The following is a 55,029-nucleotide window of genomic DNA, read 5'->3' as shown; positions in this document are numbered from 1 at the left end:
GCGGGTTTCTTCTGGGTCACGATTTTCATCAGGCCCGGCAGGGTGAACTGACCAGCACCGCGTTTCTTCAGATGACCTTCCATGATGTCTGCCAGCTCATCGAATACGGCGTTGACGTCTTTCTTGGTCAGGCCGGTGGTATCGCTGATCTGGTTGACGATCTGGGTTTTGTTCATCGGTTCGGTGATGGTTTTAACCTTGCGAGCCGCAGTAGCGCTGGTGGCTTTGGCAGCTGTCTTTTTCTTTGCAGCCATGGATTACTTACCCCTTTTTGGTGTCTTCCTGAGAATGTGTGTCTCCGCCGAAAGGCGGGGAACCGGTCTTGCTTCCCTGATCAGGTACGCCCCTGGACTGCGCAAACTCAGGGGGCCACTGATTTGGTTCGCATCTGTTATATGCCATGAATTTTCACTGCACAAGCCGTCAAACCACTATTTTTTACGGAGTTTCAACAAAAAAGAGGCGGATGTGGCCTGTTTGGCAGGGAATCGCCCCCCGGCATGGCTCGCGGGCGGTGGAATCGCTATACTGTGGCGCCTTTTTCAGCGGTCCGGGGCAGGAGCTGCCGACAGATGCGGTCGGCCCCGGGCGGCGCCCTCAGAAATACAAGCGGATGTTAAGCATGCGAAGCCATTATTGCGGTGATTTGCGAGCCTCCCACGACGGAGAAACAGTTGAGCTTTGCGGTTGGGTCAGTCGCCGCCGTGACCACGGCGGGGTGATTTTCCTCGACTTGCGAGACCGTAATGGTCTGGTGCAGGTGGTGTTCGATCCGGATACCGTGGAAGCCTTCGCGCTGGCCGACAAGGTTCGCAGCGAGTACGTGGTGCGCCTGACCGGCCGGGTGCGCATGCGCGATGAAGCCGTGCGTAACAGCAAGATGTCCACTGGCGATATCGAAGTGCTGGGCAAGGAACTGACCATCCTCAACGAGGCAGAAACGCCGCCGTTCGAGCTCGATGCCCACTCCGCTGCCGGTGAAGAGGTGCGCCTCAAGTACCGCTACATGGACCTGCGTCGCCCGGAAGTGCTGCGCAACTTCCAGTTCCGTTCGCGTCTGACCCATGTGGTTCGCGCCTTCCTGGAAGGCGAAGGTTTCATGGATGTGGAAACCCCGATCCTCACTCGTGCTACCCCCGAAGGTGCCCGGGATTACCTGGTGCCGAGCCGCACCCATCCCGGCAGCTTCTTCGCGTTGCCGCAGTCCCCGCAGTTGTTCAAACAGCTGCTGATGGTGGCGGGCTTCGACCGTTACTACCAGATCGCCAAGTGCTTCCGCGATGAGGACCTGCGGGCTGATCGTCAGCCGGAATTCACCCAGATCGATCTGGAAGCCTCCTTTGTGGAGGAAGAAGACATCATGGGCATCACCGAACGAATGGTGCGCTCGGTGTTCAAGGAGCTGCTCAATGTGGAGCTGCCGGACTTCCCGCGCATGCCGTTCTCGGAAGCCATGCAGCGTTTTGGTTCCGACAAGCCGGATCTGCGTATCCCGCTGGAACTGATCGACATCGCCGACCTGCTGGCCGGTGTGGATTTCAAGGTGTTCTCCGGCCCGGCCAACGATCCGAAAGGGCGTGTGGCGGCCATGAGAGTCCCTGGCGGGTGCAGCCTGTCGCGCAAGGATATCGACGGCTATACCAAGTTCGTCAGCATCTACGGCGCCAAGGGGCTGGCCTATATCAAGGTCAACGACCTGGCTGCGGGGGCGGAAGGCCTGCAGTCGCCGATCCTCAAATTCCTGACCGAAGAGGCAATCCAGGGCATTCTCGAGCGCACCGGTGCCGAGACCGGCGACTTGATCTTCTTTGGCGCCGACAAGGCCAAGATTGTCAACGAAGCCCTGGGGGCGCTGCGCGTCAAGGTCGGCCACGACCTGAACCTGGTACAGGGTGACTGGGCGCCGTTGTGGGTGGTGGACTTCCCCATGTTTGAAGAGGATGACGGCCAGTACTACGCGCTGCATCACCCCTTCACCATGCCCAGCTGCAGCCCGGAAGAGCTGAAAAGCAACCCGGAAGGGGCGCTGTCCCGTGCCTATGACATGGTGCTGAACGGCACCGAGCTGGGTGGCGGTTCCATCCGTATCCACAACCCGGCCATGCAGCGTACCGTGTTCGAAGCGCTGGGCATTTCCGATGAAGAGGCGGACGAAAAATTCGGCTTCCTGCTCGACGGCCTGAAATACGGCGCGCCGCCACATGGTGGCCTGGCCTTCGGCCTGGATCGCATGGTCATGCTGATGACCGGCAGCGAGTCTATCCGCGATGTGATTGCCTTCCCGAAAACCCAGACCGCAGCCTGCACCATGACCAATGCGCCGTCCCCGGTGGACAACAAGCAGCTGCGTGAAGTGGGTGTGCAGGTTCGCAAAGACGATAACTGATTCGATAGCAACCGGCGGCGCGATCTGCTCGCGCCGGTCTGTTCGTAGCAATTACGGGAGACACCATGGCAGGACACAGTAAATGGGCCAACATCAAGCACCGCAAGGCGGCCCAGGATGCTAAGCGCGGCAAGATCTTTACCAAGCTGATTCGCGAAATCACCGTGGCGGCCAGAATGGGCGGCGGCGAGCCGGCCGATAACCCACGCCTGCGTGCAGCGGTGGACAAGGCGCTGGGTCAGAACATGACCCGTGACACCATCGACCGGGCGATCAAGCGCGGTGCCGGTGGTGATGATGATGCCAACATGGAAGAGATCACCTACGAAGGCTATGGCAAGGGTGGCGTGGCGGTACTGGTGGAAACCATGACCGACAACGTGAACCGTACTGTGGCCGAGGTGCGCCATGCGTTCTCCAAGTTTGCCGGTAATCTGGGCACCAGTGGTTCTGTGGCTTTCCTGTTCACCAAGCGCGGCGAGATCTTTTTTGAGCCCGGCGGCGTGGACGAAGACAAGCTGATGGAAGTGGCCCTGGAAGCCGGTGCCGAGGACGTAGAAGAAAACGACGACGGCAGCTTCCTGGTGATCACCACCCCGGACAGGCAGTTCGGTGACGTGATTGATGCCCTGCGCGAAGCCGGGCTGGAGTTCGCCGATGCGGAAGTGACCATGCACCCCTCCACGGAAGCGGAGATGGATGCGGACACCGCCGAAACCGTTCAGAAGATGATCGACATGCTGGAAGACCTGGACGACGTGCAGAATGTCTACACCAACGCCAGCTGGCCGGCAGAAGAAGAGGAGTAGCTACTAGCTACTAGCTAACAGAAAAACAAAAAACCCCGCAGCGTCGGGGTTTTTTGTTATCTGGCTTGTGCATCTTTCGGTCCGGGCCACAATCCTGCTAGAAGCTAGAAGCTAGAAGCTAGAAGCTAGAAGCTAGAAGCTAGAAGCTGCTTCAACTGGACATATGGACAGCTGTCAGGTAAAACTGGGCCAGCTTTTTATTATCGGGTCAGCGGCTTATGGCATTACTACTGGGGATCGACCCGGGCTCCCGGCGCACCGGTTACGGTCTGGTGGAGCAGGTGGGTAACCGCAGTCGGGCGGTGGCCTTCGGGACCATCGCCACGACCCACAAGGAGATTCCTCCTCGCCTGGGCGAGATCTTCACCGGCATCCATCAGGTGGTGATGGAATACGGCCCGGCGGAAGTGAGTATTGAAAAGGTGTTCATGGCCCGCAACGCGGATTCTGCCCTGAAGCTGGGGCAGGCCCGGGGAGCTGCTATTGCGGCGGTGATGCAGGCCTCACTACCAGTGTTTGAATATTCTGCCCGTCAGGTGAAGCAGGCGGTGGTAGGGCGCGGTGGCGCGGAAAAAGGGCAGGTGGCGGAAATGGTCAAATACCTGCTCGGCCTGGAAAAACGCCCCCAGGAAGATGCGGCCGACGCGCTGGCCATTGCCCTTTGTCATGCCCACATGCGCGTGTCCCTGGCGCGTATGGGCGGCGCTACCGCGGTAAGAAACGGACGAATACGGTGAAAAGTACGGTGATGATTCAGCCATGATAGGACAATTGCGCGGAACCCTGCTCGAGAAACGCCCGCCAGTGCTGCTGCTGGATGTGAACGGGGTGGGCTACGAAGTGGAAGCCCCCATGACCGTCTTCTACGGTCTGCCGGACACCGGTGAGTCTTTGACCCTGCATACCCATTTCGTGGTGCGCGAAGATGCACAGTTACTCTATGGCTTTGCTGATCGCTATGAGCGGGAACTGTTTCGGGCGCTGATCAAGGTCAACGGCGTGGGGCCGAAAATGGCCCTGGCGATTCTCTCCGGCATCGAGGCGGATCGCCTGGCACAGTGCATCCACGATCAGGACACCACCTCACTGGTGAAGGTGCCGGGTATCGGCAAGAAAACCGCTGAACGACTGGTTATCGAAATGCGTGACCGCCTCGACAAGATTGATGGTGGTCCCACCTCCCTGCCGGGCCAGGTGTCGCTGGCACAGCCAGACGATGCCCGTTCCGACGCCATTGCCGCCCTGGAGGCGCTGGGTTATCGCAACAAGGATGCCGCAGCTGCTGTTGGCAAGGTGGCGGAAGAGGGCGCCAGCAGTGAGCAACTGATCCGGCAGGCGCTGAAAAGCCTGGCGCGGTGAAGGCAAGTTGAAAGTTCAAAGTTTAAAGGCGCGGGACGACACTTGAGATGCTGCTATGTCGTGCCCGCGCACCAAACCGGGTTAAACGCGAAGGTGGCCTGATTCGTGAGGCATCAGCTTCGAGCGCGTTTGAACTTTGAACTTTCAACTGTTCGCATCCACCGGGTGACTGCCGGGAACAATCCGTCTACGCTAGCTCAAAATCATTCTCATAACGCTGGGTCTCTCTACTGCACGCATGGAAAACGACCGTCTGATTTCAGCTGCCGCTGTCGGCACCGGTGAAGAACAGCAGGACCGGGCTATCCGCCCGGCCAGTCTGGCTGACTACAAAGGCCAGCCAAAAGTCCGCGAGCGCATGGAAATCTTCATTGATGCCGCCCGTGGCCGTAATGAAGCCCTGGACCATACCCTGATTTTTGGCCCCCCCGGCCTGGGCAAGACTACCCTGGCGCACATCATCGCCCGTGAAATGGGCTGCGAACTCAAGTCTACTTCCGGCCCTGTGCTGGAAAAAGCCGGTGATCTGGCCGCCATCCTCACCAACCTGGAAGAAGGTGATGTGCTGTTCGTGGATGAAATCCACCGCCTGTCACCGGTGGTGGAGGAAATCCTCTATCCGGCCATGGAGGACTACCAGCTCGATATCATGATCGGCGAGGGGCCGGCGGCCCGTTCCATCAAACTGGATTTGCCGCCCTTCACTCTGGTGGGTGCCACCACCCGGGCCGGCCTGCTTACCGCGCCCTTGCGCGATCGCTTCGGCATTGTTCAGCGGCTGGAATTCTATTCGGTGGAGGATCTCTCCGGGATTGTGATTCGTGCCTGCGACATTCTCTCCATTCCCATTGATGATGCCGGCGCCCTGGAAGTGGCGCGCCGCGCCCGGGGTACTCCCCGTATCGCCAACCGGCTGTTGCGACGGGTGCGCGATTACGCGGAAGTAAAAGGCGACGGGCGTATCACCGAAGCCATGGCCCAGCGGGCGCTGGATATGCTGGAGGTGGATAGTTGTGGCCTGGACGGCACCGACCGGCGTCTGCTCGACATGATCATGCACAAATTTGATGGTGGCCCGGTGGGTCTGGAGTCTCTGGCGGCCGCCCTCAATGAAGATGCCGGCACCCTGGAAGAGGTGGTGGAGCCTTATCTGATCCAGCAGGGCTTTATTCAACGTACCCCTCGTGGACGCGCCACCACCAACCATGCCTGGCGTCATTTCGGCTTACAGCGTCCTCGAAAAGACGGTGATTTGTTTAATGATTGAAAAAAAGCCGCGAAATGGGGAATTTACCCTGCCGGTACGCGTCTACATCGAAGACACTGATGCCGGTGGCATCGTTTATTACGTGAATTACCTGAAATTCATGGAAAGGGCGCGCACTGAGTTTTTGCGCACTCTGGGCTATCAGCACTATGTGTTGGCCGATGAAAATTTCCAGTTCGTGGTTCATTCGGCCAATGTGCAATACCGTCAGCCGGCCCGCATCGATGATGCACTGGCAGTGACCGCCCGGCTCAAGCAGCTGGGCAAGGCAACGTTGTTTTTCGATCAGCAGGTACGCCGAGGCGATACGCTGCTGTGTCAGGCTGAGATCAAGGTGGCCTGCGTCAGTGCTGATACTCTCAGGCCCACCGGGATACCGGCGGGCCTGTACAACAAATTCAAAGCCGCCAGCGAAGGAGAAGGGCTCAATGGTTGAGGCATCGAGTATGTCTGTCGTCAGTCTGATCAGTAATGCCACCATTGTGGTACAGCTGGTCATGGTGCTGTTGATACTGGCGTCGTTGACGTCCTGGTACATGATTGTCAGCCGTTTCCGGGTAATGGGGCGGGCTCATAAGGCCGGACGTGCTTTCGAAGAGAAATTCTGGTCCAGCGACGATTTGGCTTCACTCTACAACCAGAGTCGAAAGGATCCGGACGTGGATGCGGGCCCGGAGTCTATCTTTCGCGCCGGCTTCCAGGAGTTTGTGCGGCTGTCCAAGAGCACCCGTGGCGCCGAAGCCGTGATGGATGGCAGTCAGCGTGCTATGCGGGTGGCTCTGCAGCGTGAGCAGACACGCTTGACCAAGCATCTTCCTTTTCTGGCGACAGTGGGTTCCACCAGTCCTTATGTGGGGCTGTTCGGCACGGTGTGGGGCATCATGAATTCCTTCATGGCCCTGGCCAACGTCAAGCAGGCGACTCTCAGCGTGGTGGCGCCGGGCATTGCGGAGGCCTTGATTGCCACGGCCATCGGCTTGTTTGCGGCGATTCCGGCTGTGATGGCCTACAACCGTTTCTCTGCGCAGAGCGATGCCCTGCTCACCGAAAACGAAATGTTCGCCGAAGAGTTCTCCTCGGTGCTGCATCGTCAGGTTCACGGACGCGAGGGATAAGCCATGAGCGGCGTGAAGATCAGGGTGCCGCGCAAGCTCGTTGCCGAGATGAACGTGGTGCCCTACATCGATGTGATGCTGGTGTTGCTGGTGATTTTCATGGCCACGGCGCCGATGATGACCCAGGGCATCAATGTGGATCTGCCTGACAGCAACAGCGAGCCCATTGATACCAACAAGGATGAGCCGGTGATCATTTCGGTGACCGCCGACGGCAGCTATTACATTGATGTGGGTAGCGACAGCCGCAAGTCTGCCAGCCTGGAAACCGTGCAAGGTCATGCGCTGCGCATCCACAAGCAGAAACCGTCCACCCTGTTTCTGGTGGAAGGGGATAGCAAGGTGGCCTACGCCAAGGTGGTCCAGTTGATGGGGGCCTTGCAGGAAGCCGGCATTACTCAGCTGGGTCTGGTGACTGAACCGCAGGGCAGCAATGAGTGATCGTGGCGCTGCGCTGCTTTTTACCCTTCTCATTCACCTGCTGGTGTTTGGGCTATTGGTGTTCAGCTGGAGCACGGACCCGTCGCTGCACAAGGCACCGGTGATCCCTCCTCATGTGAAAGCTACCATGGTGGAGACTTCGAAACAGAAGAAGGCGCCGGTGAGCAAACCGAAGCCGGAGCAAAAACCAGCGCCGAAACCGGAACCAAAACCCAAGCCAAAGCCGAAACCCAAACCGGAGCCCAAGCCCGAACCTAAAAAGCCTGAGCCCAAACCCAAGCCGAAACCGGAGCCGACCAACAAGCCGGCGCCTAAGCCAAAACCGAAACCGGAACCCAAGCCCGATCCCAAGCCGGCTATCCCCGATATTGAGGAGCCGAGTCTGGAGGAAATGCTGGCCGAGGAAGAGCTGGAGATGGCAAAGCCGACGGAGCCATCAGCGCAGGAGTCGCAGGAAGCGGCCAGCAACGCGGATCAGTCGGATGTGGAAGTGGCCAGTTTTACCGATGCCATTTCCGCTCAGGTAGGTCAGCGCTGGCGGATTCCCGGGAATTATCGTAACCGGGATGACATCAAGACGCAGGTTCGTATACAGATGATTCCTGGCGGTGAAGTCATTAACGTGTCGGTGGTAAAAAGCAGCGGCTACCCGGATTTTGATGAATCGGTAATGAATGCGGTCAAGCTGGCAAGCCCCTTGCCGGTCCCTGATGGCCCCCTGTTTGATAAACAGTTTCGCTCACTGGTGATCGAATTTGATCCTGGAGTTGCACAATGAAGTTGGAATGTAGGGCACAGAAAATGTGGCGGATCGGTCTGGCGGCCATCCTGGTGTTTAGCGCTGCGATGGCCCGGGCAGAATTGTTGATACGGGTCACCGAAGGGCGTGTTGATGCGGTCCCTATCGCCGTTGTGCCCTTTGAGGGGGCACAGAATGCGCCCGAGGACGTGTCACAGATTGTGCAGGCGGATCTGCATCGCAGTGGCCAGTTCAAGCCGTTACCGGCAGAAGATATGCTCAGTCGGCCGCGCAATGAAAGTGAAGTCATCTACCGGGATTTCCGCGTGCTGGGGGTGGAATACATCATCACCGGCAGCATGAAAGCCCAGGAAACCGGTGGCTACGAAGTCAGCTATGCCCTGTTCGACGTCAACCGGCAGGTGAAGCTGATGTCGGAAACCTATCGGCCCCCGGTGTCGCAGCTGCGGGATGTGGCCCATGCCATCAGTGACCGGATCTATGAACAGCTCACCGGTATCCCCGGTGCGTTTTCCACCAAGATTCTCTATGTCACGCATAATCGTAATGACAAAAACCCATATCAGTTGCAATATGCGGACGCTGACGGGCACCGTGTAACGACTATCCTGCGCAGTAAAGAGCCCATCATGAGCCCGACCTGGTCGCCGGATGGCAGGAAAGTTGCTTATGTCTCTTTCGAGGATGACGGTCTGCCGGGGATCTATACCCATGATCTGGCGACCACCAACCGGGAAAAGGTGTCCAGTTTCAGAGGTATTAATGGTGCCCCGGACTGGTCACCGGACGGCCAGAAGCTGGCCCTGACCCTGTCACGGGACGGTAACCCGGAGATTTACATGCTGGATATCACCACCAAGCAGTTAACACGGCTGACCCAGCATTATGGTATCGATACGGAGCCACGCTGGCTGCCGGATGGGGAGCACCTGGTGTTCACCTCCAGCCGTTCCGGCGGGCCACAGATCTACAAACTGAACATAAATGATAAGTCGGTCCGGCGAGTGTCGTTCCAGGGTGCGTATAATGCGCGCCCGGATGTCACACCCGACGGCCGTTATCTTGTTTATGTACACCGACGAAACGGAAATTTTAACGTCGGGGTGCAGGACCTCCAGCGGGGCACATTCAATATTGTGACCCGTACAGACATGGATGAATCGCCCAGTGTTGCGCCCAATGGAAGTATGGTAATTTACGGGACGCAAGATCGGGGGACGGGGGTTCTGGAAGCCGTATCCATCGATGGCAGAGTCAAAGTGAAGCTGCCGTCGAAGGAAGGGGAAGTCAGAGAACCGGCCTGGTCGCCGTTCCTCTGAGTCATTCTCGGAGTCCAATACTAGGAAATTATAGGAGCTTTACGCATGCGTTCATTTCTTAACCCGCTGTTTGCCCTGATGTTGGCAGCTGCCCTGGCAGCCTGTTCCAGCACCCCGACTGAAGACGACAGCTCTGCCACTGACGATATGTCCCAGCAGACTGATACCTCTCCGGTAACTCCGGTTGAGCCGTCTACTCCGTCCAAGCCGGACACCAGCAGCATCCCGCTGACAGCTGACAACTTCTACAACCATCCGTCCAACTACGATGGCACCACCGACAGCCGGGTGATCTACTTTGCATTCGACAGCAACACCGTTCCGGCGGCTGCTTTCGAAACTCTGCGTGCCCACGCTACCTACCTGAAGAACAACTCCAACGCCAAACTGCGTCTGGAAGGTCACGCTGACGAGCGCGGTACCCGTGAGTACAACGTGGCTCTGTCCGAGCGTCGTTCCAAGGCGGTAGAGAAATTCCTGCGAGTTCAGGGTGTGTCTTCTTCCCAGCTGGAAATCGTTTCCTACGGTGAAGAGAAGCCGGCGGCATTCGGTCACAGCGAAATGGACTGGGCCAAGAACCGTCGCGTAGAAATCAACTACACTGCTGGCCGTCCGTAAGGCATGAAAGTAGTGAAGAGAACGCGCCTGCTTGCAGGCGTAGTGCTCGGCTCCCTGGTGTTCTGTGCGCAAGCACAGAACACTGGGCCGCTGGCCGTTGAAGAAAGAAGTCTGTCCCAGGCCCGATCCGGTGGTAGCAGCAGTGCAGCAGCCCCGATGAGCCAGGATGGTTTGTTGCTACTGATGCAGCAGCAACAACAGTTTGAAGAGCAGATCCAGGATTTACAGGGTCAGCTTGAAGAGTTACGCCATGAACTACAGGTCATGAAGGACGCCGAACGTGAGCGTTACCTGGACCTGGATACCCGAATCAATACGCTGGCTGAGCAAGGCAAGACCGAGCAGCCGGATGATAGCGCCGACAGTGCGGCGCCCAATGACCCCGAAGCAGACCGTGACGCCTATAGTGCCGCCAAGGACAAGCTGATCAAGCGAGACTTTGATGCGGCGGCAGAAGCCTTCGAGGGTTACCTGAATGATTTCCCCAATGGGCAGTTCCGTGCCCATGCCCACTTCTGGCTGGGCAAGGTCTACAGCAACCTGAAAACCCCTAAGCCGGACAAGGCACAAGCCCAGTTCCAATCAGTAGTGGATGACTATCCGGAGCACAGCAAGGCACCCACCAGCCTCTACACCCTGGCGGTGATGCAGGCCCGTGATGAGCAGGTGTCCCAGGCCAAGGTCAACCTGCACAAGCTGATCAAGCAGTATCCGGACAGCTCTGAAGCCAGCCAGGCGAAGACGCTGTTGGAACAGCTGGATAAGTAATACCTCTCTATCCGTCTTTTGCCGGCGGCACAGACGCCGGCAAAAGTGATAGAATCCGCCGCATTTCCCCCTCCCGGGTACTCAGGAGATGCTGTGGACCTCCGTCTGACCGAAATTTTTTATTCCCTCCAGGGTGAAGCACGAACTGTGGGTCGACCCACGGTATTCGTTCGCCTGACTGGCTGCCCGCAGCGTTGCGTGTGGTGTGATACCGAGTACGCCTTTTCCGGTGGGGAGAAATGGTCTCTTGAGGCGGTTCTGCAAAAGGTAGCCAGCTACGGGGCTCACTACGTGACGGTTACGGGTGGCGAACCGCTGGCTCAGCCCAATTGCTTGCCGCTGCTGACTGCCCTGTGTGATCGAGGCCTTGATGTGAGCCTGGAAACCGGTGGCGCCATGGATATAGCGGGTGTCGATCCGAGAGTCTCCGTGGTCATGGACCTGAAAGCCCCGGGCTCCGGGGAACAGCACAACAACCGGCTGGAGAATATTCCTCTGCTCCAGCCTCATCACCAGGTCAAATTTGTGCTGGCGGACCGCAAGGATTACGACTGGGCCCGTTTTATGCTGGATCAGCACCAATTGCACCAGCGGGTCAGCGATGTGTTGTTTTCCCCGGTGCAGGGGGAGCTGCCACCGGGTGAGCTGGCTGACTGGATCGTGGCAGACCGCCTGCCGGTTCGGTTCCAGCTACAGCTGCACAAACTACTCTGGAATGACGCCCGCGGGCGCTAGTTGACCGGTTGAAGGAGAGCCATCAATGAAAAAAGCCGTGGTATTGCTGTCCGGCGGCCTGGACTCGGCCACCTGCCTGGCTATCGCCCGGGATCAGGGCTACGAGTGCCACACCATCGCCTTTGACTACGGTCAGCGGACCCGGTCCGAGCTGGATGCCGCCGAGCGGGTCTCCGCTGCCCTGGGGGCGCTCAGCCATCGGGTGATCGAGCTGGGCATGGGCAATATCGGTGGCTCAGCGCTCACAGACCACTCCATTGACGTGCCGGAAGAGGGCGGTGACGGGATTCCGGTGACTTACGTGCCGGCCCGTAACACCGTCTTTCTTTCCCTGGCTCTGGGGCTGGCGGAAGTAGTGGAAGCCGAAGCGATCTACATCGGCGTTAATGCGGTGGACTATTCCGGGTATCCGGACTGCCGCCCAGCCTTCATTGAAGCCTTCCAGGCCATGGCCAGCCTGGCCACCAAGGCTGGCGTGGAAGGGTCTCCGATCAGCGTGGAGACCCCGCTGATGCATTTGAGCAAGGCACAGATAATCCAGCAGGGCACGGCCCTGGGGCTGGATTATGGGCTCACGGTGTCCTGCTACCAGGCTGACGAGAATGGCAATGCCTGTGGCAAATGCGACAGTTGCCGCCTTCGCAAGCAAGGCTTTGATGAGGCATTGGTCAAAGATCCAACAAACTATCAGTAAAGGGGAAAAAAAATCGGTTTTCCCCTTGTCTCCCGGAAATAAATCCGTATTATTTGCGCCTCCTTCGGGAGCGGGTCGTTAGCTCAGTTGGTAGAGCAGTTGGCTTTTAACCAATTGGTCGCTGGTTCGAATCCAGCACGACCCACCAAATTTAAAAGGGCTCGCCTGCGGCGGGCCCTTTTTCGTTTCAGCCCTGTCCCGATTCCCTTCTTTTGTTCTCCCGTCGACACATCTTGGTCTCGGCAAAACCCGATTTTCACCACAGAGGCCACAGAGGTCATGCACTTTCCTCAGTGAGCTCCGTGCCCTCTGTGGTGAAACCGGCTTTCTTCAGCGTGCGACCAGCCCCTGGGGCGTGGGCAGGCCATCCTCGCCGTCCAGGGCCGGCTGCCAGACCGGCAGGCCGGCGTCTTCGGCCAGTTGAATCATATTGGCGGTGCCACGGCCGCCGGGAAAAGCCACTATCGCCTGGGGGCGGCCATGGTGGAGCATGCGCCGGTTACGCATGGGGCCGGCGGCGCGACCATGGGCTACCCAGTTGGCCGGGTAGCTGACCTGGTCTACACCGCTGTCATGGGCCCACTGGCTGGCCAGTCGATCCGCGCCAGAGGCGTTGCCGTGGATCAGCAGACTGAAGGTGTTGTCACGTAGCAGCCGGGCCAGGCTGCGGGCCAGTAATGCCTGATCGGAAAAATCCCGCCCGCCGCACACAAGAATACGCATTGCACTGTCCATATGGTCAGTTTTTTGAGAAGTATAAGGATAGCTGCCCGAGATTGCACCTTCAGGATCCGATGCAGGAAAATGGCGACAATGGGAGTTTCACGGGTTGTTGACTGTACATTGGCCTAAACTTGTACAAACATCATTTCTTGTACAGGTATGGGGTGACACATGAACAGCTCCGCAACAATCCCGGTCGGTATCAGCGCCTGTTTGCTGGGCTTGGAAGTGCGTCACGACAAGGGGCACAAGCATTCCCGCTATTGCACTGGCGTTTTGTCCCGCTATTTCCAGTTTCGTTCCCTGTGCCCGGAAATGGGGGCGGGCCTCAGTGCGCCGCGCAAGGCCATGCATCTTGCCGAGCAAGGCGGAGAGCTGCGGATGATCACCACCGATGGGCGTCGCGACTATACCGACCTGATGCAGGATTTCATCACCCGCACCATGCCCTCTCTGGCGCCGTTGCGGGGCTATATCCTGATGGCCAAATCCCCCAGTTGCGGCATGGAGCGCATTCGCGTCTATAACGACGATGGCAATGTGCAGCACCGTGATGCCAGTGGCCTGTTTGCCGCAGCCCTGCAGACCCACTATCCGCTCATGCCCCTGGAAGAAGAGGGCAGGCTCAACGACGACACCCTGCGGGAAAACTTTATCGAGCGGGTGTTCCTCTACGACGACTGGTGCCAGCTCCGCGAGCAGGGGCTCACCGCCCAGCGTTTGATCGACTTCCACAGTCGGCACAAATTCCAGCTGTTAGCCCACTGCCAGAAAACGTACCGCCAGCTTGGGCCTCTGCTCAGCGACCTGAAAAGTCGTCCGCTGGAGGATATCGCCGAGGAATACATCCAGGCCCTGATGGTCGCCATGAAGAAGCGGGTATCGCGAGGTGCACATGTGAATACCTTGCAACACCTGGCGGGTTTTTTGCGTGAGGGTCTCAGCGATACTGACAGGGCGTTGATCAACGAACAGATTGAGGCCTACCTGCGCGAGGAAGTGCCGCTGATTGTGCCCATGACCTTGCTGCGTGGCGGCATGCGCAAGGTGCCGCAGCCGTATCTGGAAAAGCAGGGTTATCTGTCGCCTTATCCGGATGACCTGGGGCTGAGAAACCGGGTATGAGCGACGTGCTGACCATCCAGCAGGCCAGTGAGCAGTGTGGCGTCAACCCGGTCACCCTGCGTGCCTGGGAACGTCGCTATGGCCTGCTGAAGCCGGAGCGCACCGCCAAGGGTCATCGCCGTTACCGATCCGCCGAAGTGGACCAGATCCGGCGCATTGTTCATTGGGTGGAAAAGGGCGTGCCCATCAGCCAGGTGGCGTCCTTGCTGTCAGGGGAGCAGGAGCCGCTGCTGTCAGCGGATAACGGTGTGCCCTGGGCCCAGGCACGCCAGGATGCGTTACTGGCGCTGGAGACCATGAATGGGCGGCGTCTGGAGCAACTGCTCAACAGCCTCCTGGCCGATTACAGCCATGCTCAGGTCATTCGCGAACTCAGCGACCCCCTGCGCGAGCAGCTCGCCGGCAGTCCCTCCCTGTCTGCTCATCTGGCTTTGCTGGAAGCGGTTCTGACCCAGAAGTGGGCCGCCCGTTCCCTGTCTCTGTCACCCAAGCGCCGGGAATTTGGCTGGCTACTGGTGCCAGTGGGGGATGTATTGCCGGCTCTGGAGCTGGCCATGGTGCTGCAGCGACCGTTGTGGTGCTTGCAGCGGGATGTGGACGTGGATGCCTTGAGTGCGCTTCTGGCCGACCGTCAGCCCTGCGGAGTGCTCTGGGTGATTGATCGCTGGCCTACTGCCGGCCAGCGCCAGCGGCTCTGGCCGCAACAGAACCAGCCCTGGCCCGTGGCCTGCTGGGGCAGATTGCTGGAAGCGCCGCCGGCCTCTGTGACCCGGCTCACCGGGGATCGTCAGGCGGTGGCGGAACAATTGTTGGCCCTGGAAGGGGATAGAGACGTTTTATGAATCTGCTCTGGTATCGCAACGATCTACGTATCCACTCACACCGTGCCTTGCAGCAGGCGCTGGAGCGGGATGAACCGGTTATTGCCGTCTATTTTCTCTGTGAGCAGCAATGGGACAATCACGATGTGGCGCCCCTGCGTCGCTGGTATGTGCTGCAAAGCCTGCTCGAATTGGGCGATGCCCTGGCAGAGCGGGGTGTGGATCTGCATGTGCTGGACGCCGGCGACTTTGCCGCCGTGCCCGGGCTCCTGGCGGACTTTGTGGGGGAGCACGGCATTGAACGTCTCTTCTGCAGCCGCGAGTACCCGCTTAACGAACTGAACCGGGACCGAGCGGTGGCCCAGGCGCTAGAGCCGCTGGGGGTACAGATAACCGGCTTTGATGACAGCGTGCTGGTGCCCCCGCGGACCCTGAACACCGGTAAGGGGACGCCATACACGGTTTTCAGCGCCTTTAAAAAACGCTGGGATGTGTGGCTCGACAGCCACTTCGAGCCTGTGGCCGCATTGCCTGCAGCTGGCGCCGGTAACGGCCGCTTTGTGGGCAAAGGGGGTGTGGAAAGTGCTCTCAAGAAGATGACAGTGCCTGACTCCCTGACCCGTCACTGGCAACCGGGCGAGGCTGCGGCACTGAAACAACTGGATGATTTTGCCGAGCATCATCTGGCCGGTTATCGCAAGCATCGCGATTTCCCTTCGCAACCGGCCACCAGTGCCCTGTCAGCAGCGCTGTCTGCGGGCACGCTGTCGCCGGCCAGTTGCTACCGGGCGGCCGCCCTGGCCATGGCCGATGCGGGCGCCCGGGACGGGGCCGCTTGCTGGATCGGCGAGCTTGCCTGGCGGGACTTTTATCGCCAGATCATGGCCCGTTTCCCCCGGGTCAGTCGCGGTGGTGCGTTTCGGCCGGAAACCGAGTTGCTGCAGTGGTCCCAAGACCCTGACCTGTTCCAGGCCTGGTGCGAGGGTCGCACCGGCTACCCGCTGGTGGACGCGGCCATGCGGCAATTGGTGGCCACTGGCTGGATGCATAATCGCCTGCGCATGGTGACGGCCATGTTCCTCAGCAAGCATCTGTGGCTGGACTGGCGGCTTGGGGAGCGTTTTTTCATGCAGCATCTGATTGACGGAGACTTTGCCGCCAACAATGGTGGCTGGCAGTGGAGTGCGTCCTCCGGTACCGACGCGGTGCCGTATTTTCGCGTCTTCAACCCTGTCCGCCAGAGCCAGCGTTTCGATGCGCAGGGCGAGTTTATTGCCCGCTGGGTGCCGGCATTGCGCGAGCTGGATAACAAGACCGTCCACGAACCCTGGAAACAGCCTTTACTGGCGCCTGACTATCCGCCGCCGGTGGTACCCCATGCCGGTGTGCGCGAGCGGGTCACCGAGGCCTTCAAGGCCGCCAAGGCCCAGTACGACGACGGTCCCCACAGTCCCACTAGCAAAAAGGAACAGGCATGAGTCAGCGTATTGCCATCGTCGGCGCCGGTATCAGCGGCCTTACCGCCGCCTGGTATCTGTCCAGAGATCATCAGGTGGACGTCTTCGAGGCCAACGATTACCTCGGTGGCCACACCTGTACCGTGCCGGTGAGCCGGGAGCATGGTGACTACGCCATTGATGTGGGCTTCATTGTGTTCAATGACCGCACCTACCCCAACTATCTGCGTCTGCTGGATGAGCTGGGCCTGCAGGGCCAGCCTACGGCGATGGGATTTGCCGTCAGCGACCAGCGCAACGGACTGGAGTATTCCGGTGATGGGCTGGGCGGGATTTTTGCCCAGAAGCGCAATATTCTGAGCCCATCCCACTGGCGCTTTATCGGCGACATCCTGCGTTTCAATCGCAATGCTCCCGGGTTGCTGGACAGCGAGGCGGGGGAAATGCCGCTGGGTGAATACCTGCGCCGGCATGGTTATGGGGAGCGCTTCTGTCGTGATTATATTCTCGCCATGGGCGGGGCCATCTGGTCCTGTTCCCTGGAACAGATGGAAGTGTTCCCGGCAAAGTTCTTTATTCGCTTTTTCCAGAATCATGGTCTGCTGTCGCTCACCAACCGGCCCCAGTGGTATGTGGTGCCGGGGGGCTCCAATCAGTATGTGCAGCCCCTGGTGGAACAGTGTTCAGCCCGTTTTCACACCCGTTCAGCGGTGAGTGCGGTACGCCGCCATGAGCAGGGTGTCACTCTCACGGTGAACGGTGAACAGCAAGAGTTTGATCAGCTGATCCTTGCCTGCCATAGCGATCAGGCCATGGCGCTGCTTGACGATCCGGATAGTCGCGAGACCGATTGCCTCTCCCGGCTCGGTTATCAGGATAATGAGGTGGTGTTGCACACGGATATTCGTTTGTTGCCTCGCCGGCAGCGAGTCTGGTCAAGCTGGAATGCCCTGCTGTTCGATGACGATCAGGAGCGTGTACAGGTCACCTATGACATGAATATTCTGCAAGGCATCCAGGCACCGGAAACCTTCTGCGTGACCCTGAATGCAACGGACAAAATTGATCCGGAAAAAATCATCGCCCGCTATGACTTTGCCCACCCCCTGTTTACTCCGGATACGGTGGCAGCCTGTGAAACCCTACTGGCGGGCAATGGCGAAAGGCGCACCTGGTATGCCGGCGCCTGGTGCCGCAATGGTTTCCATGAAGACGGCGTGGTGTCGGCCCTGGACGTGGTACGGGCATTGTCCCCGGAGTCTGCCCCGTGATTACCCAGGCGATAGCAAGGGGCAAGGTATGGCACCAGCGTCTGGTGCCGTTCCGTCATGGCTTTCACTACCCATTGTGGATGGTCTGGTGTGATCTGACGGAAGTAGACGCCATGCTGGCCCGGCATCCGGCCTGGGGCCGACGCTGGCGGCCGGTGGTGTTTCGCGACAGCGATTTTGTGGATGCGCGCCCGGATAACCTGAATGACAAGGTGCGTGAAAAAGCCCTGGAGCTGGGTCTGGATTGGCAGGCGGGCAGGGTAGTGATGCTGGGCCAGTGGCGGACCCTGGGGACGCTGTTCAATCCTCTGGTGCTGTACCTGCATTTTTCCGGGGACAGTGACCAGCCGGACAGCATGCTGGCGGAAGTGCAGAATACCCCCTGGCGGGAGCGGCATTTCTATCCGCTGAACCTGCAAAAAAACGAACAGGGGGATTGGGTAGTGAGCCACCCCAAGGCCTTCCATGTGTCGCCCTTTCTGCCGATGGCGCTGGACTACCACTGGCATCTTCACGTGGCCTTACCCGGGTTGCGCCTAATGTTGGAAGACAGAAAGGAAGATCAGGTCGTGTTTGTGGCTGGGCTGCAGCTGGACCTGAAAGACGCCGGCAAAGGTAACATGGGGTCGGTGATCTTCCGCTTCGGTGCCCAGGGCGTGGCGACAATGCGTGCCATTTACTGGCAGGCATTCCGGCTCTGGCGCAAGGGGGCGAGATTTCATTCTCACCCCGGCAAAAACAGTAACAATCAGTACGGAGATTGACCGCATGCTGTCTGGCGAAAAAGCCACAACAAACCAACTACAACACAGTGTGACAATCAGCTGGCCACAGTCCGTGGCTCGCAAGTTGGTGCTGGCTAGGCTCAATGCCCTGCCCAATGGCGCTCTCCGTATCCACGAACCCGGTGGCAATCAGGTCATTCTCGGCAGCAATTCCCACAGCGAAGCGGCCACTATTCGTCTGCGTGACTGGCGCACCTATACCATGATGATGAGTGGTGGTGCCCTGGGCGCAGCAGAGGCCTACATGGAGAAAGGCTGGGATAGCCCGGATCTGGTAGCAGTGATCCGTTACTTTGCTGCCAACGTGGACGCCATGAAATCCCTGGAAGGCGGCATGGCACTGTTGTCCCGGCCTGCCCTGAAAATGCTGCACCGCTATAACCGTAATTCCCTGCAGGGTTCACGTCGCAACATCTCTGCCCACTATGATCTGGGCAACGATTTCTTCAGCCTGTTTCTCGATCGCAGCATGATGTACTCCAGTGCAGTGTTTCCCCGCCGGGACGCCACGCTGGAAGAGGCCTCCGACTACAAGCTGGAAAAAATCTGCCAGTACCTGTCACTGACTCCAGGCATGACCTTGCTGGAAATTGGCACTGGCTGGGGTGGTCTTGCCATTCATGCGGCCAAGCATCATGGCGCTCAGGTCACCACTACCACCATTTCCCGGGAGCAGGCTCGCCATGCCCGTGAAAGGGTTCAGGCTGAGGGCCTTGAGGACAAAGTGACGGTGCTGGAAGAGGATTACCGGGAGCTCACCGGTCAGTATGATCGGGTGGTCTCCGTGGAGATGATCGAAGCGGTGGGGGCGGAGTTTCTGCCGGGCTATTTTCAGGTGCTCGGAGAAAGGCTCAAACCGGATGGCAAACTGGTATTGCAGGCCATCACTGTGCCGGATCAGCGCTACGAGCATGCCCGCAAGCAGGTCGACTTCATCAAACGCTATATTTTCCCCGGTGGCTTCCTGCCCAGCGTGTCGGTGATGTGCCAGCATCTGACTGAGCATACCCGCATGGTCGCCACGGAACTCCATGATATCGGCCACGACTACGCCCTGACCCTGCATCACTGGCGCCAGCGCTTTCTGGCGACCTTGCCGAAAGTCCGTGAACTGGGCTTTGACGAGCGCTTTATCCGTATGTGGGATTACTACCTGTGTTACTGCGAGGGCGCGTTCCTGGAGCGAGCCATCAGTACAGTGCATCTGGTGGCTGCCGGTCCCGACTATCGTCCGACATCTTGAAAAGCCGCCCGTCCGGGCGCATTTTAACGCTTAAGGGTATCTACGTGGCGCCGCGCCGGCGCCACGTTGTGGTATTATGCCCGCCCTGATTTTCTGGTTATTACCTAAGTTGTTGATATCAGGGGGAAACCCCAGGCGGTGAAGCCAATGACTGCAGAGGCACAAGCACTGGTACAGGCCCACCTGGCCAAGGTGGTACACGAGGACTCGCTCAGCGAGGAACAGCGTGCATCCTACCGCCAGCGCATTAAGGAATTGCTACACCAGCGCGATGCGGTACTGGTGGCCCACTACTATACGGATCCTGAAATCCAGTCCCTGGCGGAAGAGACCGGTGGCTGTGTGTCCGACTCCCTGGAAATGGCCCGCTTCGGCAAGGAGCATCCGGCGTCCACCCTGATCGTGGCCGGGGTCAAGTTCATGGGCGAGACCGCCAAGATTCTCAGCCCGGAAAAAAGCGTTTTCATGCCGACCCTGGAAGCCACCTGCTCGCTGGATATCGGTTGTCCCGAGGACGAATTTGCCGATTTCTGTGATCAGCATCCGGATCGCACCGTGGTGGTGTACGCCAATACCTCGGCGGCCGTGAAAGCCCGGGCCGATTGGGTAGTCACATCCTCCATTGCGGTAGAGCTGATTGAGCATCTGGACCGCAACGGCGAAAAAATCCTCTGGGCCCCGGATAAGCACCTGGGCAGCTATGTGCGCGACAAGTCCGGTGCCGATGTACTGTGCTGGGATGGCGCCTGCATCGTGCACGAGGAATTCAAGGCCAAGGGGCTGCAGGATCTGAAAGCGGCCTACCCGGAAGCTGCCATTCTGGTACACCCGGAGTCACCGGCCCCGGTGGTGGAAATGGCGGATGTGGTGGGCTCTACCTCGCAGCTGATCAAGGCTGCCTGCGAGATGGATAACGACACCTTCATTGTCGCCACGGATAAAGGCATCTTCTACAAGATGCAGCAGCTTGCTCCTGGCAAAACCTTCCTGGAGGCGCCCACTGCCGGCTCCGGTGCCACTTGCCGCAGCTGTGCCCATTGCCCGTGGATGGCCATGAACGGCCTGCAGAACATGTTGGCGGTGCTGGAAGACAACAATGGCATGGGCCAGGAAATTTTCGTGGATCCTGCCTTGGCGGAAAAGGCCATGGTGCCACTCAACCGCATGCTGGATTTCGGCAAGTCGCTGAAGTCGTAAGGACACGACAATTGAAAAAGGCGGCACACGGTGCCGCCTTTTTCATAGGACCTGCCCTGTGCTTGTCTCGTTGGAGCTTTGCAAGCAAGGCTCCAACGGGTCGGCTTAATGCCCCAAAGTCTCAGAACCTCTCTTCCGATAATCTCTTCATGGTTTGCAGCCGGCCATTGAGTTTGCTGTACAGCGCAAAGTCATTTTCCGCATCCCGCAAGGCGTATTCCATCTGTTGCATCGCCTGTTGGTCCCTGCCACGCAGGAACTGGCTTTCTGCCCGTGCGTGAAGGGCACGAATTTTGTCACCGCTGTTGCCATAGGCATCGGCGGCCAGATCCCAGATATACGGGTTGTTGGGGCGGTCTCCCAATAGCGGCTTGAGTAGCGGCAATGCCCTGGCCGGTTGCTCACTGCGCAGTAGTGCCTTGCTCAGCAAAATGGATGCCGGGTAATTGTTCGGTGACAGATCCAGTACCCGCTCCGCCTGGCTGATGGCCGCGTCGTAGTTGCCTTCGTCCATTGCTACTTCCACCAGACCCAGCCGGAACCACAGCTGGTCCGGGTGTTCTTCGGCGAGTGCCTTCATGATTTCCCTGGCCTGGTCATAGTGGTCAGCACGCAGATAACTCAGCGCCAGTCCATAGCGGGCGGCCTGCAGGCCCAGAGCATTGCGTTCGTTGCTGTATTGGCGGAAATGGTCGATGGCATGGTCTTCGCCTTGAATGAAGGCCGCCTGTAGTCGTGCCTGTACCAGCAGGAAATGGACGGATGGAGCGAGCCTTGGGGTAGGTAGGGAGCGCGCCCTGGATCGGCTGTCGGCAATACGGCTTTCTGTGACCGGGTGGGTGAGCAGAAACTCGGGCGGATCCCCGGAAAAGCGCTGGCTGTTGTGCATGCGTTCGAAGAAGCGGGGCATGGCATCCGGGTCCATGCCGGCGGCGACCAGGGTCTGCATGCCCACCCGGTCCGCTTCCCGTTCGTTCTGGCGGGAGTAGGCCAGCTGCGCCTGGATAGCGCCGGCCTGGGTGGCAGCGATACCTGCCATGCCGGCTTCACCATCACCGGCAATGGCGACTGCCAGACTGGCCAGCATGGCGGCCAGCACGGCGGTGTTCATCTTTTTCGAGTCCAGATAGCGGCGGGCAAAATGCCGCTGGCTGACGTGGGCAATTTCGTGGGCCACCACGCCGCCAACTTCTCCTTCGTCGCGGGCATTGAGGAATAGCCCGGCGTTGAGCCCGATGACCCCGCCGGGTACCGCAAAGGCGTTGATCTGGCGGCTGTTGATGACCACGATGTCGAGATTGGGTTCTTTCAGGTCGCTGTAGGACGCGAGCCGGTAGACAAGGCTTTCCACATACTCCTGCACTAGGGGGTCGGACATGATCGAGGTCTGCCCGCGCAGGCCGCGCAGCCAGCCGCGACCCAGCCGGTACTCTTGGTCGGCGGACATCAGTGCGGCGGTGGGATCACCCAGAACCGGAAGATCGTCATTGGCGCTGGTCGCTGCCAGCGTGCAGCAAGTCAACAACAAGACGGTGCGTAACAAAAACTTCAAGTAAGATGCTCCCGTAAGTATTCGTGCAAGTCGGCACAACCCCACCCTTATTCCGTTGCCGGGTTGTGACTATAATGCAGCTAGAGCCGCAACGAATGAAGCCGCCTGTATGAGCGACCAGCCTATCGACCTGCAGATTGATGCCTCCAGCCTGCAATGTCCCATGCCGTTGTTGAAGACCCGGCAGGCGCTGAGACATCTCAAACCGGGGCAGCTGCTGGAGGTGATCGCCACCGATGCGGCTTCCGCCGATGACATTCCTGCCTATTTGAGACAATCCTGCCACGAGCTGGTTCGCATGGGCGAAAATAAGGGCCACTATGCCTTTGTGATTCGCCGTGGCGAACAGGAGAGCTGATGTTACGTATTCTCAAAAACTGGTCCGAACGGTACTTCTCCGACGAGGAGGCAGTATATCTTCTTGTGGTATTGCTGACCGCCGGGCTGGTGATTCTGTTTTTCGGTGGCATGTTGGCGCCGGTGCTTGCCTCGATCGTGATCGCCTACCTGATGCAGGGGCTGGTTTCCGGGCTGGAACGCCACGGCATGCGTCGTCTGCTGGCGGTGAACCTAGTTTTTACCCTGTTCCTGGGCCTTTTGATCGCTACCCTGGTGGTGCTGTTGCCCATGGTCTGGCGACAGACCTTGCTGCTGGTGCAGGACCAGTTGCCGTATCTGCTCAAGAATGGGGAGACCTGGCTTAGACAGTTGCCGGAACATTATCCGGAAGTGATCTCCATGGAGCAGGTCAATTCCATCGTGGCGGTGATTCAGCGCCAGGTGGCGGAAGCAGGGCAGGGGGTATTGACCCTGTCGCTGGCGTCCATTCCCAACCTGGTGGAGGTGATGGTCTTCCTGGTGTTGCTGCCCTTGTTGGTGTTCTTTTTCCTCAAGGATCGAGAAACCATCATCAACTGGCTGATGCGTTTCCTGCCCCGTCGGCGCCGAATTCTGGATCATGTCTGGCATGAGATGGATGATCAGATTGCCAACTATGTGCGCGGCAAGGCCATCGAGATCCTGCTGGTAGGCAGTGCCACCTTTATCGCTTTCCTGCTGCTGGGCATGCATTACACCGTGTTGCTGGCGGTGCTGGTAGGGTTGTCTGTGGTAGTGCCCTATATTGGCGCCACTGTGGTAACACTGCCGGTGGCAGCAGCAGCCTATGTGCAGTTTGGCTGGAGCGGGGATTTTGCCTTGGTGATGGTGATTTACGGCGTCATCCAGTTTATCGATGGCAATATTCTGGTGCCGTTGCTGTTCTCGGAAGCGGTAAATCTTCACCCCGTGGCGATCATTACCGCTATCCTGCTTTTCGGCGGGATGTGGGGACTATGGGGTGTGTTCTTTGCCATCCCCCTGGCCACGTTGATCAAGGCGGTGATCAATGCCTGGCCCAGTCAGGCTGACTATCCGGACACCGCAGAGCAGAAGGGGCAGGCGGACTGATAGCGGTCAAGGGGCGCGGTTGCGCCCCTTGTTATGCAGAGGCTCCCTAGATTCCCAGTTCGTCCAGCTCTGCCAGCAGATCCTCGTGATGGCTCTTGGTTTTGAACTTGTCCATTACCTTCAGCAGCTTGCCGTCCTTGCCGACGATAAAGGTAGTACGGATGAGCCCCATGAATTCCTTGCCCATGAACTTCTTCATTCCCCAGCAACCATATTTCTCCGCGGTGGCGTGGTCCTCATCGGACAATAGGGTGAAGTTCAGATCATGCTTGTCGATAAACTTGGGCAAACGGGCAACCGGGTCCGGGCTGATGCCAAACACGACCACGCCACGTTTTTCCAGCTCAGCCCTGGTATCGCGAATGCCGCAGGCCTGGGTGGTACAACCCGGGGTGAGCGCTCTGGGGTAGAAGAAAATCACCACCGGGTTCTTGCCCTTGAAGGATTTCAGTTCAACCGGATTGCCGTCCTGATCGGGCAGTTTGAAGTTGGGTGCCAGATTACCAATCTTGGGATGTGCCATATCGAGTCCGTTTCTCTTTCATGCTGTTGATGGTTTTACCGTGCGGCGGTGCTTAGCGTTTCGGCGTCATGGTGGCGTCCAGATTGCGCGCCTCGCAGAAGTCCAGGAAGGCCTCGCGTAATTCGGCCACTGATTGTTCCGCGTTCATGCTCAGCACCAGGTGAAGGCTGAACATGCGGGTGCCGGTGTGGGGAGCGGCATAGGTGCCGGTATGCAGATCATCGATGTTGATGCTGCGCCGGGAAAAGAAATTGGCAATTTCATGGACGATGCCCGGATTGTCCATGGCGACCACTTCCACCTCGTAGGGCAGGGCTCGGGCCTGCAGATCACGTGGGCGGGTACGTTTCAGGGTGATCAGCAGGTCCAGTTCGCTGGCCAGGTTGTCCCGCTCCGCTTCCAGTCGGTCCAGGGTGGCGTCACTGCCGGACACCAGCATCAGTACGGCAAACTCGCCGCCCAGCACCGTCATGCGAGAATCGAGGATGTTGCCGTTGTGTTGCAGTACTGCCCGGGAAAGGGACTCCACGATGCCTGGGCGGTCTGAACCCAGGGCCGAGATAACGATGAGTTGTTCCATGATGCGCTCCGCAGGCATTGTCGTCTTGTTTGGTGAGAGTTTAGAGGTTGCAGGTTTTTTCTGCACGGGTGCAGGAGTCAGGCATCTGGCGTCCAGCGTTTTCGAGGTTTACCATAGCGCCCTTCGGTCCGGTGCACCGGAATAATCGCGATTGCGCCCCATTGGCGTAAAACAGGAGACAGGCATGATCCGTGGCAGCATTGTAGCGCTGGTAACCCCCATGCGCGCAGACGGAGCAGTGGACTGGGAGCGTTTGCGCGCCCTGGTGGACTGGCATGTGGAGCAGGGCACCCACGCTATTGTGGCGGTGGGCACCACGGGCGAATCCGCCACCCTGGGTTTTGAAGAGCACGACAGTGTAATTCGTGAGGTGGTGGCCGCGGCCAAGGGCCGCATCCCGGTGATCGCCGGTACCGGGGCCAACAACACCGAAGAAGCCATTCGTCTGACCCGTGACGCCAAGCGTGACGGCGCCGATGCCTGCCTGTTGGTAACTCCTTACTACAACAAGCCGCCCCAGGAAGGCCTCTATCAGCATTATCTGGCGGTGGCCCGGGCAGTGGATATTCCGCAGATTCTCTACAATGTGCCGGGCCGTACTGCCTGTGATCTGTTGCCGGAAACCGTGGAGCGGCTGAGCAAGGTGCCCAATATCATTGGCATCAAGGAAGCCACCGGTAACCTGGAGCGGGCCCGTGAAATTCGCGAGCGTTGCGGTGACGATTTTATGCTCTATTCCGGCGATGACGCGACTGCCATGGATTTCATCCTGGCGGGCGGTCATGGCGATATCTCGGTGACCGCCAATGTGGCCCCGGCCAAGATGGCGGCCATGTGTGAAGCGGCCCTGGCAGGCGACGCGGATAAGGCCCGTACATTAAATGCGGAACTTGAGCCCCTGCACCGTGATCTGTTTATTGAAGCTAGTCCGATCCCGGTGAAATGGGCACTGTATGAAATGGGCCTGATTGACCTTGGTATCCGCCTGCCGTTGGTGTCGCTGTCAGAAGCGGCCCAGCCGCGATTGCGTGAGACCATGCGTCAATGCGGCCTGCTGGAGGTTAAATGAAGAAAGCGGCGTTAACGCTCGCCCTGGTGGTATCCGCAGCATCCGGCTGTAGCTGGTTGCCGGACAGCAGCCTGAATTATCGCAATGCGCAAATGCTGGAGCCTATCCAGGTTCCTGAAGACGGCGTATTCATCGGCGAGCAGCCGCTTTATGCGGTCCCGCGTCAGGAAGAGCGTCTGGTGGGCCGTGGTGAAGATGAGAAGCGCTTTGAGGTGCCCAAACCGCCACAGCTGGTGGTTCTGGGTGGCGCTGATGAGGACGAGTCACAGCAACCCGCCCCCAAGGATGCGTCCTCGAAGGCGATTCTGGCCCGTGATGGTAACGGCTACCCGATTATCATGATGTCCACCCGCTTTGCCTGGGCCTGGGAGTATGTGGGTGACGCCCTGGGTAACACCGACCTGAAGATCAGCGACCGGGACCGTGAAGTGGGTATTTATTACCTGAAGGTGCCTGAGCGCTATACCCTGGGTGCCAAGACCGCGCAATTGAAGCTGAGTCATACCACCAATGGTATTCAGGTGGCGGTATTGAATGAAGAAGGCACCGCGCTGGTGGAAAAGACCCCGGGCCAGGCCATTCTTGAACGCATTTTTGAAGAACTGAATTAAGTATCATGAAGCTGGCATCACTGGGCAGTGGCAGTAAGGGTAACGCCACCCTGGTGGAAGCGGACGACACCCTGGTGTTGATCGACTGCGGGTTTACCGTCAAGGAAACCGAGCAGCGACTGGCAAGATTGGGGCTGGCTGCGGATCAGCTCAGTGCCATTCTGGTAACCCATGAGCACGGCGACCATATCCGCAGTGCCGGGGCGCTGGGCCGCAAGACCGGTTGCCCGGTCTACAGTTCTTTTGGCACCGCCAGCGCGGTGCAGGGCAAACGCACCAGTCTCAGCGGTGCAAACTGGCAGGAAGTACGGCCGGGGCGTGCCTTTACTGTAGGGGCGTTGCAGATTCTTCCGGTCCTGGTGCCCCATGATGCCCGCGAGCCCTGCCAGTACCGCTTTACCTGGCAGGGCCGTACCCTGGGCGTGCTCACTGATCTGGGGGCCATTACTCCCCATGTGGTAGAGGCCTATCAGGATTGTGATGCGCTGGTGCTGGAATGCAATCATGACGCGCAGATGCTGGTCCACGGTCCCTATCCGCCGTCGTTGAAACGGCGCGTCGGTGGTATGTTGGGGCATCTGAGCAATGATCAGGCTGCAGCGCTGCTGCGCCAGGCCAATGTGGATCGCCTGCAGCATCTGGTGTTGTCGCACCTGAGTGAACAGAACAACACGTCCCGGCATGCACTGGATGCCATTGAGCGGGTAGTGACCCGCGGGCGTGAACGAATTGGCGTTGCCAGTCAGACGGAAGGGTTTGGCTGGCTGCAAGTACATTAATACTGACCCGAGTAAAGGCCTTTCCATGGAAAAACGCGACGAGTTGTATGCCGGCAAAGCCAAGTCTGTGTACACCACCGATGACGCGGACAAACTGATCATGCTGTTCCGCGACGACACCTCGGCCTTTGACGGCAAGAAGAAAGAGGCGCTGGCGCGTAAGGGAGCGGTGAACAATCAGTTCAATGCTGCCATCATGGAAAAGCTCAAGGCGGCGGGCATTCCCTGTCACTTCGAGCAGATGCTGTCGCCGGTGGAATCGCTGGTGAAAAAGCTGGAAATGATTCCGGTGGAGTGCGTGGTGCGTAACATTGCCGCCGGCTCTATCTGCCGCCGCCTGGGTGTGGAAGAAGGTCTGGAACTAACTCCGCCCACGTTCGAATTCTTTCTCAAGAATGATGATCTGGGTGACCCCATGGTCAACGACTTCCATATCCGCAGTTTCGGCTGGGCCACCGATGAGCAGGTGGCACAGATGAAAACCCTGACTTTCCAGGTTAACGAGGTGCTTAAGCAGCTGTTCCTGGACGGTGGCATGTTGCTGGTGGATTACAAACTGGAATTCGGCGTGTTTAATGGTGAAGTGCTGCTGGGCGATGAATTCAGCCCCGACGGTTGCCGGCTGTGGGATAAGAACACCCGCGAAAAGCTGGACAAGGATCGTTTCCGCCAAGGCCTTGGTGGCGTGGTGGAAGCCTATGAAGAAGTGGGGCGTCGATTGGGGATGCAGTTTCAATACTGATTCACGGCGTCTCGTACACGTTCGAACAACACCCTGAAGAATAATAAGGAGCAACTATGAAATCGGTAATGCGTCTGGCGGCGGTGGGCCTGCTGGCAGCCACCCTGAGCGGCTGTTTCCTCACTAAACTGGCAACGACTCCCATGCGACTGGTGGGTGCCGCTGGCTCCGTGGTGGGCGCCGTGCTGTCGATTATTCCGGTAGCCGGCAACGCCGCGGATGAAGCGCTGGAAAAAGTGGATGGGGCCATCGATTCCACCGCTGACAGCATCGACAAAATTCCGCTGTAATACTGGCCCCAGGCCCCCGCGAACGACGGGCCTGGGGTTTGCGTGCTTGTAATCCGCGGGGGGGTTGTGAAAAATACAGTCTCCCTGGCCCGCTTGCGGCCTGACCAGGCGTAAACAGCCCTGGCTCAATAACAACAATAACCGGAGTTCGCCATGCACCGCTGGCTACTATCCTTCCTCATGCTCATGCCTGTGCCGGCTGTGGCAGATGACCTGCTTATCGGCCTGGGCTACCTCAATGGTCTCGCCGGGTTGAACCTGGAGTGGGCCACCGAACACAACAGTTTCTACGCCATGCCGTCCGTATACCTGGATTCTGGTGGTTTGGACACTGATGAGCCTCGCTGGGTGGCGGGCTGGCGCCATAAGATGGAGCGCGGCCTGATGTCCGAGAACGGTTTCTACACCGGCCTGATGGCGGGGGACCTGGGTGGCGAGAGCCACTATGAGCGCCTCGGTGTCGGAGTGGAACTGGGCCACCAGTGGGTCAAACCCTATTCTCGCTGGACCGTCAGTGCGGCGGTAGGAGCCATTGAAGCTTTGGATTGTGACGAATACGAAGTGGCGTTTCGCTGCGACACCGAAGAAGAGCGTGACAATAACGACCTGGATGTAGAGCCGGTCGTCGTGCTGGGTATCAGCTTCAGTCTGCGGCGCTGATCCTCAAACCTTCCTGCGTTTCCCTTTGCAAGTGGCTGTGATGGCTCAATAAAGCCGCGCGGGCGCTTGCATTTTTCTGTTTGCTCCGATTCAGGGCAAGAGTTTTGCACAGCGTTTAACCGTTTTTCAGGCCTTGAGTGAATGTTCTTGTCTAACTTGTTGATTTGCGGTGAGTGATTGATAAGTTGCTGTTTCTAAAGGCTTTAACAAAACGGCCATTTTTTCATCATTCTGGGGAAAGGGTAGGAAAAATCGGCGCTGGCGGAAGTTCCTGACAGTCTATGCACAAAGTTATCCACAGATGTTGTGAGTAACTTTTTTGCTCAACACAGTGGCGGCAAACCGTGTTGACATGGCGCTTGTCGCGCATTCACATTGCCGCGTATGCGGCAAACAAGACACCGCTGCTCAGCGCCTCAGCATGGGAAGGGGTCGCCAGGGTTGGCTGAGCAATTGCTGGCCGCTGAGCTTGAGTAGCAGGCGATGAAAACCCACGTTGGGGAAGGCCCGTTTGATCAGCCGAACCCGGGTCATGGGGACGCCGAAGCGCATCAGGCCCAGACTCACATCGATCCAGTCTGCGCGTCGAAACACTTCGGCCAGGTTTGTCGGGTCGTCGTGATAGCGGCTGATCTTATGATGATTCAGGATCATGGCGCGCACCATGGCACGGTGGTGACCCAGTTTCTGCTCTTCCAGATAATGTTCCGCCAGGCGGGCAGAGGGCTGTAGATAATCGAACGTCCCGGCCAGCCAAATGCCGGCATCGTGGAAGAAAGCGGCAACTTCCAGGGCTTCCTGTTCCTGGTCGTCCAGTGTCTTCTGTGCGGCCACCAGATTGACAAGACGGTAGACATGGTTGCGGTAAGGAGTCTGCTGCTTTCCGAAGCGTTCCGTGTACTGATCAAAGAGTGAGTCCACACGGGGTAATTGCGTAATCAGGTCTGGGGACATCCTGTGTACCTGGTGATTCTTTATTGTTGTGCCCGGAGGCAGCCTTTCTCTTTCATAGTGGCCAGTAATACCGCTGAAATCCAGAGGAGTAGGGAAAAATTGCGAGCGTGGACACATCTTGTTGCTGGTGATTGTAGGCAATTGGTTTCCCGCTATTGGAGCTCGGGCACCCTTGTTCTATAGTCAGACAAGAATTTTGGGATTGTTCAACAAGCAATGGGGCTGTAGCTGTACCGGCGGCGATTGCGGTGCGGAAACAGAGCATGCTGTTGAACGCTGCAAGAGATCCCTCTAAGGAGTACCCGTGAGCTTCAAAGCCAAAGAAAGCCTTTCCGAGCAGATTGCCCAGCACTTGGCCAAGCAGATTATCCATGGTGACATGCTGGCCGGTGATCGTATCCAGGAGCTGCGTGTGGCCGGCGAGCTGGATGTGAGCCGTGGCTCCGTCCGCGAGGCCCTTCTGATCCTGCAGCGTCGCCAACTGATCGATATCCTGCCGCGCCGCGGGGCGGTGGTGAAGGAAATGTCCGAAGCCCATGTGCGCAGCCTCTATGAGGTGATGCAGGTGTTGCTGGGGTTGGTGATCCGCAAGGCCATCAAGGTGGTGCGAGAAGAGGATCTGGATGCTTTTATCGAGCTGGTTCATGGTCTGCAGGTGGCGGCGGAAGAACGGGATCTGGATGCTTTCTTTGTGCTCAGTTTCCAGTTCCTTGAGCATGCCTACCCGTTTGCCCGCAATGTGTTCGTGGAAGACATCCTTATCAACATGCAGCCGGCCATGCAGCGGGCCTATTTCATGGCCCTGCACCTGGAAGCCGACGAAGTGAAGGAATGCCTGTCGTTCTTCAAGGCCCTGGTGGAAACCATCTTCCGCCGGGATGTTCGCTCGGCGCTGGAAATCATCCGGGAGTTCGCCGAGCACCAGTCGGAGCTGGTGGAGGAATCCATCACCCGCGCCCGCCAGATCGAAACCGCCTGGGGATCTCGCCGCCGCAAATAAATTGACCCTTGCCCTGCGCGGCCAAGCTGCATAGAATTGCCACCCTCTTCAGGTACATGGCACAGAACATTGCCCTGGAGGTTGCCATAGAACCGTAGCTCAGTTGGTTAGAGCGCCGCCTTGACATGGCGGAGGTCGGCGGTTCGAATCCGCCCGGTTCTACCAAGATTCAGGAAAAAGGGTTTGTCGCAGCGATGTGGCAAACCCTTTTTTCGTTTAGCCCCTTTTTCACGCCGCCCTGTAGAATACCGACACCCTGGAGCCGACGAGAACGTTGGGATGCCTGACGCCGACTATCTTGGGGCTGCCCGCCCAACACTGATTCTGTATCTGCCTCACCGGCCGAACGGCCTTGAACAGTTACAGCAATATCCTGACGCTGCCGAATTGGTGGCGGCGAACTCCAATCACTGGCGCAAGATCGTGAACTTGCTTGCCAAGGTGGCTTGTCCGGTGGCGCAGGAATGGCGGCATTACCGGGATACGTCCCTGTTCCAGAAAAGCGCACTCTGCTTTGCGCCGGCACTGGCGAACGGTGAATGCTGGCACTGGATCGGCGGCAAGGAGAATCTACTGCGGTTTGCCGGGTTACCGCACAGGGCCCGGCCGCTGGATCGTGCTCCCGGTGTTTTCGTAGACGCAGAGCGTCGCTTGTTGTTGACCCCTTATCCGGATTATCGCCAGCTCAGTAATGCGTTGGTGGCGCAGTTGCGTCTTTCCCTTGAGGAGCAGGGTTTCTATAGCGGGGCTCGTTCATGAGGCAGCCATATTTTCTCGGATGCCCGCAATGGCAGCACCCGGACTGGAATGGCCGTCTGCCTGCCGGCGGCAGTCCTCTGAGTCGTTATAGCCGGGTGTTCAATAGTGTCGAGGGTAATACCACCTTCTACGCCATGCCGTCATACAGGCAATGTGAACAATGGCGGGCCCAGGTGCCGGAGAATTTCCGGTTCCTGTTCAAGTTTCCCCGACAGATCACTCACGATGGCCTGTTGAAGGGTGTGGGTGGGGAGACGAGAGGGTTTCTGGATCTGCTGGCGCCACTGGCGGATGTGCTCGGGCCCATGTTGCTGCAGCTTCCTGCTGCCTTCGGACCGGAACGGCTGGGGGACTTGTGGCGTTTTGTGGAGGCGCTACCGGCACCGTTTGGCTGCACGGTAGAAGTGCGTCACCCGGATTTCTTCGCCAAGGGGGAAGCTGAAGTGGCCCTCAATCGCGGCCTGCGTGAGCGCCATATAGCGCGGGTCTGCTTTGACAGCCGGGCGTTGTTTGCCGCCAGCGCCGACGATGCGGCCACCCGTGAAGCCCAACGCAAGAAGCCCCGGCTGCCGGTGCATGTGCTGCCGGTGGAGGCGGCGCCGTTGGTGCGTTATGTGGGGCATCCGGACCTGCAGGCCAACCGGCCGTTTCTGGCGCCCTGGGTGGAGCGGGTAGCGAACTGGATAACGGCGGGGGAGCGTCCTTACCTGTTTATTCACATGCCTGACAATGGCGATGCCTTGTCACTGGCATTGCTGTGGCATGAGTTATTGCAGGTTCGATTGGAGGGGCTGCCTGATCTGCCCATCGATACGATGCAGGCCCAGCCTGGTTTGTTCTAAACGTCGTTGTGCTGTGCGCTGTGGGAAATCCGGTGTTTGACTCCGGAGGATGGAGTAGGAGGTTGCTTGCAGCGAACCATTGGCGTGCAAGCACGCTCCTACAGTTTCAACGAAGCACCTGTAGGAGCGCCGCTTGAGGCGCGAACGATGACGGACGGAAAAGCGCTTAATTCAACGCGACCAGGGTGTCGTCACGACGACGGCTGTTTTCCGCCCACACCAGCAGGTCGTAGTAGCGGCGGATGTGGCGGACGTAGATCACTGCCTGGCCGCCGCGGGCATTGCCGTATCGCAGTTGGCCGGCGTAGGCCGGGTTGGCCAGCATGGGCAGACGTTGTTTCACATCCTGCCAGTTGTCCGGGTTGCCACCCTGGCTCTGGGTCAGCACGCGGGCGTCTTCCAGGTGACCGAAGCCCACGTTGTAGGCGGCCAGCGCCATCCAGGTGCGGCTCGGCTCGGGGATCCGCGCCGGGATGCGATCGTGGGTGTGGCGCAGGTAGTCGGCGCCAGCCAGGATGCTCTGGGCCGGGTCGGTGCGATCACTGATACCCATCTGGCGAGCGGTGTCGTTGGTGAGCATCATCAGACCCTTCACCCCGGTGGGGGAGATGGCACCCGGATCCCACAAGGATTCCTGGTAGGCCAGGGCAGCCAGCAGGCGCCAGTCAAAGCCGCTGTTGCCTTCCGCCTTGCGGAACAGTTCCTCATAGCGGGGCAGACGATCTTCCAGGTGACGCATGAAGCTGCGTGCCGCATACAGGTTGAACTGTTCCACATGGCCGTAGAAACGGTCTTCCAGCTTGGCGGTAGTGCCATTGGCCTTGGCCTGAGTCAGGTAGCGCTGGGCAGCCAGGTACAGGCTCTGGTCATCCTTGGGGTTGAACGCCCAAGCCAGCGGCATGTCAGTGGCGGCGGTGTAATCGGCGATCAGCTCGGGCCACAGGGCACGCTGCAGGGAATAGTTGTTGGAATGGATCAGGGTGTAATCCACCTGGCCGTCTTCCACCAGAGCCAGCAGCTGTTCCGGGCTGGCTTCTTCCACTTCCTGGAATTCCAGGCCTGGATTTTCCAGCTGTGCCTTTACCAGCAGTTCCGCGTGGCTGGAGCCGGCGGCCACAGCTACCCGCTTGCCAATCAGTTCTTCCATACCACGGATGCGCGGGGTGTCCAGACGGCGAACCACCAGGGAATCCACTTTCTGATAGTCGGTGGTGAAGTGCAGGCTCTCGCTGCGTTCTGCGGTGGCCACCAGGCCGGCCGCTGCCATATCGGCAGTGCCTTTACGAATGGCATAACGGATATAGGAAGGATCGTCGGATTCCAGCATGCGCAGCTCGACGCCCAGGCTGTCGGCAAAGCCCTTGGCCAGCTCGTATTCCATGCCGGTGTAACCGTGCTGGTCCTGATAGTAGGTGGTATTGGATGGACGGGTCATGACCACCAGCTCACCGCGGGTCATTACCCGTTCCATGGCGGTGGGAGTGGGGCGCATGGCGAGCATCATGCCCAGTACGCTGAACAGGGCCAGCGAGGCGAGTAGATGCTTACTGTGTCGAAAGAAAACCGTCATCCTTGGTGTACCTCTGTCAGGTTGTCCAGACAGGTCGATACTGCTACCGCCGACCGGTTAGGGATTGTTTCATCCCCTGCCTGTGATCTATATCACGTAAAAGTGGCGCAACTCTATCAGTGGCAAATGGCTGTTATGTAAAGCTTTGTCGAACAATTGAGCGTTTTATGCACAAATGCGACAAGTCCGGAAGAGAGCATTAAATTGCTTATAAGGCGCGTGGCGTAGGTGATTAACCCACGTCGTAGGACAGGGCTGACAAGGATGAAATTGGCCGTCGCAGGAGGCTGCGAGCGGCGGGCAAATCCCGTATCATTGCGACCCTTACTCTCGACCCCCACTAGTAATCATATAAGGCGCACTATGCTGATCCTCTCCGGAAGCCCGGCCCTGTCCGCATTTCGTAAGGAAAAACTGCTGGAGTCCCTGACGGGCATTTCTGCGATCTCTGCCCGTTACGTGCATTTTGTGGCGCTCAAGTCGCCCCTCAGCAATGAGCAGCAACAGGTGCTGGAAGGGCTGTTGCAATACGGCCCCAGCCTGGAAGAGGACGACGTGGATGGGCAGCGCTTTGTGGTGGTGCCGCGCCCGGGCACCATTTCGCCCTGGTCGTCCAAGGCCACGGATATCTGCCACAACGCCGGCCTGACTCAGGTAGAGCGGGTGGAGCGGGGCATCGAATACCGGCTCGCCGGTGCAGGGGAGCGATCCGCCCTGGCGTCAGCCCTGCACGATCGCATGGTGGAAGTGGTGCTGGCAGAGCTGGAAGACGCCGAGGCCCTGTTCTCTCATCACGCCCCCCGCGAGCTGACTACGGTGGATGTGATCGGTGGTGGCCGCGACGCGCTGGAAACGGCCAACAGCGAACTGGGCCTGGCCCTTGCTGATGATGAAATCGACTATCTGGTAGAGCGTTTCACCGCCCTGGGTCGTAACCCATCCGATGCGGAGCTGATGATGTTCGCCCAGGCGAACTCCGAGCATTGTCGCCACAAGATTTTCAACGCGGACTGGACCATTGATGGTGAAGATCAGGAACTCAGCCTGTTCGGCATGATCCGCAACACCTACAACAATGCCCCCGAGGGCGTGCTTAGTGCCTACAAGGACAACTCCTCGGTGGTAGCCGGACCAGTGGCTGACCGGTTCTTCCCCGTCGCCGGTAGTGAAGAGTACCAGTTCGTCAACGAACCGGTGCACCTGCTAATGAAGGTGGAAACCCACAACCATCCCACCGCTATTGCTCCCCATCCGGGTGCGGCCACCGGCTCTGGCGGCGAGATCCGTGATGAGGGCGCCACCGGCCGTGGTTCCAAGCCCAAGGCCGGCCTGAACGGTTTCTCCGTGTCCAACCTGAATATCCCCGGTTTCGAACAACCCTGGGAAAAGCCCTACGGCAAGCCCGGTCGTATTGCGTCGGCACTGGATATCATGATCGAAGGCCCCATTGGCGCGGCGGCGTTCAATAACGAATTTGGTCGTCCTAACCTGTGTGGTTACTTCCGGACCCTGGAAATCCAGGCGCCGGGTGTGAATGGCGATGAACTGCGTGGTTATCACAAGCCGATCATGATTGCCGGTGGCCTGGGCAATATCCGTGATGGCCATGTGGAAAAGAATCCGATTCCTGCCGGTGCCAAGATCATCGTGCTGGGCGGTCCGGCCATGCTTATTGGTCTGGGCGGTGGGGCGGCAAGCTCCATGGCCTCCGGCGAGTCCGACGAGACCCTGGATTTTGCCTCCGTGCAACGGGACAACCCGGAAATCGAACGCCGGGTGCAGGAGGTCATCGACCGCTGCTGGGCCCAGGGTGATAACAATCCCATTGTGTCCATCCACGATGTGGGCGCGGGGGGCTTGTCCAATGCCTTGCCGGAACTGGTCCACGACCACGACATGGGTGCCAGGCTGGAACTGCGTGAGATTCCCAGCTCCGAGCCCGGCATGAGCCCGGTGGAGATCTGGTGTAACGAAGCTCAGGAGCGCTATGTGCTGGCGGTGATGCCGGAAGACGTGGATCGCTTCGATGCCATCTGCCAGCGCGAGCGCACTCCCTATGCGGTGCTGGGCGAAGCCACCAGTGAAGAACATCTGACGGTCAGTGACGAGCACTTCGGCAAGGCGCCGGTGGATCTGCCCATGGATCTGCTGTTCGGCAAGCCGCCGAAAATGCAGCGTAGTTTCGACCGGGAAGATTTCCAGCGGCAGATGTTCACCACTGACGGCATTGATCTGAAAGAAGCCGGCGAGCGGGTGCTGCGTCTGCCCACGGTGGCATCAAAAAGTTTCCTGATCACCATTGGCGATCGTTCCATCACCGGTCTGGTTCATCGTGACCAGATGGTTGGTCCCTGGCAGGTTCCGGTGGCCGATTGTGCGGTGACCGCCACCGGCTTTAATCCCAATCAGGACAATGTAAGCACCGGCGAAGCCATGGCCATGGGCGAGCGTACCCCGGTGGCCCTGGTGGACGCGGCAGCATCCGGCCGTATGGCCGTGGCCGAATCCATCACCAATATTGCCAGCGCGCATATCGGTGATCTGGGTCAGATTCGTCTGTCCGCCAACTGGATGGCCGCCGCCGGCCACCCGGGCGAAGATCAGGCCCTGTTCGATACCGTGAAAACCGTGGGCATGGAACTGTGTCCGCAACTGGGTATCGCCATCCCGGTGGGCAAGGATTCCCTGTCCATGCGCACCGTGTGGAATGAAAAGGGTATCGACAAGAGCGTCACTGCCCCGCTGTCTCTGGTTATCTCCGCGTTTTCCACGGTCACCGATATCGACCTGACCGTTACCCCGGAACTGAAAACCGGCGTTGACAGCGAACTGCTGCTGGTGGACCTGGGTCGTGGTCGGAATCGTATGGCGGGCTCCTCCCTGGCTCAGGTATTCGGCAAGGTCGGCGATGTGCCGCCGGACCTGGACGACGCCAAGGACCTGATCGCCTTCTTCGAGGTGACCCAGCAACTGCTGGCCGAGCGCAAGCTGCTGGCCTATCACGATCGCTCCGACGGTGGCCTGTTTACCACCCTGGTGGAAATGGCCTTTGCCGGTCGCACCGGCCTGGATATCAGCCTGGATCATATTGCCGGTGACAATCCGGAAGCGGTGGCGGCGCTGTTTGCCGAGGAACTGGGTGCGGTGCTGCAGATCAGCCCAGCCCACAAGGAGGAAATCCTGGCCCGCTACGCTAAAGCTGGCCTCAGCCAGTGTGTTTACAGCCTGGGCCAGCCTGACGGTGACGATGTGATTCGCCTGCGTCTGGGTGGCGGTATTCTGCTGGAAACCCCGCGCCGTGAACTACAGCGTATCTGGGCGGAAACCAGCTACCAGATCCAGTCCCTGCGCGATAACCCGGATTGTGCCCGCCAGGAATTCGAGGCCATCCCGGACAACAACAATCCGGGCCTGAATGTGCGCTTGACCTTCGACATGACCGAGAACCCGGCGGCGCCCTATATCAATAGTGGAGCCAAGCCGAAGATGGCGATCCTGCGCGAGCAGGGCGTTAACGGCCAGACCGAAATGGCGGCGGCGTTCGACCGGGTAGGTTTCTCTGCCATCGACGTTCACATGAGCGATCTGTTGGCAGGGCGAGTGCAACTGGATGACTTCAAGGGCCTGGTGGCCTGTGGCGGTTTCTCCTACGGGGATGTGCTGGGTGCTGGCGGAGGCTGGGCCAAGACGGTGCTCTACAACCCGGAGCTGCGCGAAGCCTTCAATCGCTTCTTCTTCCGCGAAGACACTTTTGCGTTGGGCGTGTGTAACGGCTGTCAGATGCTGTCCCACCTGAAGGACCTGATTCCCGGTGCCGAGCACTGGCCGCGCTTCGTGCGCAATCTGTCCGAGCAGTTTGAGGCGCGGACTTCCCTGGTGGAAATCCAGGATTCCCCCTCCATCCTGCTCAAGGACATGGCCGGTACCCGTATCCCTATCGCCGTGGCCCACGGTGAAGGCCGTGTGGAACTGGGGGATGAAGCCCTGAATCGCAACATCGAGCAGCGTCTGGTGGCCCTGCGCTATGTAAATGGTCAGGGCAATCCGGCGGAACAGTATCCGGCGAACCCCAACGGCTCGCCCCAGGGCGTTACCGGTTTCACCACCACCGACGGCCGCGTCACCATCATGATGCCGCATCCGGAGCGGGTGTTCCGGGTACTGCAGAACAGCTGGATCCCGGACGACTGGCGCGGCCACGAAAACGGCCCCTGGCTGCGGATGTTTGCCAATGCGCGGAAGTGGGTGGGGTAAAGGCAATTGATAATTGAGAATGGATAATTTTTAGCGGAAAAGACAAAGGCGGAAATGGCTTGGCCATTTCCGCCTTTTTTATGTCCTTTTATGAGCTTGAGCTACAAGGTGTCTCCCCTCAGAATCAAACGATTGTTTGAATGTTGTCGTTATCAATTATCCATTCTCAATTATCAATTGGTGTTCTGTGTCTAATAAAACCTTCGGCCCTTTCGAGTTGCAAAAGGCCTACAACAACGAACCTGTGCCTGCGGATTTTGTTGAGCGTCGGCGTATCAGTGCGGCCATGCAGACCCTGGCGGAGCGGTTGATCCGGGCCGAGGGGGATATTGATACTCTGAGTGGCTGGGCCGATCAGCTGGAAGCGCTGGTGGCAACGGTGGGGGAGCCGGACCGTCGTGATACCCGGGCGGCCAATCGCAAGTTGTTCACCGGCTCGGCCACTGCCGAGGATATCTTTCACATGATGGATTACGACCCGGTGGGCGGGCCCTCCAATCCCATTGCCCCCCAGGTGGAGTGGCTGCAGGAAGACCAGAACGGCATTGAAGGGGCGCTGCGCCTGGGGCTGCAATACCAGGGACCACCGGGGCGGGTGCACGGCGGCGTGATCGCCTGGCTGCTGGACGCGGCCCTGTCCCGGGCCTTGCATGCGGCCTTCCGGTTGGGCGTCACCGGTACCCTGAATATTCGTTATCTGGCAGCCACTCCCATCGAAGACACCATCCACTGCCGGGCCCGTATTACCGGCCAGGAAGGGCGCAAGATCTTTGTGGAAGGCGGCATCTGGCACGGCGATACTCAGACGGTCAGTGCGGAAGGCATCTGGCTGACACCGAAGAGTCTGGGGTAACCGTGAGTGACCAGCGCTATCACTTCCGTGACATTCTTGTGGGGGAAACCCCGACGCCTTCACCTCGCGCTCAGCTGCACCGGGAGCTGGGCCAGGAACTGGTCGGGCTGACCGAGCAGGTGCTGCGCCTGGATGCCCCGGACGACAAACTGCACGAGTACATCGAACACATCCGTCAGCTGCGTGCTGATCTGGCCCAGTATGGCCAGCGGGACTATAACGGCATTCTTCAGCGGCTGCTGGCGGGGGAAGGCTCCGCCGATGATGTGACCGATCTGGTGGATTTCGAAATCCTCACCGGCAAGGCCTCCGCCATGTCACCCCCGCTGGAGTTGTGGCTGGACGGGGATCGGGTCCGTGGCCGCGCCACCTTCGGCCTGGCCTTTCAGGGGCCGCCGGGGCGGGTACACGGTGGTGTACTGTCTTTGGCGTTGGATATGCTGATGGCGAAAACGCAGGATTTCGTGCGCCAGATCGGCATGACCGGTACCCTCAATATTCGCTATCTGGCCGGTACACCCATCAATACGCCGGTGGAGTTCGAGGCCCGGCTGGTCACTCTGGAGCGGCGTAAGCTGCGTTGCGAAGGTAGCGTCTGGGTCAATGGCCAACAGACCGTCGCCGCCGAAGGCATCTGGATTTCTGCCCACGGCGATTACGCTCTGAAGCCGGAGTTTGCCGAGTTGGCAGACCACCTGTAGGAGCTTGCTCGCAAGCGAACATCGGCCTTGATCTGCCAACCCGGTTCGCCTGCAAGCAGCCTCCTACAAAAAAATCGCTAATGACAGAGGCAAGCCTTTTCTCAGTGAACTCTGTGCCCTCTGTGGTAAAAAACCGCTTTACTGAACCGCGAGCGACAATAACAAGGAGGCCAGCCCCATGGACGAGCTGTATTACAAACTGTGCTTTTACGTGCCCACCAGCCATGTGGAGCAGGTAAAGAACGCTATCTTTGAAGCCGGTGCCGGGCATATCGGCGATTATGATTGCTGCTGCTTCCAGACCTTGGGGCAAGGACAGTTCCGCCCCCTGGAAGGCAGTAATCCCTATATCGGTGAGACCGGCGGTGACGTGGAAGTGGTGGAAGAGTATCGGGTGGAGACAATCTGCTCGGCATCACGGGTGCAGACCGTGGTCAGCTCCCTGCGCCTGGCGCATCCCTACGAAGAGCCCGCTATCGACCTGTGGCGGCTGGAGCCGTTGCCGGGGTGACCTGGCGAGGGAGCCTCGAAGGTACCCGTAGGAGCTATGCTCGCATGGCGAACCGAGCGTAGCGAGGAAACCCCCGGTGGGGATCAGGAATGCTCGGACGCTCTAGCCTCTTCAGTGCGGACAGCGGCAAGCTGTATCACCTTTCTCCTCGCTGAGGCTCGGTTCGCCATGCGAGCATGGCTCCTACAGAAGCATTATGCATCTTTAGTCAGGTGCTTCTTGCCGATTGGCGGCACTTCCTGAATGCGTACCGGGTACTCGTCACGCTTGAGATCATCAATATAGAACTTGAGGGTGCGACCCACCACCGGAAAGGCCAGTTCATCCCAGGGGATTTCATCCAGGCCGAACAGGCCCGCATCGCTGCTTTCCTCGCCCACGCCGTACTTGCCGTCCTCAACCCTGCCGAGAAAGAACACATAAACCTGGTTGATATGGGGTAGGTTGAATACCGTGTACAGATCGGTAATGTCCACCGTGGCACAGGCTTCTTCCCAGGTTTCCCGGGCGGCGCCTTCCTGCAGGGTTTCACCGTTTTCCATATAGCCGGCGGGCAAGGTCCAGTAACCCTTGCGCGGTTCGATGGAGCGTTTGCACAGCAGTACCTTGCCTTCCCACATGGGAACCGCACCGACCACGATCTTGGGGTTCTGGTAGTGGATGGTCTGGCAATCGGGGCACCAGTAGCGGGGCCGGTTGTCTCCTTCCGGAATGCTGAAACCGATCTGGTCGCTACCGCAGTGACTGCAGAATTTCATGAAACCTCTCGCTCCGGACACGGCAAAAACCTGATGATACAGGAGAATCTACGGCGGCCCCATCTGCCCGGCGATGATGTTACTGTCATCACAGGCTTGCCGCCGACGGCCCGGCTGTTCAAACTACCGTTTGAATTGAATGCACTGTTGAATGCACTACAGGAGAAGGCTGTGCTCGATCAGCTCAGGCAGCGATTGCCGGACTACAAACGCACGGAGCTGCCGCTGGCGCTGCCAGAGGCGGCGGTGCTGATGCCGCTGATTGATGATCCGGAGCCGCGCCTGATCCTGACCGTGCGCTCCAGCACCATGCCTACCCATGCCGGTGAGGTGGCGTTTCCCGGGGGCAAGCGGGACCCGGGGGACAAAAGCTTGTTGATGACCGCCCTGCGCGAGAGCCAGGAAGAGGTGGGCCTGGATCCTGGCTACGTGGACGTGCTCGGCCAGCTATCGCCGCTGGCATCCCGCTATGGCATGAAGGTAACGCCCTTCGTGGGTATCGTCCGGCCCGAGGCGCCGCTGGTGGCGGAGCCCGGTGAAATCGAGACGATTTTCCAGGTGCCGCTACAGTTTTTCCTGGATGAAGTCCCGGAATTATCCAGCCCCATCGATTTTTTTGGCCGGCGTTTCCGCATTCCCAGTTATTACTACGAAGACAAGCGCATCTGGGGGCTGACTGCCTTCATGATTCTGGATCTGATCAACCATGTTTATGATGCGAACATCGAGTTTGAAGTGACGGACTGACAACGAAGGAAAGCACTGATGATTTATAAAATTGGCAGTCGGCAACTGGAACAACGGGGTGCCGGCCACTGGATCGCTGACAACGCCACCGTGATCGGCTCGGTGATCATGGAAGCCAACACCAGCATCTGGTTCAACGCGGTACTGCGCGCCGACAATGATGTGATCGAGATTGGCGAAAACACCAATATTCAGGACGGCTCCGTCCTGCATGTGGACCCGGGCGTGCCCATGAAAATTGGCCGTGATGTGACCGTGGGCCACAAGGTCATGCTGCACGGTTGCACTATTGGGGATAACAGCCTGATCGGTATTAACGCGGTGGTTCTGAACAAGGCGGTGGTGGGCAAGAATTGCATCATCGGTGCCAACTCCCTGGTGCCGGAAGGTATGAAGATTCCCGACAATTCCCTGGTGATGGGCTCCCCGGCCAAGGTGGTCAAGGAAATCACCGATGGCCACAAGGCCATGCTGACCATGAGCAGCATGCACTATGTGGCCCACGCCAAGGAATTCGCTGAGCATCTGGAAGTGGACGAACGGTTTCAGTCATGAGCCAGTTGATTTCCCCCTGCGTTTCCATCTGCGCCCTGGATGAAAATGATATCTGCGTGGGGTGTTTCCGCAGTGGCGGAGAGATTTCCATCTGGGGACTGCTTTCCGATGAGGAAAAGCGGGAAGTGTTCCGTCGTATTGAACAACGCATGAAGGGCGAACCGGCGCCCTGTGTGGTCCGCAAGGAGAAAAATCCATCATGACCGATATCGGTGATCAGGCCCCTCACAAACCCGTGGTCGGTCTGGCCCTTGGCAGTGGCTCTGCCCGCGGCTGGGCGCACATTGGCATCATTCAGGGGCTGGAAGAAATCGGTGTGCAGCCGCAGGTGGTTGCGGGTACCTCCATCGGTGCCTTGGTGGGCGGGGCCTACGTGACAGACACCCTCAACGAGTTTGCCGACTGGGTGCAGTCGCTGACGGTCAAGGATGTGTTCGGCTTGCTGGATATCAGCCTGTCCGGGGGCATGGTGAAGGGGGAGAAGTTGTTCAATTTCTTCCGCGAACATCATGAAAATCCGGATATTGAAACCCTGGAAAAGAAACTGGTTACCGTGGCCACAGATATGAAAAGTGGCCGTGAAGTCTGGATTACCAAAGGCACCATGCTGGATGCTGCTCGCGCCTCCTGTGCATTGCCGGGCCTGTTTTCGCCGGTGAAGATGCAGGGTCGCTGGATGCTGGACGGGGGGCTGGTCAACCCGGTGCCGGTGTCTGCAGCCCGCGCCATGGGGGCCGATGTGGTCATCGCCGTTAACCTCAACGCCCAACTGGTCGGCGCCCACCTGTCCCGTGACACTCGCAGTCAGGCCCAGGGAGAAGAGGGCAGCGACGAAGAGCGCAGTATCTGGCACAAGATGATGGGTTACTTCATTTCCGAAGATGGTGACGATCCGGGCTTTTTCGATGTGGTGGCATCCAGCATCAACATCATGCAGGACCGCATCACGCGTTCCCGCATGGCAGGCGACCCGCCGGAGGTGACTCTGGTGCCCATGCTGGAAGATTTCGCCCTGATGGATTTTCACCGCGCGAAGGAAGCCATCGAAGAGGGGCGCGCGCTGGTCCAACGCTATGAAGCCGACATTCGCGCCTGGGTGGGGTCGCCGTTGGCGGATAGGGTTTGAGAGGTAATTGATAATTGAGAATGGATAATTGATAACTCGCGTTCTCATTCCATCTGTTCTCTAACGCAAGAGGCCGCGCCCAAACCTTGAGCGCGGCCTCTTGCGTTTATATTGCACCTGCGCTTCTCGCGCAGTAATCAATTATCCATTCTCAATTATCAATTAACCCCTGCCCTTCTGGCTTTCACCGCTTTCACCATATTGTCTTTCACCTGCAGGATCTCGATCTGGTATTGATCGATCTTTATCGAGATATTGGCGTCGGGGATGTCTTGCAGGTATTCCAGGATCAGGCCGTTGAGGGTTTTGGGGCCGTCGGTAGGCAGTTCCCAGTCCAGGCTGCGGTTGATTTCGCGCAGGGTGGCGGAACCGTCGATGACATAGCTGTCGTCTTCCTGGGGATGAATGTCCTGACTGCTGGCGGCCAGGTCGGTGGTGAATTCACCGACGATCTCTTCGAGAATGTCCTCCAGTGTCACCAGTCCCAGCACATCGCCGTATTCGTCCACCACGATGCCGATGCGGCGTTTGGCATTCTGGAAGTTGATCAGTTGCTGGTGCAAGGAGGTGCCCTCTGGGACAAAGTAGGGCTCCACCGTGTGCTGCATCAGCTCCGCCTTGTTGATGTCTTCCTTGAGCAGCAAACGGCTCAGTTTGCGCAGGTGCAGCAGGCCGATCATGTTGTTCGGGTCGCCGTTGAATACTGGCAGGCGAGTGTGCTGGCTGGAACGCAGAGTGGTGAGGATTTCATGCATGTCATCCTCGAGATCAATGCCCACCATTTCGTTACGGGGCACCATGATGTCTTCCACGGTCACCGTTTCCAGATCGAGGATGTTGAGCAGCATCTTCTGGTGGTTTTCCGGGATCAGGCCGCCGGCCTCGTTGACGACTGTGCGCAGCTCTTCCGGACTCAGGTGATCGTCGTCCTGATCATTGGGACGAATTCCACCCAGCCGCAACAACATCATGCTGACACCGTTGACCATCCACACCAGGGGTGCGAGCAGGACCTGCAAGGGTTTCAGCAGCACACTGGCAGGGAAGGCGACCCGTTCCGGTTTCATGGCCGCATAAGTCTTCGGGGTGATTTCGGCAAACACCAGCATGATGATGGTGATTACCACCGGCGCCACGGCGGCACCGCTGTCGCCGAGCCAGCGGATCGCCAGAATGGCGGCCACGGTGGCGGCGAAGTTGTTGACGAAATTGTTGCCGATCAGGATGACGGACAGCAGTCGGTCAGTCCGCTTGAGCAGACCCTCCACCCGGGAGGCGGCCTTGTGGCCCTGACGGGCCAAGTGGCGCAGACGATAGCGGTTGATCGCCACCATGCCGGTTTCACTGCTGGAAAAGAAGGCAGAGCCAAGAATCAGGGCAATCAGGGCGCCTATCAGCCACCCGTCAGAATAGGTATCCAAAGGAAAAGTCGTTTATCCGCCAGTCGGCCCGCTATTGTTCGGGCTGGGGGTTGGCAGTGTCAAGCAACGAGCTGCGCTTGTTGGGGCAGGAAAGAGTGGGGAATATCACCAACCTCGCCCGCCATTTCTACGAAGCCGCTGTAGGAACGGAGCGTAGCGGAGTAACGCATGTAGTTCCGTGCGGCCCGAAGGGTGAGCGCAGCGAATAACACCTCTTGAGGTGCGAACCGCGCTTGCGCGGAAATCGCCCGCAGGACGATCAGGAATATCAGAGCTCGACAGGTTTCCCAGCAATGCGTTGCCACAATAAACGACCGAATCGCGCCGCGAGCGACGCTCCTACGGGCCTTTGCTGGTTCGCCTGCAAGCAGCCTCCTACAAAAAACGCGGACGGAGCGCTATCCGATTCGCGCCGCCCAGCCCGTGTTGCAGCTTGTTACTGCCTCACCGCTGGAGAATAAATTCCAGCACCAACTGACTGCCGAAGAACGCCACCAGTAACACGGCAAAACCACTGAGGGTAAAGCGAATGGCGGTGCGTCCTCGCCAGCCACGCAGATAGCGGCCGGTCAGCAATACCGAGAACACCACCCAGGACACCAGCGTAAGGACGCTTTTGTGCGCCAGGTTTTGCGCGAACAGGTTGTCCACATAGAGGAAGCCGCTGAGGATCGCCACGGTGAGCAGTATCTGACCCAGCCAGATCGCTTCGAACAGCATGGATTCCATTACCTGAATGGGTGGAAAAACCCGCATCACGCCTCGAATATGGCCGCTTTTCAGCTGGCGGTCCTGTACCCACAGCAACACGGCCTGGCATGCGGCGATGGCCAGCACCGCGTAGGCAAGAATAGAGAACAACACATGCATGCCCAGGCCATGGGCCAGTGGATGGGCAATATAGCCGGTATTGACCCAGAGCATGGCGGGGATGGTCAGTGCCGCAAAGGGATAGACCAGCGCAGAAATCCATTCGAAAGGACGGTAGAGGCTGGAAAGCAACACCACGATAGCGCCGGTAAAGGCCACCGTGGACGCCACCGGGAACACGCCCAGTTGCAGCCCATGGGAAGTCAGAATGATCTGCCACAGGCAGAGGCCATGGGCCAGCACAGCCAGACTCCCGGGTATCAGCACGGAGGCCCGCGACGGGCGCTGTTGTCCGCGGTACTGCCGGTAAAGGATCAGGCAAGCAACCAGATACAGGGCAAAGGCGGCAAAACCACTGATCACGGAAAGGTTCATAGGTCGTTGTTATCCGTCGTCATTACCCGAATAAAGTGGCGGGCTGCTGAAGTCTGGCATAGGCATATCTGCACTATCAACAATCATTCTCATTTTCTGTGGGTGTCTGCCCATGACGTTTGCCGCCAAGGAAGGCTATAATCGCGCCCCTGTCCCTGCGGTGGCTGAAGCTGACCGCAGACACGGTGTATTTGGAGGTAACCCCATGTTCGAGAATCTCACCGACCGGTTGGGATCGTCGCTTAAAAGCCTGGCAGGTCAGGGTGCCCTGACCGAAGACAATATCCGCGACACCCTGCGCGAAGTGCGCAAGGCACTGCTGGAGGCCGATGTGGCCCTGCCGGTAGTGAAAGAGTTTGTCGAACAGGTGAAAGAAAAGGCCCTGGGCCAGGAAGTCCTGAAGAGCCTGAACCCCGGCCAGGCGTTCGTGAAGATCGTCAACGACGAGCTGGTCCATACCATGGGCGACGCCAACGACGGCCTTAATCTGGCTACCAAGCCCCCGGCCATCATTTTGATGGCAGGTTTGCAGGGTGCCGGTAAAACCACCTCTGTGGCCAAGCTCGCCCGTTTCCTGCAGGAGCGCGAGAAGAAAAAGGTCATGGTGGTGTCCGCCGACGTCTATCGCCCGGCGGCGATTGAGCAGCTGAAAACCCTGGCCGGCGAGGTGGAGGCCAACTTCTTCCCCTCCACCGGTGACCAGGACCCGGTGGATATTGCCAACGGCGCCCTGGAAGAAGCGCGCCGCCGCTACATGGATGTGCTGATCGTCGATACCGCCGGTCGTCTACACATTGATGAAGACATGATGGGCGAGATCAAGCGCCTGCATGGGGCAATAAACCCGGTGGAAACCCTGTTCGTGGTGGATGCCATGACCGGTCAGGATGCCGCCAATACCGCCCAGGCCTTTAATGAGGCGCTGCCGCTCACTGGTGTCATCCTCACCAAGGCAGACGGTGATTCCCGTGGTGGTGCCGCCCTGTCGGTTCGCCACCTCACCGGCAAGCCGATCAAGTTCATCGGTATGGGCGAGAAGACCGATGCCCTGGAGCCCTTCCACCCGGATCGTATCGCCAGCCGGATCCTCGGCATGGGCGACGTGCTGTCCCTGGTGGAAGAAGCCGAGCGCAAGCTGGACAAGACCAAAGCCGAGAAAATTGCCAAGAAGTTCAAGAAAGGCAAGGCGATGGACTTCGAGGATCTCAAGGACCAGTTCCAGCAGATGCGCAATATGGGTGGCATGGCGGGCCTGCTCGACAAGCTGCCTGGTATGGGTGGCATGATGCAGGCAGCCCAGGACCCGGCGTCCATGAAGCAGATGAAGCACATGGAAGCGCTGATCGACTCCATGACCCCGAAAGAGCGTCGTAATCCGGACCTCATCAAGGGCTCGCGCAAGAAACGCATCGCTGCCGGTGCCGGTCTGGATATCCCGGCCCTGAATCGTCTGATGAAGCAACAGAAGATGATGGCCAAGATGATGAAGAAGATGCGCACCAAGGGTGGCATGAAGAACATGATGCGAGGCATGGAAGGGATGATGGGCGGCAATGGCGGTCCCGGTGGCGGAATGGGTGGCATGGGCGGCCCGGGCGGCATGCCACCGATGTAAAAAGCGGCAAGCTTCAAGGCACAAGCTGCAACGCGGGCAGAGTGGGTGGTTAAGCCGCCTCTTTGCCCGCGTTGCGTTTGGGGTGGGGTTGTAGGAGCGGCGCTCTCTGTGCCCCGCGGGTATGAGCCGCGAATGCGAGCCTGGGCGAGCTTCCTTGGGCCACCGAGAGACCTGTCAGTCCGGCAATCCTTGATTGCCCTGCGGGCAATTTCCTCGCTGCGCTCAGATTCGCGGCTCATACCCGCGGGGCACAGAGAGCGCCGCTCCTACAGGCGCTTCGTTGCAATTTATGGCGTGTTACGTGGTGCTTGTTGCCTGTCGCGTCTCTCTGTATAATTCGCGCCCTTCGCGGCCTTCCCTGTGTCATCAGGGCTGGCTTTCAAGCGGATACGATGGCTTATCACGAGATAAGCCGGGAAACCGGATTGATAAAAGGTAAATGAACCATGGTAATTATTCGTCTTGCCCGTGGCGGTTCCAAGAAACGCCCGTTCTACAGCATTGTTGTTGCCGATAGCCGTAATGCCCGTGACGGCCGTTTCATCGAGCAACTGGGTTTCTACAACCCCATCGCCCGCGGCGGTGAAATCCCTCTCAAGCTGAACCTGGAAAGCCTGGATGCCTGGGTTGCCAAGGGCGCGCAGCTGTCTGACCGTGTCAAAACCCTGGCTAAGCAGGCCCGTAAGGAAGCCTGATGGCGAGGGGAGGGCAAGTGTCCTCTGAGCTGGAGGTGGTCGGGCGCATCCTCGGGGTGCACGGCGTCCAGGGATGGGTAAAGGTGTATTCCTATACTGACCCCATGGACAACCTCCAGCACTACCAGCCCTGGCACCTGAAACAGGGTGGCCACTGGAAGCCGGTGAAACTGACCGGCTTTCGCCCCCAGGGCAAGGGGCTTATCGCACAGATCGACGGCATTACCGATCGAGAAGCGGCGGCAAGCCTGGTGGGGCAGGAAATCGGGATTCCCGGTGATCTGCTGCCCACGTCCGGGGCGGGCGAGTACTACTGGCGCGATCTGGTCGGTCTGCGCGTTCATCACGTGGATGGCATGGACCTGGGCAAGGTGGTGCGAATGCTGGAAACCGGTGCCAACGATGTGCTGGCGGTACGCGGCGACAGCAATAGCCTGGATCGGCGCGAGCGCCTGATTCCCTGGCTACCGGACGATGTCATCACCGAGGTGAATCTGGCCGAAGGGCGGATGACGGTGGACTGGGATCCGGAGTTTTAAATGCCTTTTTCGGTGACGTTAGTAACTCTGTTCCCGGAAATGGCAAAAGCGATTACGGACTTCGGTGTGACCCGGCGTGCGGTGGAAAACGGCCAACTGCAGTTGGAAACCGTGAATCCCCGGGATTTCACCGAAGATCGTCACCGCACCGTGGATGATCGCCCCTTTGGTGGCGGCCCCGGGATGGTGATGAAGGTGGAGCCTCTGGCGAAAGCCCTGCAGGCTGCCCGCGCTGCCAATCCGGCAGCCACAGTGATCTACCTGTCCCCTCAGGGGCAGCCGCTGACTCAGGCGAAAGCCGAGGAGCTGGCGGAAAAGCCCGGCCTGATATTATTGGCGGGGCGCTATGAAGGCGTAGACGAGCGGTTGCTCGAAGCCGAAGTGGATGAACAGATCTCCATCGGCGACTACGTGCTCAGCGGCGGTGAACTGCCGGCGCTGGTGCTGACCGATGCGGTCAGCCGATTGTTACCCGGAGTGCTGGGACACCAGGATTCCGCCGAGCAGGATTCGTTTTCCGGTGAATTCGAACATCTGCTTGATTGCCCCCACTACACCCGCCCGGAGGTGTACAACGGGCAGGCAGTACCGACGGTACTGCTGAGCGGCAATCACGAGTTGATTCGCCGCTGGCGCCTGAAACAGGCGCTGGGACGGACCTGGCAACAGCGTCCCGACCTGCTGGAACGTCGCCGGGCGCGGGGTTTGAGCAACGAAGAGCAGCAACTGCTGGATGAGTACATCGCCGAGCAGTCGCCGCATACAGCAAAAACGAGAGACTAGGAGCACTGCCATGAGTGGCAAGAACCTGATTATCCAGGGCATCGAAAACGCCCAGCTGAAATCCGAAGTTCCGGAATTCGGCGCCGGTGACACCGTTACCGTGCAAGTGAAAGTAAAGGAAGGCACCCGTGAGCGTCTGCAGGCGTTCCAGGGCGTTGTGATTGCACGTCGCAACCGTGGCCTGAACTCTGCATTTACCGTTCGCAAGATCTCCCACGGTGTGGGCGTTGAGCGTGTATTCCAGCTGCATAGCCCGCTGATCGATTCCATCGAAGTGAATCGTCGTGGTGACGTGAGCCGCGCCAAGCTGTACTACCTGCGCGACCGCTCTGGCAAGTCTGCCCGGATCAAAGAAAAAATCCGGTAAGACCCCGCGCTTATCTTCTGTCGCGAGCGAACGTCGGTTTAGCCTTTGCTGTAGGGCATGCGAAATCGACCTCTGGCCAGACAGAATGCTCCACACAAAAAAGTCGCTCCCGAAAGGGTGCGGCTTTTTTGTGTGTTGTACTGGCAGTCTGTTGATTATCGCTTGACGTCACTCCGGTCGTGAATAGATCACCACCCTGTCTCGTCCTTGATGTTTGGCGGTATACATGGCCCGGTCTGCCTCCTCTATCAGGGTATGGGCGTCGACAGTAGCTAACGCGGACGTGCTGCTGACACCAAAGCTGGCGGTGAGTTTGATGGCTGGTGAGCCCGGAATGGACATGGCGCTTCCGCGTAGCGCTTCGGCACAGCGCTCAGCGACGTTGTGGGCCTGCGCCAGAGTGGCTCCGGGCAGCAGCATCAGGAACTCTTCCCCGCCGTAACGGCCCAGCAGATCATTATCGCGCAGATTCTGCTGCAGAGTAGACGCTACATGGATGAGTGCCTGGTCCCCGATGGCGTGCCCATAACGGTCATTGATCTGTTTGAAAAAATCGACATCCATCAGTACCACGGCGATGGCCTTGCGGCTGCGTGTTGGCATAGTCAGCTGTTGGGTGAGGGTCTGCAGTAGATGTCCGCGATTGGCGACACCGGTGAGCGGGTCGCGAATGGAGCGGTCAAAGGTGGAGGCTTCCCGATGTCGCCAGGTCGACGTCAGGGCGGCAACGGTAAAAGAGTCTTTGGTGATGATCAGGCCCGCCGCGATGATCGTAATAATGTCATACCAGACCTGTGCGGGCCGGTAATCTACCGGAGCCAATAACGGGCGATATAGGGTGGTATCCAGACTGACCACGATGGCATAGGCCAGAATGGCGGCCATGGAAAGTATAAAGACCAGGGTTATCTGGGTTGCCGGGAAAAGAAGCAGGCCGATCAGTACGCAGCCGGTGAGAACGATACCTGTGACCAGGTTAAAAGGGCCGACCAGTAACAGTGAGACAATGCCGGTTACCCCGAAAAACAGAATGGTGAAGTTGGCGAAACGGTTTTCCTGAGCCTCGGACATTGGCTGCCGGCTGCCGAACCGGGCAATAGCGAACCACAAAAGGCTGGCGATCAGGCCCCAGGCCAACCCAGCCCACAGCAAAGGGTTGTAGACCCCTTTCACAAAATGGGAAATAACCAGTCCTGATGCGCATCCCAGAAAGATAATCCAGTAGATTGGTTGCCCGATCAAGGATATGAAAATGCCTTTTTCCCGAGGGCTGCCATTAATTTGCTGACCGATGAGCCGATAGAGTTCTTCTAATGGTTTTATCATGGCTGTCGTGGTTAAGGTGCGGCTTCGCCGAGGGCGAAGCCGCACGGATTCAGGCTTTGTTAAGCATTCGGTAAAGCGCCAGCAGTACCAGAGCGCCGGCGATGGCGGTGACAAAGCTGCCCAGGCTGAAACTGCCCATAGACCCCAGGCCCACCAGTGAGCCCAGCCAGCCGCCAACAAAGGCGCCAGCAATACCGAGCAGGATGGTGATGATGAAGCCGCCCGGATCCTTGCCTGGCATGATCCATTTGGCAATGATGCCGGCGATCAGACCAAACACAATCCACGATAGAATGCCCATAGTTCCTCTCCTTGGTAGCCGTTTGTAAGTTGTTAGGCGGCCCCATTGTTGCCGCAAAAGGGCGGCCCTGTCGTTAACTGTGCCCGCTTTGGGACGTAATTTTTGGTAAAAGACGGTCGTTCCACCGCGTGACATTGGTTTTTAACCCATTGTTTTTTATTGCTGTTTAGGGCCTTATTCAGAAATGAACGAGCTAACCGATGACCATGGGCGCCTGATTGACAGCTGGCTTGATCAGCAGTGGCTGGAAAAGGGGCTCAGCGAGCACAGCCTGGAGAGTTACCGGCGCGACATACGCCAATTGGCGGTGTGGTTGCAGGGTCAGCAAGGCACCTTGCTGCAATGTGAGCGTTACCAGCTGCTGGAATTCCTGGCAAATCGCCATCAGCAGGGCGTGGGGGCTCGCTCGGTGGCCCGGCAATTGTCAGCGATAAAGAGTTTCTATCGCTGGTTGAAGCGGGAAGGGCGGATTGAAGAAGACCCGGCGCTGTTGATTGAGCGACCCAAAACCGGTCGTCCTCTACCGAAAACCCTTACTGAGGCGGATGTGGAGGCGCTGTTAGCGGCGCCGGATGTGTCCACCCCCTTGGGGTTGCGTGACAGGGCCATGCTCGAGCTGATCTATGCCACCGGGTTACGGGTTACCGAGCTGGTCACCCTGACCCAGAGCCAGATCAACCCTCGCCAGGGGCTGGTGCGCGTGATCGGCAAGGGCGACAAGGAGCGGCTGGTGCCTCTGGGTGAGGAGTCACTCCACTGGCTGGCGCGTTATCTGCGTGAGGCGCGGCCGTTGCTGTTGGGTGACAATCAGGAGCTGCTGTTTCCCAGCAGACGCGGTACCTGCATGACACGGCAGACCTTCTGGCATCGTATCAAGCAGATGGCTATGGTCGCCGGGGTGGAAAAAAAACTCTCACCCCATACACTGCGTCATGCGTTTGCCACCCACTTGCTGAATCACGGGGCAGACCTGCGGGTGGTGCAGTTGTTGCTTGGGCATAGTGATTTGTCTACCACCCAGATTTATACCCATGTGGCCCAGCAGCGGTTACAGGATCTGTACCAGAAACATCACCCCCGATCGGGAACCTGATGCAGACAATCCGGTTCCAAGAGGGTAAATGAGGAGTAACGACAGAATGAATAAATGGTTTTTGGTGGTACTGACGGGGCTGATGGCCGCTTGCGGGGCGGATTCGAATTCTGCGCCGAAGAGCAATGACACCGTTAACGGTGACAAGGCCAAGGCGGCTTTCGAGAAAGCTTTCGATGGAATGGAAGTGACCGAGGTAAGCGCTGCGCCGATACCCGGAATGGTCGAACTGAATGTTAACGGCCGCGAAAGTGTCTACATGACCGAGGATGGCCGCCACCTCCTGATCGGCAAGCTGCTGGAGATTAAGGACGGGGAAGTGGTCAACCCTGCGGAAAAGCGCTTTGAGAAAGTCCGCAAAGAGGGCATCAAGACGCTGGATCCGGCGGACATGATCACCTACGCGGCGGAAGACGAAAAAGCCGAAGTGTATGTGTTCACCGATATTAGCTGTGGTTTCTGTCGCAAGCTGCATCGCCACATCGACGAATACAACGCTGCGGGCGTCACCGTCCATTATCTGGCTTTCCCTCGCGGCGGCCCGACCACCGAGGCCGCAGCGGCCATGCGCCACATCTGGTGTGCGCAAGATCGTGCCCAGGCGCTCACCGATGCCAAGATTAAGGACGAGGTGACCCAGGTCGAGCTAACCGAGTGCGCCAAACCGGTGGATGAACAGTACCAGCTGGGCAATACCTTCGGCGTACGGGGTACCCCGGCTATTTATTCCACTGAGGGCGAGCAACTGGGCGGCTATGTGACTCCGGAGCAGCTGCTTGAGCGGCTCGAGTGACAGGCTGAACCCCGCGTAATCCGGCGCTTTCGGGCCGGGAATACAGCGTGAATACATTGACGGCGCAGGGATGCGCCGTTAATGTGTCCGCCTTCATTTTTCCCTCACCCAAGGTGTTGTCGTGGAAACAGATTTCCAGCGAATTCGTCGTCTGCCGCCCTATGTCTTCAATATCGTTGGCGATTTGAAGAAGGCAGCGCGGGCGCGGGGTGAGGACATCATCGATTTCGGCATGGGTAATCCGGATCAGCCCACGCCAAAGCACATCATCGACAAGCTCACCGAGACGGTGCAGCGGGGAGATACCCACCGCTATTCCCAGTCACGTGGCATCCCGCGCCTGCGCAAGGCGATTACCGACTGGTATCAGCGTCGCTATAACGTGTACCTGGATCCGGACGACGAGGCCATTGTCACCATCGGGTCCAAGGAAGGGTTGGCACACCTGGCGCTGGCCACCATGGGGCCCGGAGATACGGTACTGGTGCCCAACCCCAGTTACCCGATCCACCCCTATGGTTTCGTGATTTCCAACGCCGATATCCGCCATGTGCCCATGGTGAAAGGGGTGGATTTCTTCGTGGAGCTGGAGCGGGCGATCAAGGAATCCTGGCCCAAGCCGAAAATGCTGGTGCTCAATTTCCCCGGCAATCCCACCGGCCAATGCGTTGACCTGGAATTCTTCGAGAAGGTGGTCGCCATTGCCCGTGAACACCAGATCTGGGTGGTTCACGATCTGGCCTATGCGGATATTGTCTTTGATGGTTACAAGGCGCCTTCGATCCTGGAGGTGGAAGGGGCGAAAGACGTGGCGGTGGAGTTCTTCTCCCTGTCCAAGAGCTATAACATGCCCGGCTGGCGGGTGGGCTTCTGTTGTGGCAACAAGGACTTGATCCATGCTCTGGCACGAATCAAGTCCTATATGGATTACGGCACCTTTACACCGATTCAGGTGGCGGCCATCGCTGCCCTGGAAGGTGACCAGACTTGCGTGGCCGAGATCTGTGAAATGTACCGCAAGCGCCGGGATGTGCTGGTGGATGGCCTGGCGGAGATCGGCTGGCAGGTGGAAA

General features: G+C 58.7%; 60 protein-coding genes and 2 tRNA genes (1 of these 62 cut by a window edge). 50 read left to right on the top strand and 12 right to left on the bottom strand.

The genetic code is table 11. The features are described from left to right. Positions 1–254, bottom strand: the 5' portion of a protein-coding gene (locus B3Q33_RS09260; protein WP_035248851.1) for an HU family DNA-binding protein. Its footprint begins 121 nt before the window's first position; the window shows 254 of its 375 coding nt (coding positions 1–254); the start codon lies at positions 252–254; the stop codon falls past the left edge of the window. Between the two features lie 368 nt (positions 255–622). On the opposite strand from B3Q33_RS09260, the gene aspS reads away from it, so the two are divergent. From aspS to B3Q33_RS09185, 15 genes are all read left to right on the top strand, one after another. Next, entirely contained in the window at positions 623–2,386 is a 1,764-nt protein-coding gene (aspS, locus tag B3Q33_RS09255; protein ID WP_272962430.1) for an aspartate--tRNA ligase, read from the top strand. Positions 2,387–2,451: 65 nt separating this feature from the next. Beyond that, positions 2,452–3,195 carry a YebC/PmpR family DNA-binding transcriptional regulator gene (locus B3Q33_RS09250; protein WP_035248847.1) on the top strand — a complete coding sequence of 248 codons (744 nt, stop codon included), beginning with the start codon at positions 2,452–2,454 and terminating at the stop codon, positions 3,193–3,195. A 218-nt stretch (positions 3,196–3,413) separates the two neighbouring features. Next, a complete protein-coding gene (gene ruvC, locus B3Q33_RS09245) occupies positions 3,414–3,932 on the top strand; it encodes a crossover junction endodeoxyribonuclease RuvC (RefSeq protein ID WP_035249006.1) in 519 nt (172 codons plus the stop codon). Between the two features lie 22 nt (positions 3,933–3,954). Continuing rightward, positions 3,955–4,554 (top strand): Holliday junction branch migration protein RuvA, encoded by a 600-nt coding sequence (gene ruvA, locus B3Q33_RS09240; RefSeq protein WP_035248845.1) that lies wholly within the window; start codon positions 3,955–3,957, stop codon positions 4,552–4,554. A gap of 238 nt (positions 4,555–4,792) precedes the next feature. Then, positions 4,793–5,821 (top strand): Holliday junction branch migration DNA helicase RuvB, encoded by a 1,029-nt coding sequence (gene ruvB / locus B3Q33_RS09235; RefSeq protein ID WP_035248843.1) that lies wholly within the window; start codon positions 4,793–4,795, stop codon positions 5,819–5,821. Next, the gene (ybgC, locus tag B3Q33_RS09230; protein ID WP_272962431.1) at positions 5,814–6,257 is read left to right on the top strand and encodes a tol-pal system-associated acyl-CoA thioesterase; all 444 of its coding nucleotides are present in this window, start codon (positions 5,814–5,816) and stop codon (positions 6,255–6,257) included. The genes ruvB and ybgC overlap by 8 nt, the downstream gene beginning before the upstream one ends. Further along, positions 6,250–6,936, top strand: coding sequence for a protein TolQ (tolQ, locus tag B3Q33_RS09225; protein WP_035248839.1), 687 nt, complete (start codon positions 6,250–6,252; stop codon positions 6,934–6,936). Before ybgC ends, tolQ begins: the two co-directional genes overlap by 8 nt. A 3-nt stretch (positions 6,937–6,939) precedes the next feature. Next, positions 6,940–7,377, top strand: coding sequence for a protein TolR (gene tolR / locus B3Q33_RS09220; RefSeq protein WP_272962432.1), 438 nt, complete (start codon positions 6,940–6,942; stop codon positions 7,375–7,377). After that, the gene (tolA, locus tag B3Q33_RS09215; protein ID WP_272962433.1) at positions 7,370–8,155 is read left to right on the top strand and encodes a cell envelope integrity protein TolA; all 786 of its coding nucleotides are present in this window, start codon (positions 7,370–7,372) and stop codon (positions 8,153–8,155) included. The genes tolR and tolA overlap by 8 nt, the downstream gene beginning before the upstream one ends. A gap of 23 nt (positions 8,156–8,178) precedes the next feature. Further along, positions 8,179–9,456: a Tol-Pal system beta propeller repeat protein TolB gene (tolB, locus tag B3Q33_RS09210; RefSeq protein ID WP_414630977.1), complete on the top strand. Its 1,278-nt coding sequence runs from the start codon at positions 8,179–8,181 to the stop codon at positions 9,454–9,456. A gap of 45 nt (positions 9,457–9,501) precedes the next feature. Continuing rightward, positions 9,502–10,074 carry a peptidoglycan-associated lipoprotein Pal gene (pal, locus tag B3Q33_RS09205; RefSeq protein ID WP_035248831.1) on the top strand — a complete coding sequence of 191 codons (573 nt, stop codon included), beginning with the start codon at positions 9,502–9,504 and terminating at the stop codon, positions 10,072–10,074. 3 nt (positions 10,075–10,077) lie between these two features. Next, entirely contained in the window at positions 10,078–10,842 is a 765-nt protein-coding gene (gene ybgF / locus B3Q33_RS09200) for a tol-pal system protein YbgF (protein WP_035248829.1), read from the top strand. A 93-nt stretch (positions 10,843–10,935) separates the two neighbouring features. Next, on the top strand, positions 10,936–11,577 hold the full coding sequence (queE, locus tag B3Q33_RS09195; protein WP_272974593.1) for a 7-carboxy-7-deazaguanine synthase QueE: 642 nt from the start codon (positions 10,936–10,938) through the stop codon (positions 11,575–11,577). A 25-nt stretch (positions 11,578–11,602) separates the two neighbouring features. Next, positions 11,603–12,271, top strand: coding sequence for a 7-cyano-7-deazaguanine synthase QueC (gene queC, locus B3Q33_RS09190; protein ID WP_035248824.1), 669 nt, complete (start codon positions 11,603–11,605; stop codon positions 12,269–12,271). A 72-nt stretch (positions 12,272–12,343) separates the two neighbouring features. Next, positions 12,344–12,419, top strand: a tRNA-Lys gene (locus B3Q33_RS09185). A gap of 182 nt (positions 12,420–12,601) precedes the next feature. Here B3Q33_RS09185 and B3Q33_RS09180 read toward each other — a convergent pair. Further along, positions 12,602–12,994 carry a DUF2493 domain-containing protein gene (locus B3Q33_RS09180; RefSeq protein WP_272962436.1) on the bottom strand — a complete coding sequence of 131 codons (393 nt, stop codon included), beginning with the start codon at positions 12,992–12,994 and terminating at the stop codon, positions 12,602–12,604. A gap of 171 nt (positions 12,995–13,165) precedes the next feature. On the opposite strand from B3Q33_RS09180, the gene B3Q33_RS09175 reads away from it, so the two are divergent. The 7 genes from B3Q33_RS09175 (at position 13,166) to nadA (ending at position 20,893) form a co-directional block, all read left to right on the top strand. Next, positions 13,166–14,119, top strand: coding sequence for a YbgA family protein (locus B3Q33_RS09175; RefSeq protein ID WP_272962437.1), 954 nt, complete (start codon positions 13,166–13,168; stop codon positions 14,117–14,119). Beyond that, positions 14,116–14,961, top strand: coding sequence for a MerR family transcriptional regulator (locus B3Q33_RS09170; RefSeq protein WP_272962438.1), 846 nt, complete (start codon positions 14,116–14,118; stop codon positions 14,959–14,961). Before B3Q33_RS09175 ends, B3Q33_RS09170 begins: the two co-directional genes overlap by 4 nt. Then, positions 14,958–16,418, top strand: coding sequence for a cryptochrome/photolyase family protein (locus B3Q33_RS09165; RefSeq protein ID WP_272962439.1), 1,461 nt, complete (start codon positions 14,958–14,960; stop codon positions 16,416–16,418). Before B3Q33_RS09170 ends, B3Q33_RS09165 begins: the two co-directional genes overlap by 4 nt. After that, on the top strand, positions 16,415–17,668 hold the full coding sequence (locus B3Q33_RS09160; protein WP_272962440.1) for an NAD(P)/FAD-dependent oxidoreductase: 1,254 nt from the start codon (positions 16,415–16,417) through the stop codon (positions 17,666–17,668). The genes B3Q33_RS09165 and B3Q33_RS09160 overlap by 4 nt, the downstream gene beginning before the upstream one ends. After that, the gene (locus tag B3Q33_RS09155; RefSeq protein WP_272962441.1) at positions 17,665–18,432 is read left to right on the top strand and encodes a DUF1365 domain-containing protein; all 768 of its coding nucleotides are present in this window, start codon (positions 17,665–17,667) and stop codon (positions 18,430–18,432) included. Before B3Q33_RS09160 ends, B3Q33_RS09155 begins: the two co-directional genes overlap by 4 nt. Positions 18,433–18,505: 73 nt before the next feature. Further along, positions 18,506–19,696 carry a cyclopropane-fatty-acyl-phospholipid synthase family protein gene (locus tag B3Q33_RS09150; RefSeq protein WP_337894197.1) on the top strand — a complete coding sequence of 397 codons (1,191 nt, stop codon included), beginning with the start codon at positions 18,506–18,508 and terminating at the stop codon, positions 19,694–19,696. Positions 19,697–19,843: 147 nt separating this feature from the next. After that, positions 19,844–20,893, top strand: coding sequence for a quinolinate synthase NadA (gene nadA / locus B3Q33_RS09145; RefSeq protein WP_272962443.1), 1,050 nt, complete (start codon positions 19,844–19,846; stop codon positions 20,891–20,893). A 121-nt stretch (positions 20,894–21,014) separates the two neighbouring features. On the opposite strand, the gene B3Q33_RS09140 is transcribed toward nadA, so the two are convergent. Further along, entirely contained in the window at positions 21,015–22,445 is a 1,431-nt protein-coding gene (locus tag B3Q33_RS09140) for a M48 family metalloprotease (protein ID WP_272962444.1), read from the bottom strand. Between the two features lie 109 nt (positions 22,446–22,554). Between B3Q33_RS09140 and B3Q33_RS09135 the strand changes: the two genes are divergently transcribed. After that, positions 22,555–22,803 carry a sulfurtransferase TusA family protein gene (locus B3Q33_RS09135; protein WP_035248807.1) on the top strand — a complete coding sequence of 83 codons (249 nt, stop codon included), beginning with the start codon at positions 22,555–22,557 and terminating at the stop codon, positions 22,801–22,803. Further along, entirely contained in the window at positions 22,803–23,894 is a 1,092-nt protein-coding gene (locus tag B3Q33_RS09130; RefSeq protein ID WP_272962445.1) for an AI-2E family transporter, read from the top strand. The genes B3Q33_RS09135 and B3Q33_RS09130 overlap by 1 nt, the downstream gene beginning before the upstream one ends. Positions 23,895–23,940: 46 nt before the next feature. Here the strand turns inward: B3Q33_RS09130 and bcp are convergent, their stop codons facing one another. Together bcp and B3Q33_RS09120 are read right to left on the bottom strand one after the other, a co-directional pair. Then, the gene (gene bcp / locus B3Q33_RS09125; RefSeq protein ID WP_272962446.1) at positions 23,941–24,417 is read right to left on the bottom strand and encodes a thioredoxin-dependent thiol peroxidase; all 477 of its coding nucleotides are present in this window, start codon (positions 24,415–24,417) and stop codon (positions 23,941–23,943) included. 52 nt (positions 24,418–24,469) lie between these two features. Continuing rightward, on the bottom strand, positions 24,470–24,997 hold the full coding sequence (locus B3Q33_RS09120) for a glycine cleavage system protein R (protein WP_272962447.1): 528 nt from the start codon (positions 24,995–24,997) through the stop codon (positions 24,470–24,472). Between the two features lie 184 nt (positions 24,998–25,181). On the opposite strand from B3Q33_RS09120, the gene dapA reads away from it, so the two are divergent. The 6 genes from dapA to B3Q33_RS09090 all read left to right on the top strand — a co-directional run bounded on the left by dapA (position 25,182) and on the right by B3Q33_RS09090 (position 29,148). Further along, the gene (dapA, locus tag B3Q33_RS09115; protein ID WP_035247887.1) at positions 25,182–26,066 is read left to right on the top strand and encodes a 4-hydroxy-tetrahydrodipicolinate synthase; all 885 of its coding nucleotides are present in this window, start codon (positions 25,182–25,184) and stop codon (positions 26,064–26,066) included. After that, on the top strand, positions 26,063–26,677 hold the full coding sequence (gene bamC, locus B3Q33_RS09110; RefSeq protein ID WP_035247884.1) for an outer membrane protein assembly factor BamC: 615 nt from the start codon (positions 26,063–26,065) through the stop codon (positions 26,675–26,677). Before dapA ends, bamC begins: the two co-directional genes overlap by 4 nt. A gap of 5 nt (positions 26,678–26,682) precedes the next feature. Continuing rightward, positions 26,683–27,456 carry an MBL fold metallo-hydrolase gene (locus B3Q33_RS09105; RefSeq protein WP_035247881.1) on the top strand — a complete coding sequence of 258 codons (774 nt, stop codon included), beginning with the start codon at positions 26,683–26,685 and terminating at the stop codon, positions 27,454–27,456. 25 nt (positions 27,457–27,481) lie between these two features. After that, complete coding sequence (gene purC, locus B3Q33_RS09100) at positions 27,482–28,198, top strand: phosphoribosylaminoimidazolesuccinocarboxamide synthase (RefSeq protein ID WP_035247878.1); 717 nt, start codon at positions 27,482–27,484, stop codon at positions 28,196–28,198. A gap of 56 nt (positions 28,199–28,254) precedes the next feature. Continuing rightward, positions 28,255–28,488 (top strand): DUF6726 family protein, encoded by a 234-nt coding sequence (locus B3Q33_RS09095; protein WP_035247875.1) that lies wholly within the window; start codon positions 28,255–28,257, stop codon positions 28,486–28,488. Between the two features lie 153 nt (positions 28,489–28,641). Next, complete coding sequence (locus tag B3Q33_RS09090; RefSeq protein ID WP_035247872.1) at positions 28,642–29,148, top strand: hypothetical protein; 507 nt, start codon at positions 28,642–28,644, stop codon at positions 29,146–29,148. A gap of 408 nt (positions 29,149–29,556) precedes the next feature. Here the strand turns inward: B3Q33_RS09090 and B3Q33_RS09085 are convergent, their stop codons facing one another. Beyond that, positions 29,557–30,102: an HD domain-containing protein gene (locus B3Q33_RS09085; protein ID WP_035247870.1), complete on the bottom strand. Its 546-nt coding sequence runs from the start codon at positions 30,100–30,102 to the stop codon at positions 29,557–29,559. A gap of 304 nt (positions 30,103–30,406) precedes the next feature. Between B3Q33_RS09085 and B3Q33_RS09080 the strand changes: the two genes are divergently transcribed. The 4 genes from B3Q33_RS09080 to B3Q33_RS09065 all read left to right on the top strand — a co-directional run bounded on the left by B3Q33_RS09080 (position 30,407) and on the right by B3Q33_RS09065 (position 32,703). Next, on the top strand, positions 30,407–31,102 hold the full coding sequence (locus B3Q33_RS09080) for a GntR family transcriptional regulator (protein WP_035247869.1): 696 nt from the start codon (positions 30,407–30,409) through the stop codon (positions 31,100–31,102). An 88-nt stretch (positions 31,103–31,190) separates the two neighbouring features. Beyond that, positions 31,191–31,267, top strand: a tRNA-Val gene (locus tag B3Q33_RS09075). A gap of 114 nt (positions 31,268–31,381) precedes the next feature. Beyond that, the gene (locus tag B3Q33_RS09070) at positions 31,382–31,861 is read left to right on the top strand and encodes a DUF6942 family protein (RefSeq protein ID WP_035247868.1); all 480 of its coding nucleotides are present in this window, start codon (positions 31,382–31,384) and stop codon (positions 31,859–31,861) included. Beyond that, positions 31,858–32,703 carry a DUF72 domain-containing protein gene (locus B3Q33_RS09065; protein ID WP_273009014.1) on the top strand — a complete coding sequence of 282 codons (846 nt, stop codon included), beginning with the start codon at positions 31,858–31,860 and terminating at the stop codon, positions 32,701–32,703. The genes B3Q33_RS09070 and B3Q33_RS09065 overlap by 4 nt, the downstream gene beginning before the upstream one ends. Positions 32,704–32,869: 166 nt before the next feature. Here B3Q33_RS09065 and mltF read toward each other — a convergent pair whose 3' ends face one another. Beyond that, entirely contained in the window at positions 32,870–34,273 is a 1,404-nt protein-coding gene (gene mltF, locus B3Q33_RS09060) for a membrane-bound lytic murein transglycosylase MltF (RefSeq protein ID WP_273009016.1), read from the bottom strand. A 363-nt stretch (positions 34,274–34,636) separates the two neighbouring features. Here mltF and purL point away from each other — a divergent pair, with 363 nt between their 5' ends. The 4 genes from purL to B3Q33_RS09040 all read left to right on the top strand — a co-directional run bounded on the left by purL (position 34,637) and on the right by B3Q33_RS09040 (position 40,592). Further along, positions 34,637–38,527, top strand: a complete 3,891-nt coding sequence (gene purL, locus B3Q33_RS09055) for a phosphoribosylformylglycinamidine synthase (protein ID WP_272962453.1) — start codon at positions 34,637–34,639, stop codon at positions 38,525–38,527. 187 nt (positions 38,528–38,714) lie between these two features. Next, complete coding sequence (locus tag B3Q33_RS09050) at positions 38,715–39,380, top strand: PaaI family thioesterase (protein WP_035247860.1); 666 nt, start codon at positions 38,715–38,717, stop codon at positions 39,378–39,380. Between the two features lie 2 nt (positions 39,381–39,382). Then, positions 39,383–40,081: a PaaI family thioesterase gene (locus B3Q33_RS09045; protein WP_035247858.1), complete on the top strand. Its 699-nt coding sequence runs from the start codon at positions 39,383–39,385 to the stop codon at positions 40,079–40,081. Between the two features lie 178 nt (positions 40,082–40,259). Next, a complete protein-coding gene (locus tag B3Q33_RS09040; RefSeq protein WP_272962454.1) occupies positions 40,260–40,592 on the top strand; it encodes an NGG1p interacting factor NIF3 in 333 nt (110 codons plus the stop codon). 194 nt (positions 40,593–40,786) lie between these two features. Here the strand turns inward: B3Q33_RS09040 and B3Q33_RS09035 are convergent, their stop codons facing one another. Next, on the bottom strand, positions 40,787–41,350 hold the full coding sequence (locus B3Q33_RS09035) for an NUDIX hydrolase (protein WP_035247854.1): 564 nt from the start codon (positions 41,348–41,350) through the stop codon (positions 40,787–40,789). Between the two features lie 171 nt (positions 41,351–41,521). Between B3Q33_RS09035 and B3Q33_RS09030 the strand changes: the two genes are divergently transcribed. From B3Q33_RS09030 to rssA, 4 genes are read left to right on the top strand one after another with little or no spacing between them, the layout of a single operon-like run. Beyond that, a complete protein-coding gene (locus tag B3Q33_RS09030) occupies positions 41,522–42,097 on the top strand; it encodes a CoA pyrophosphatase (RefSeq protein WP_035247978.1) in 576 nt (191 codons plus the stop codon). An 18-nt stretch (positions 42,098–42,115) separates the two neighbouring features. Beyond that, on the top strand, positions 42,116–42,652 hold the full coding sequence (locus tag B3Q33_RS09025; protein ID WP_035247851.1) for a gamma carbonic anhydrase family protein: 537 nt from the start codon (positions 42,116–42,118) through the stop codon (positions 42,650–42,652). After that, on the top strand, positions 42,649–42,855 hold the full coding sequence (locus tag B3Q33_RS09020) for a DUF1289 domain-containing protein (RefSeq protein WP_035247849.1): 207 nt from the start codon (positions 42,649–42,651) through the stop codon (positions 42,853–42,855). Before B3Q33_RS09025 ends, B3Q33_RS09020 begins: the two co-directional genes overlap by 4 nt. Next, the gene (gene rssA, locus B3Q33_RS09015; protein ID WP_272962455.1) at positions 42,852–43,778 is read left to right on the top strand and encodes a patatin-like phospholipase RssA; all 927 of its coding nucleotides are present in this window, start codon (positions 42,852–42,854) and stop codon (positions 43,776–43,778) included. The genes B3Q33_RS09020 and rssA overlap by 4 nt, the downstream gene beginning before the upstream one ends. Positions 43,779–43,936: 158 nt before the next feature. On the opposite strand, the gene B3Q33_RS09010 is transcribed toward rssA, so the two are convergent. Together B3Q33_RS09010 and B3Q33_RS09005 are read right to left on the bottom strand one after the other, a co-directional pair. Further along, on the bottom strand, positions 43,937–45,199 hold the full coding sequence (locus B3Q33_RS09010) for an HlyC/CorC family transporter (protein WP_272974598.1): 1,263 nt from the start codon (positions 45,197–45,199) through the stop codon (positions 43,937–43,939). A gap of 444 nt (positions 45,200–45,643) precedes the next feature. Then, positions 45,644–46,444, bottom strand: a complete 801-nt coding sequence (locus tag B3Q33_RS09005) for a cytochrome C assembly family protein (RefSeq protein ID WP_272963178.1) — start codon at positions 46,442–46,444, stop codon at positions 45,644–45,646. Between the two features lie 205 nt (positions 46,445–46,649). On the opposite strand from B3Q33_RS09005, the gene ffh reads away from it, so the two are divergent. The 5 genes from ffh (at position 46,650) to rplS (ending at position 50,443) form a co-directional block, all read left to right on the top strand. Beyond that, complete coding sequence (gene ffh, locus B3Q33_RS09000; RefSeq protein WP_272963179.1) at positions 46,650–48,059, top strand: signal recognition particle protein; 1,410 nt, start codon at positions 46,650–46,652, stop codon at positions 48,057–48,059. A gap of 446 nt (positions 48,060–48,505) precedes the next feature. After that, complete coding sequence (gene rpsP / locus B3Q33_RS08995) at positions 48,506–48,754, top strand: 30S ribosomal protein S16 (RefSeq protein WP_035247836.1); 249 nt, start codon at positions 48,506–48,508, stop codon at positions 48,752–48,754. Continuing rightward, complete coding sequence (gene rimM / locus B3Q33_RS08990) at positions 48,754–49,293, top strand: ribosome maturation factor RimM (protein WP_272963180.1); 540 nt, start codon at positions 48,754–48,756, stop codon at positions 49,291–49,293. Before rpsP ends, rimM begins: the two co-directional genes overlap by 1 nt. Beyond that, a complete protein-coding gene (gene trmD, locus B3Q33_RS08985) occupies positions 49,294–50,076 on the top strand; it encodes a tRNA (guanosine(37)-N1)-methyltransferase TrmD (RefSeq protein WP_272974599.1) in 783 nt (260 codons plus the stop codon). A 10-nt stretch (positions 50,077–50,086) separates the two neighbouring features. Beyond that, positions 50,087–50,443 carry a 50S ribosomal protein L19 gene (gene rplS / locus B3Q33_RS08980; RefSeq protein ID WP_272963181.1) on the top strand — a complete coding sequence of 119 codons (357 nt, stop codon included), beginning with the start codon at positions 50,087–50,089 and terminating at the stop codon, positions 50,441–50,443. A 168-nt stretch (positions 50,444–50,611) separates the two neighbouring features. Here the strand turns inward: rplS and B3Q33_RS08975 are convergent, their stop codons facing one another. Both B3Q33_RS08975 and B3Q33_RS08970 read right to left on the bottom strand, forming a co-directional pair. Then, the gene (locus B3Q33_RS08975; RefSeq protein WP_272963182.1) at positions 50,612–51,514 is read right to left on the bottom strand and encodes a GGDEF domain-containing protein; all 903 of its coding nucleotides are present in this window, start codon (positions 51,512–51,514) and stop codon (positions 50,612–50,614) included. Between the two features lie 304 nt (positions 51,515–51,818). Then, positions 51,819–52,070: a GlsB/YeaQ/YmgE family stress response membrane protein gene (locus B3Q33_RS08970; RefSeq protein WP_035247820.1), complete on the bottom strand. Its 252-nt coding sequence runs from the start codon at positions 52,068–52,070 to the stop codon at positions 51,819–51,821. 184 nt (positions 52,071–52,254) lie between these two features. Between B3Q33_RS08970 and xerD the strand changes: the two genes are divergently transcribed. From xerD to B3Q33_RS08955, 3 genes are all read left to right on the top strand, one after another. Continuing rightward, the gene (xerD, locus tag B3Q33_RS08965; RefSeq protein ID WP_035247818.1) at positions 52,255–53,163 is read left to right on the top strand and encodes a site-specific tyrosine recombinase XerD; all 909 of its coding nucleotides are present in this window, start codon (positions 52,255–52,257) and stop codon (positions 53,161–53,163) included. 46 nt (positions 53,164–53,209) lie between these two features. Then, positions 53,210–53,956: a DsbC family protein gene (locus tag B3Q33_RS08960; protein WP_035247816.1), complete on the top strand. Its 747-nt coding sequence runs from the start codon at positions 53,210–53,212 to the stop codon at positions 53,954–53,956. A 121-nt stretch (positions 53,957–54,077) separates the two neighbouring features. Next, a partial coding sequence (locus B3Q33_RS08955; RefSeq protein WP_286827501.1) for an aminotransferase class I/II-fold pyridoxal phosphate-dependent enzyme occupies positions 54,078–55,029 on the top strand: 952 nt, incomplete at its 3' end.

This window comes from Alcanivorax sp. UBA3183 (assembly GCF_002364155.1).
Taxonomy (GTDB): Bacteria; Pseudomonadota; Gammaproteobacteria; order Pseudomonadales; family Alcanivoracaceae; genus Alcanivorax; species Alcanivorax jadensis.
Note: the sequence above shows the minus strand (reverse complement) of the source record. Positions and strands in the feature narration are given on the sequence as shown.

What these genes read in the sequence shown, in the direction of transcription:
- aspS (WP_272962430.1), top strand. Translation starts at nt 623, where the DNA reads ATGCGAAGCCATTATTGCGGTGATTTGCGAGCCTCCCACGACGGAGAA.
- B3Q33_RS09250 (WP_035248847.1), top strand. Translation starts at nt 2,452, where the DNA reads ATGGCAGGACACAGTAAATGGGCCAACATCAAGCACCGCAAGGCGGCC.
- ruvC (WP_035249006.1), top strand. Translation starts at nt 3,414, where the DNA reads ATGGCATTACTACTGGGGATCGACCCGGGCTCCCGGCGCACCGGTTAC.
- ruvA (WP_035248845.1), top strand. Translation starts at nt 3,955, where the DNA reads ATGATAGGACAATTGCGCGGAACCCTGCTCGAGAAACGCCCGCCAGTG.
- ruvB (WP_035248843.1), top strand. Translation starts at nt 4,793, where the DNA reads ATGGAAAACGACCGTCTGATTTCAGCTGCCGCTGTCGGCACCGGTGAA.
- ybgC (WP_272962431.1), top strand. Translation starts at nt 5,814, where the DNA reads ATGATTGAAAAAAAGCCGCGAAATGGGGAATTTACCCTGCCGGTACGC.
- tolQ (WP_035248839.1), top strand. Translation starts at nt 6,250, where the DNA reads ATGGTTGAGGCATCGAGTATGTCTGTCGTCAGTCTGATCAGTAATGCC.
- tolR (WP_272962432.1), top strand. Translation starts at nt 6,940, where the DNA reads ATGAGCGGCGTGAAGATCAGGGTGCCGCGCAAGCTCGTTGCCGAGATG.
- tolA (WP_272962433.1), top strand. Translation starts at nt 7,370, where the DNA reads ATGAGTGATCGTGGCGCTGCGCTGCTTTTTACCCTTCTCATTCACCTG.
- tolB (WP_414630977.1), top strand. Translation starts at nt 8,179, where the DNA reads ATGTGGCGGATCGGTCTGGCGGCCATCCTGGTGTTTAGCGCTGCGATG.
- pal (WP_035248831.1), top strand. Translation starts at nt 9,502, where the DNA reads ATGCGTTCATTTCTTAACCCGCTGTTTGCCCTGATGTTGGCAGCTGCC.
- ybgF (WP_035248829.1), top strand. Translation starts at nt 10,078, where the DNA reads ATGAAAGTAGTGAAGAGAACGCGCCTGCTTGCAGGCGTAGTGCTCGGC.
- queC (WP_035248824.1), top strand. Translation starts at nt 11,603, where the DNA reads ATGAAAAAAGCCGTGGTATTGCTGTCCGGCGGCCTGGACTCGGCCACC.
- B3Q33_RS09180 (WP_272962436.1), bottom strand. Translation starts at nt 12,994, where the DNA reads ATGCGTATTCTTGTGTGCGGCGGGCGGGATTTTTCCGATCAGGCATTA.
- B3Q33_RS09175 (WP_272962437.1), top strand. Translation starts at nt 13,166, where the DNA reads ATGAACAGCTCCGCAACAATCCCGGTCGGTATCAGCGCCTGTTTGCTG.
- B3Q33_RS09170 (WP_272962438.1), top strand. Translation starts at nt 14,116, where the DNA reads ATGAGCGACGTGCTGACCATCCAGCAGGCCAGTGAGCAGTGTGGCGTC.
- B3Q33_RS09165 (WP_272962439.1), top strand. Translation starts at nt 14,958, where the DNA reads ATGAATCTGCTCTGGTATCGCAACGATCTACGTATCCACTCACACCGT.
- B3Q33_RS09160 (WP_272962440.1), top strand. Translation starts at nt 16,415, where the DNA reads ATGAGTCAGCGTATTGCCATCGTCGGCGCCGGTATCAGCGGCCTTACC.
- nadA (WP_272962443.1), top strand. Translation starts at nt 19,844, where the DNA reads ATGACTGCAGAGGCACAAGCACTGGTACAGGCCCACCTGGCCAAGGTG.
- B3Q33_RS09135 (WP_035248807.1), top strand. Translation starts at nt 22,555, where the DNA reads ATGAGCGACCAGCCTATCGACCTGCAGATTGATGCCTCCAGCCTGCAA.
- B3Q33_RS09130 (WP_272962445.1), top strand. Translation starts at nt 22,803, where the DNA reads ATGTTACGTATTCTCAAAAACTGGTCCGAACGGTACTTCTCCGACGAG.
- bcp (WP_272962446.1), bottom strand. Translation starts at nt 24,417, where the DNA reads ATGGCACATCCCAAGATTGGTAATCTGGCACCCAACTTCAAACTGCCC.
- B3Q33_RS09120 (WP_272962447.1), bottom strand. Translation starts at nt 24,997, where the DNA reads ATGGAACAACTCATCGTTATCTCGGCCCTGGGTTCAGACCGCCCAGGC.
- dapA (WP_035247887.1), top strand. Translation starts at nt 25,182, where the DNA reads ATGATCCGTGGCAGCATTGTAGCGCTGGTAACCCCCATGCGCGCAGAC.
- bamC (WP_035247884.1), top strand. Translation starts at nt 26,063, where the DNA reads ATGAAGAAAGCGGCGTTAACGCTCGCCCTGGTGGTATCCGCAGCATCC.
- B3Q33_RS09105 (WP_035247881.1), top strand. Translation starts at nt 26,683, where the DNA reads ATGAAGCTGGCATCACTGGGCAGTGGCAGTAAGGGTAACGCCACCCTG.
- purC (WP_035247878.1), top strand. Translation starts at nt 27,482, where the DNA reads ATGGAAAAACGCGACGAGTTGTATGCCGGCAAAGCCAAGTCTGTGTAC.
- B3Q33_RS09095 (WP_035247875.1), top strand. Translation starts at nt 28,255, where the DNA reads ATGAAATCGGTAATGCGTCTGGCGGCGGTGGGCCTGCTGGCAGCCACC.
- B3Q33_RS09090 (WP_035247872.1), top strand. Translation starts at nt 28,642, where the DNA reads ATGCACCGCTGGCTACTATCCTTCCTCATGCTCATGCCTGTGCCGGCT.
- B3Q33_RS09085 (WP_035247870.1), bottom strand. Translation starts at nt 30,102, where the DNA reads ATGTCCCCAGACCTGATTACGCAATTACCCCGTGTGGACTCACTCTTT.
- B3Q33_RS09070 (WP_035247868.1), top strand. Translation starts at nt 31,382, where the DNA reads ATGCCTGACGCCGACTATCTTGGGGCTGCCCGCCCAACACTGATTCTG.
- B3Q33_RS09065 (WP_273009014.1), top strand. Translation starts at nt 31,858, where the DNA reads ATGAGGCAGCCATATTTTCTCGGATGCCCGCAATGGCAGCACCCGGAC.
- mltF (WP_273009016.1), bottom strand. Translation starts at nt 34,273, where the DNA reads ATGACGGTTTTCTTTCGACACAGTAAGCATCTACTCGCCTCGCTGGCC.
- purL (WP_272962453.1), top strand. Translation starts at nt 34,637, where the DNA reads ATGCTGATCCTCTCCGGAAGCCCGGCCCTGTCCGCATTTCGTAAGGAA.
- B3Q33_RS09040 (WP_272962454.1), top strand. Translation starts at nt 40,260, where the DNA reads ATGGACGAGCTGTATTACAAACTGTGCTTTTACGTGCCCACCAGCCAT.
- B3Q33_RS09035 (WP_035247854.1), bottom strand. Translation starts at nt 41,350, where the DNA reads ATGAAATTCTGCAGTCACTGCGGTAGCGACCAGATCGGTTTCAGCATT.
- B3Q33_RS09025 (WP_035247851.1), top strand. Translation starts at nt 42,116, where the DNA reads ATGATTTATAAAATTGGCAGTCGGCAACTGGAACAACGGGGTGCCGGC.
- B3Q33_RS09020 (WP_035247849.1), top strand. Translation starts at nt 42,649, where the DNA reads ATGAGCCAGTTGATTTCCCCCTGCGTTTCCATCTGCGCCCTGGATGAA.
- rssA (WP_272962455.1), top strand. Translation starts at nt 42,852, where the DNA reads ATGACCGATATCGGTGATCAGGCCCCTCACAAACCCGTGGTCGGTCTG.
- B3Q33_RS09005 (WP_272963178.1), bottom strand. Translation starts at nt 46,444, where the DNA reads ATGAACCTTTCCGTGATCAGTGGTTTTGCCGCCTTTGCCCTGTATCTG.
- ffh (WP_272963179.1), top strand. Translation starts at nt 46,650, where the DNA reads ATGTTCGAGAATCTCACCGACCGGTTGGGATCGTCGCTTAAAAGCCTG.
- rpsP (WP_035247836.1), top strand. Translation starts at nt 48,506, where the DNA reads ATGGTAATTATTCGTCTTGCCCGTGGCGGTTCCAAGAAACGCCCGTTC.
- rimM (WP_272963180.1), top strand. Translation starts at nt 48,754, where the DNA reads ATGGCGAGGGGAGGGCAAGTGTCCTCTGAGCTGGAGGTGGTCGGGCGC.
- trmD (WP_272974599.1), top strand. Translation starts at nt 49,294, where the DNA reads ATGCCTTTTTCGGTGACGTTAGTAACTCTGTTCCCGGAAATGGCAAAA.
- rplS (WP_272963181.1), top strand. Translation starts at nt 50,087, where the DNA reads ATGAGTGGCAAGAACCTGATTATCCAGGGCATCGAAAACGCCCAGCTG.
- B3Q33_RS08975 (WP_272963182.1), bottom strand. Translation starts at nt 51,514, where the DNA reads ATGTCCGAGGCTCAGGAAAACCGTTTCGCCAACTTCACCATTCTGTTT.
- B3Q33_RS08970 (WP_035247820.1), bottom strand. Translation starts at nt 52,070, where the DNA reads ATGGGCATTCTATCGTGGATTGTGTTTGGTCTGATCGCCGGCATCATT.
- xerD (WP_035247818.1), top strand. Translation starts at nt 52,255, where the DNA reads ATGAACGAGCTAACCGATGACCATGGGCGCCTGATTGACAGCTGGCTT.
- B3Q33_RS08960 (WP_035247816.1), top strand. Translation starts at nt 53,210, where the DNA reads ATGAATAAATGGTTTTTGGTGGTACTGACGGGGCTGATGGCCGCTTGC.